This is a genomic window from Stenotrophomonas sp. 62841_Sma (genome assembly GCF_056482945.1).
Genome location: NZ_CM151224.1, coordinates 4,252,028 through 4,308,569, shown reverse-complemented (window position 1 = coordinate 4,308,569; position 56,542 = coordinate 4,252,028). Strand labels below are relative to the sequence as shown.

The window sequence follows — 56,542 nt, the reverse complement described above, 5'->3', positions numbered from 1 at the left end:
ACCGACCATCACCAAGGACGGCGTCTCCGTCGCCAAGGAAATCGAACTGGCTGACAAGTTCGAGAACATGGGTGCGCAGATGGTGAAGGAAGTTGCTTCCCGCACCAACGACGACGCTGGCGACGGCACCACCACCGCCACCGTGCTGGCCCAGGCCCTGATCCGCGAAGGCGCCAAGGCCGTGGCCGCCGGCATGAACCCGATGGACCTCAAGCGTGGTATCGACAAGGCCGTCGTGGCCGCCGTTGCCGAGCTGAAGACCATCTCCAAGCCGACCGCCGACGACAAGGCGATTGCCCAGGTCGGTACCATCTCGGCCAACTCGGACGAGTCGATCGGCCAGATCATCGCTGACGCGATGAAGGAAGTCGGCAAGGAAGGCGTGATCACCGTTGAAGAAGGCTCGGGCCTGGACAACGAGCTGGACGTGGTCAAGGGCATGCAGTTCGACCGCGGCTACCTGTCCCCGTACTTCATCAACAACCAGCAGTCGCAGACCGCTGACCTGGATGACCCGTTCATCCTGCTGCACGACAAGAAGATCTCCAACGTCCGTGACCTGCTGCCGGTGCTGGAAGGCGTCGCCAAGGCCGGCAAGCCGCTGCTGATCGTGGCCGAAGAAGTCGAAGGCGAAGCGCTGGCGACCCTGGTGGTCAACACCATCCGTGGCATCGTCAAGGTCGTGGCCGTCAAGGCACCGGGCTTCGGCGACCGTCGCAAGGCGATGCTGGAAGACATGGCCGTGCTGACCGGCGGCACCGTGATCTCCGAAGAAGTGGGCCTGTCGCTGGAAAAGGCCACCATCAAGGACCTGGGCCGCGCCAAGAAGGTGCAGGTCTCCAAGGAGAACACCACCATCATCGATGGCGTGGGTGACAAGGCTGCCGTCGACGCACGCGTCGGCCAGATCAAGACCCAGATCCAGGACACCTCCTCGGATTACGACCGCGAGAAGCTGCAGGAACGCGTGGCCAAGCTGGCCGGTGGCGTTGCCGTGATCAAGGTCGGTGCTTCGACCGAAATCGAAATGAAGGAAAAGAAGGATCGCGTCGACGACGCCCTGCACGCTACCCGTGCAGCCGTTGAAGAAGGCGTGGTCCCGGGCGGCGGCGTGGCCCTGGTCCGTGCGGTCACCGCACTGGCCGGCCTGAAGGGTGCCAACGAAGACCAGAACCACGGCATCCAGATCGCCCTGCGCGCGATGGAAGCCCCGCTGCGCGAAATCGTGGCCAACGCCGGTGAAGAACCGTCGGTCATCATCAACAAGGTCAAGGAAGGCACCGGCAGCTTCGGCTACAACGCCGCCACCGGCGAGTTCGGCGACATGCTGCAGTTCGGCATCCTGGACCCGACCAAGGTGACCCGTTCGGCGCTGCAGAACGCGGCCTCGATCGCTGGCCTGATGATCACTACCGAAGCCATGGTTGCCGAAGCTCCGAAGAAGGACGAGCCGGCCATGGGTGGCGCCGGTGGCATGGGCGGCATGGGTGGCATGGGCGGCATGGACTTCTAAGTCCCCGCATTTGCCCCGCAATGAAAAACCCCGCCGCAAGGCGGGGTTTTTTTGTGGCCGGCTGCAATGGCATCGCTTTTCGAGCGGCTTATCCTGCGTCCTGCAGGGTGTGTGTGCCTGCTTCCTGCGGCGTCATCAGTGCTGCATGCAACCAGGTCATGAAAGCAGGTATCGCCGCGTTGGCCTCGCCGTCCGCACGCGTCACCGCGTAGTAGGCGAAGGCCTGTGGCCAGGGCTGGTCGATCACCACCTGCAGCCGGCCATTGGCGAGTTCTTCGGCCGCGTGGATGTCGCGCACCAGGGCGATGCCTTGCCCGGCCACCGCCGCGCGGATCAGCAACAGGTCGTCATCGAACGCAGGGCCGCGCTCCAGTCGTTCATCGCCGGGCAGATCCAGTGCCTGGAACCACAGCCGCCAGTCGCTGCGGTCGGCGTCCTGCAGCAGCGGCAGCTGCAGGCAATCCTGCACTGTACCCACGGCAGGCGCGCTGGCCAGCAGCGCAGGGCTGGCAACCGGCAGCAGTACCGGCGCCAGAAGATGCTCGGCATGCAGGCCAGGGTAGCGGCCCAGTCCATGACGGATCGCGATGTCCACGCCGTCGCGGCGCAGGTCGACCAACGCCGCGCTCGAGTCCAGCTGAACGTCCACCTGCGGATGCAACGCACTGAACCCGCCCAGTCGCGGCGCCAACCACTGTGCGGCGAAGCTCGGTGCCGCGCTGATGCGTAGCGTGCACCGCGTTTCCCAGCGTTCGAGTGTCTGCAGGCTCTGTGCGATCTGGTCGAAGGCCTGCAGCAGCTCCGGATACACACGCGCGCCGGCTGCACTGAGCACCACGCCATGCCGGGTGCGGTCGAACAGGCTCACGCCCAGCCGCTCCTGCAGCTGTCGAAGCTGCTGGCTGATTGCACCAGGTGTCACCCCCATCGCATCGGCGGCGGCGGTCAGGCTGCCATGTCGGCCGGTTTCAACGAAGGCCCGCAGGCCCAGCAGCGGCAGCACCGCACCCATCTCAACTCTCCTGTAACCGCGTCGGCACGCGCCGCGCTGCGACAGCATATCGACCGCACTGCAGGCTGTCGCGCGCGCGTCGCGCACGTTGAGCCCCGCTCAACTCCCCGTGCAGAAGACATCGTTTCCCCGCGACGCAGGCCTTTCCTAGACTGCCTGCACGGCTGCTGCAGCGCCCGTTCCCGCATCGCCCGGCCACCTTCAACGGCCGATGCATGCCGTCGCTCCCTGCCGTCCAGGATTCCCATGAACGAACCTTCGCTGCACCTGTACTCCGACAGTTCTCCCAATGGCTTCAAGGCCACCATCGCACTGGAAGAACTGGGTCTTCCCTATCGCCTTCACCACGTCCACATCGCCGATGGCGAACATCGCCATCCCGACTTCCTGCGGCTCAACCCGCATGGCCGCATTCCCGTGCTGGAAGATCGCGCGCGCGGCATCGTTGTCTTCGAATCGGCGGCGATCCTGATGTACCTGGCCGAACAGGGCAATGCGTTGCTGCCTTCCGAACCGGCTGCACGCTGGGAGACGCTGACCTGGCTGATGTTCCATGCCGCCAGCGTCGGCCCGATCCTCGGCCAGCGCGTGCATTTCGAGCACTTCGCACAACAGCCCGATTCCGCGGCAATCGAACGCTACCGCCGCCTGAGCGACGAGCTGTTCGGCGTACTCGACCAGCGCCTGCAGGGACGCGAGTGGTTGGCTGGCGATCACTACTCGATTGCCGACATCGCCCACTTCGGCTGGCTGTACATCGCCCGCATCATCGACATCGATTTGTCGCGGCATCGCCATCTGGATGCGTGGTACGCACGGGTTGCCGCACGCCCTGCGGTACAGCGCGGCGTGCAGCTGCCCGAGCCGGCCACCGGACCGTAAGGAGGCGACGCATATGAACGATTCCATTGCAGTGCCGGGCGCGTCGGCGCCGGTCTTTGCCACGCACCCGGGCTACCAGCGCATGTTCCGCGCCGACGCGCTGACCCTGGGCATCTACCTGCCGCTGCGCTTCTACCAGGGCGACATGGCCGTGCTGCAGGGCCAGGCGCGGCTGGTGGAGGAGATCGACCGCCACGACTTTGCCGCGGTATGGGTGCGCGACGTGCCGCTGTTCGATCCGCTGTTCGGTGATGCAGGCCAGCTGTTCGATCCATTCACCTACCTTGCGTGGCTGGCAGCGCGCACGCAGCGCGTGGCCCTGGCCACCGGCAGCGTGGTGCTGCCACTGCGCCATCCGATCGATCTGGCCAAGGCCTCGGCGTCGCTCGATCAGCTGTCCGGTGGGCGGCTGGTGATGGGTGTGGCGTCCGGTGATCGACCGCTGGAGTTCCCGGCCTATGGACTGGAGCACGCGGCGCGCGGAGAGCGTTTCGCCACCGCAATGAACGAGATGCGCCGTTGGCTGCAGCCGGGCACGGATGGGCGGATGACACATGCCGGTGCCGAGCAGGGCGTGCAGTTGCTGCCGCCCACGGTCAGTGGCCGCGTTCCGCTGATCGTCACCGGTGGCGCACGCCAGCCACTGGAATGGATCGGCCAGCATGCCGATGGCTGGCTGACCTACCCAGAGGCCACCCATGACAACGCTGGTCCGCAGCGGCTGGCCGCGAAGATCGGCGCTTGGCGCGCGCTGATTCTGGACGGCGGCTTCCGTCCGCACATGACCAACGAATGGATCGACCTGGTGGACGATCCGGATCATCCACGCATGCCGTTGCGGGGTGGCTTCACCCTGCGCACCGGCCGCAAGGGCCTGATCGATCTGCTGCAGGCCTGGCAGCGGGCCGGCGTCAACCATGCCGCACTGGGGATCCAGTTCGCCGAGCGGCCTGCCGGCGAGGTGCTGCAGGAGCTGGCCGAGGAGGTACTGCCGCTGTTCCCGTCGCATCCGGGGCCGGCGGCGAAGGTGATGGACTGGTAGCCACGCCGAAGGGGATGGCATATGATTAGGCGCCTAATCATATGCTCATCACGAGATGATCGAAGCCAAGCACCATGCCCTGATGGATGAGGCGCAGCGACGCGGCCACGCCAACGTCGCGCAGCTGCGCCTGTGCTTCCAGCTGCTGTCGTTGTCGTCGTCCATCGACCACGATTGCGCCACCCGGCTGGCGCCACACGGGCTCAGTGAGGGTCGCTTCATCGTGCTGTTCCTGCTGCATGGGGCCGGTGGCACGCTACCGCCCCACGAGCTGGCCGAACGCGCAGGCGTCACCCGCGCCACCATCAGCGGCCTGCTCGATGGCCTGCAGCGCGAAGAACTGCTGCAGCGTCGCAGCGATGCTGAGGATGGCCGTCGCCTGCAGATCGTATTGACCGCACGGGGAAAACGCTTGGCCGAGACACTGTTTGACCAGCACACACAGTGGATCGGTGGCCTGTTCAATGGTCTGGATACCGATGAACAGCAGCAGCTGTCGCGGTTGCTGCACAAGGTCTGGCAGCACACCGATGCTGGACGAGAGTCTGCAGCATGAGCCCGGCGATTGCGGCGCAACGCCTGCATGAACTCAACACCGGTCGCGTTGCCACCACCCATCTGGCCGAATGCCTGGCAGTGGATTTCGCCGCGTTGCTGCAGGTGGTGGCGCCTGCGCTTGCACCGGAAGCGCTGCAACGCATGCGGGATGCCTCAGGCAAGGGCATCACGCTGCGCATGGCCTTGGCCGCGCAACTGCTGCGTGAGGCGGGGCAGGGTGCGCCTGAGTTCTGGCAGGATCACAGCTCCGATACCGTGCGTGGCTGGGCCTGCTATCTGGTCGGCAGCGATGCCCGCGCAACGTTGGCAGAGAAGCTGCAGCAGATGCGCACGCTGGCCGATGACCCACACTTCGGTGTGCGCGAATGGGCGTGGCTGGCGCTACGCACGGACATCGTTGCCGCGCCGATGCAGGCGCTTGAGTACCTGCAACCCTGGACACAGGAAACATCGCCGTGCCTGCGCCGCTTTGCCTGTGAAGCGCTGCGCCCACGCGGTGTCTGGGCCACGCATATCGCACTGTTCAAGCAGCATCCGGAACTTGCGTTACCCATGTTGGAAGCACTGGCTGACGACCCGGAGCGCTATGTGCAGGATTCGGTCGGCAACTGGCTCAATGACGCCGGCAAGACTCAGCCGCAGTGGCTGCGCGAGCTGTGCACGCGTTGGCAGCACGAGCGCCACAGCGACGCCAACGCCTACATCCGCAAACGCGCACTGCGCTCGTTCCGGTAGTGCCGGCCGCTGGCCGGCAACCGCGCAACCTCGTAAACCTCAAGGACGAACCACCATGTCGCACACCTTCATCGAGCTCTACACCGCCACACCTGCCTGGACCGCACTCCCGCCCGAGCAGCGGAATGCCTTCTTCGCCCGTATTGGCGCCGGCATGCAGCAGTTCGATCCAGCCCGCATCACGCCGCTGGCGATGGGCCGCATTGCCACGGACGTACCGCACGGCAGCGATGAGCAGTTCTATGCGGTCTGGCGCTGTGCAAGCCGCGAGGAGGTCGATGCGCTGGTGGCCGGCATCGCCGCGACCGGCTGGCATGCGTACTTCACCACCACCCATGCGGTAGGCGCGATGGACAGCATGGCCCAGCACCTGGCCGACCTGGCCGCCCTGTAGCGGGGCGGCAGACGCCGGCAGATCCCGGGCCTCGGCATGGGAGGCACATGCGCCTGTCACCCAGACACGGTAAACAGTGCATTGCCCATGTCCATCCGCAGGGAAGTCGATCATGCAGAGCACGCTCCAGGTCACGCTGTTCGGCCCTCTTGGCGACAGCCCGGCGTTGCAGTTGCCGGGCCTGGAGGGGCCGTCGGTGGCCATCCAGGAATCGGCCCTGCGGCGGTTGGTTTCCGACCTCTACACCGCGCGTTCCCTGCTCAACCCCGAGCAGCTGGACGAAGCCAGGCAGGAGCTGGACCGCGTGCTGGAGCGCTGGGCCGACATCCATGAGGGCCTGCTGCTGGATGTGGAAGTGCATGGTAAATGAGCAACTTCGCGTGGCTGCCGCCGCGTAGGCATGGCTGGTGCGCACCTCGCTGAACCGCGTCCCCAGTTGCGGATGAAACATTTTGCACTGCGCAAAAGCTGTGTTATCAATAGATCCCATGAACGCAGCCGCCGCCCGCTTTTACTGGTATTACTTTCCGAAGCCACTGGCGGAGGAAGGACTGCGCTCACCCTGAAGAAAGCTTCAGACGCATTCCCGAAAGCCGCCAGCGAACCTGGCGGCTTTTTTCATGCCGCCACGCTGGGGACCCCCAACGTTCCGGAGATCTCCCGCAATGCCCCCGCACACCGACGACCTGCGTATCCGCACCATCGAACCGCTGACACCGCCTGCCCAGCTGCTGGCGATGCTGCCCTGTGACGATGAAGCCTCCGACACCGTCAGCGCCTCGCGCGCGGCCCTGCACCAGATCCTGCATGGCCGTGACGACCGCCTGGCGGTGGTGGTTGGCCCGTGCTCGATCCACGACCCGAAGGCCGCCATCGAGTACGCCCAGCGCCTGAAGCCGCTGCGTGACGCGCTGGCCGGAGAACTTGAAATCGTCATGCGCGTGTACTTCGAGAAGCCGCGCACCACGGTGGGCTGGAAGGGCCTGATCAACGACCCGGACCTGGACGGCAGCTTCAGGATCGACAAGGGCCTGCGCATCGCCCGCGGCCTGCTGCGCGACATCAACAAACTCGGCCTGCCGGCCGGTGTCGAATTCCTCGACGTGATCTCGCCGCAGTACATCGCCGACCTGGTGGCATGGGGCGCGATCGGCGCACGCACCACCGAAAGCCAGGTGCATCGCGAGCTGGCCTCGGGGCTGTCGTGCCCGGTCGGCTTCAAGAACGGCACCGATGGCAACGTGAAGATTGCGGCCGATGCCGTGGGTGCGGCATCCAACCCGCATCACTTCCTGTCGGTCACCAAGCAGGGTGGCACCGCCATCGTGTCGACCACCGGCAACCCGGACTGCCATGTGATCCTGCGCGGCGGCAAGCAGCCGAACTACGACGCCGGCAGTGTCGCCGAGGCCTGCCAGGTGCTGGCCAAGGCCAAGCTGCCGACGCGCCTGATGATCGACGCCAGCCATGCCAACAGCCTGAAGAACCCGGAGAACCAGCCGAAGGTGATCGACGACATCGCCGTTCAGCTGGAAGACGGCGAACAGCGCATCGTTGGCGTGATGATCGAGAGCCATCTGGTCGGTGGCCGCCAGGAACTGGTGGAAGGCCAGCCGCTGGTCTATGGGCAGAGCATCACCGATGGCTGCATCGACTGGGACACCACCGTGACGGTGCTGGAGCGACTGGCTGCGGCCGTGCGCGCCCGTCGCGACGTGAAGGTATCCGAAGCAGCTTGATGGAAGCCGCCTGAGTGCGGCACGTGTGTGGATGGCGGCCAGCGCCTGCGGGGGTGCGGCCGCGATCAGGGCCGGTCGGAGTTGGAGACCGGCCCATCTGCACCGGCGATGCGCCTGGCGCTGCGCATGAGCGACAGCGCCAGGTACATCGCCGGGGTGGCAGTAGATCCACGCCATGCGTGGACGATTCGCCGTCCCCGGCAATGACGGCTACGACCCGCTGGAGGCCACATCAGCGCCGCCAGCGCGCTTCAGGCTACTGATGAGCCTGCTTCTGGCAGATATCCATCAGAACCATACTTCACTGATTTCGCTGAAAAATTTCCGCGCAGCAGGCGGGCCTTGCGTTTGTCACGCCTGGCCTGCCGCAAACGCCCATTCCGACCGTTCCGCCTATGGCTCACGGTTGTCCTTCCGGGAGTCGCCAACCCACGGCGGCAGAAGCGGAAGGCAAGTCATGGACTTGACGAAATTTATCACGGTGATAAATTGAGGCCCGAGCTGTGGAGGGTCGATCCGGCGCAGTTGCCGCAGCCAACGGAATGCGGCAGGTCGCGCCGAACGATCAATGTTCGCGGATCTCCCTTGATTGATCTGTTGGCTTTGCAGGAATGCGTGCGCACAGGCGGGTTGCAGCCTGACGATGTCTGGGTGGCTACCCGCAAAGCACAGAGAGATCTGGAAAACCTTCGCTGGACGCTGGGCGACCTTCTGGACTGTCTGCTGTGCCTGCAAGCGGAGGACCATAGGGGATCAGAGTGGTGCAGGGACCAGTTGGGCACCTGGCATCCATGTGACGCCTACGCAGTTCGCTATGACGATGTGCAGAAGTGCCGGATGAACCGATCCGACATCAACTATTACCTGAAATTTTCTGTTGGCCGGTGTGGAACGTTGCGGCTCGTATTTCTCAGCTGCCATCTGTAGAGCATCATGCGTTTCATTGGAGCGCGCCATGAACAAAGCCACGTCCCGACTCTGTCCCGCCTGCGAGCAGGCACCGCTGGTGGCATCCACACGCGAACGGCACTTCACTCCGCGCGGCAATCCTGTGGTCGTCGAACTGCTGGCGATGGAGTGCCCCGCATGCGGCGCTACGGCAACCAGCGCCGCACAGCAGATCGAGAACCTGAGACGACTTGCCGCACGGCGCGCCCACTACGGCGGGCTGCTGCTGGGCGAGGATGTGTTGGCGTTCCGGCGCCGCTACGGCTTGACCCAGCGCGCAGCGGCCACGCTGTTTGGAAAAGGCGCGATCGCGTTTTCCCGCTACGAGAACGAGACGACCTATCCCGACGATGCCACAACCATGCTGCTGTCGTTGGCTATGGAGAAGCCCGAGGTCGTGCGCTGGCTTGCCGAGCGCACCGGCACGGCGGTCCCGCTGCTGGACAGGCTGCAGGACGTTGCAACCAAGCCTCCCCGGCGTGTGTCGCGGGCCCATCGGGTTGCACCCGGTACGCCAACTGGTCCAGTCCGCGCAGTGCGTTGATTCGACTCTACTCAATGTCCGCCGTAGATCCACGCCACGCGTGGATACCGCTCTTCTGTAGCGTCGAGCCATGATCGACTTGCGCGAGAAGCGCGTTGGTTCCCTGCAAAGAGCAGTCGAGCATGTCTCCACGCTACATGGCCTTCTTCGCGCGCAACCTCGCCAAGGCCAGATACATCGCCGGGGTCGTGTACAGCGTCAACCATTGGCTGACCAGCAAGCCGCCGACAATCGCAATGCCCAGCGGTTGCCGCAGTTCCCAGCCTTCGCCGTTGGCCAGCATCAGCGGCAACGTGCCCAGCAGCGCTGCCAGCGAGGTCATCAGGATCGGCCGCAGGCGCAACCGCGCGGCTTCCATCACTGAATCCTGCGCGCTCAGCCCGCGCCGCTCGCCGGCCAGCGCGAAATCCACCAGCAGGATGGTGTTCTTCATCACCACGCCCACCAGCAGGAACAGGCCGAGCAGGGCGATCAGGTTCAGTTCGTTGCCGAACAGCCACAGCGCCAGCAGCGCGCCGACACCGGCCGAAGGCAGGGTGGACAGGATCACCAGCGGCTGCAGGAAGCTCTCGTAGAGGATGCCCAGCACCAGGTAGACCGCCAGCGTGGCGCCCAGCACCAGCCATAGCTGGCGCGCGCGCAGCTGATCCAGCCCGCCGGCTTCACCGGACAGTTTTCCCTGGACCGAACGCGGCAGCATCAGTTTCGACATCGCAGCATCAATCGCCTGCGTGGCCTGTTCCAGGCCCACCCCCGGTGCCAGCGCGAACTCGATCCAGATCGAGGCGAACTGCTCGCTGTGGTACACGCGGTCCGGTGCCATGCCATAGCGCCAGCTGGCGATGCTCGACAGCGGAATGCGCTGGCCGTTGCCATCGATCACCTGCAGGCGTGACAGCGTGCCCGGGTCCTGGGTGTGCTTCGGGTCCAGCTCCATCACCACGCGGTACTGGTTGAGGCTGTCGTACAGCGTGGCGACCTGGCGCTGGCTGAAGGAGTTGTTGAGCATGTTGGCGACGGTGCGCAGGTCCACGCCGTGGCGCGCGGCTGCTTCGCGGTCGATGTCCAGCATCACCTGGCGCATGCCTGCTTCTCCCTGTGCTTCCACGTCCACCAGTTCGGGCAGGCCACGCAGCGCGGCAGCCACCTTCGGCGCCCATTCGCGCAGTGGTGCTGTATCGGCCGACAGCAGCTGGAACTCGTACTTGCCACTGCTGCCGGCGCCCTCCAGGCGGATGTCCTGGTCCACCCACAGATAGAGATTGCCGCCGGGCAGCTTGGGCAGCCGCGCGCGCAGGCGGTCGATCACCTGTTGGCTGGACACCTTGCGCTCGGCCAGCGGCTTCATCTTGATCATGATGAAGGCGTTGTTGACCCCGTTGCTGCCACCGATGTAACCGATGATGTCCTCGATGGCCGGATCGGACAGCAACAGCTTCCTGTACGCGTCGATCTTCGGTTGCATGGCCTGGAAGGACAGGCCGTCATCGCCGCGCGCGAAGCCGCGCAGCTGCGCGGTGTCCTGCTTGGGCACGATGCCCTTGGGCACCTGCTGGAACAGCCACGTGTTAAGCGCGATGACTGCAACGAAGGCCAGCAACGGCCAGCGCAGCCGGCGCAGGCTGGCCTGAAGCGTGCGCAGGTAGGCGCTGCGCACACGTTCGAACAGCGCATTGCTGCCCCGCTGCCAGCGCGAGGGTTGCTGCGCGGCATCCACGAACAATCGTGCACACAGCATCGGCACCAGGCTCAGCGCGACCAGCACGGAGACCGTCATGGCCGCCACCAGGGTCAACGAGAATTCGCGGAACAGGCGTTCGACGAAGTCGTCCAGGAACAGGATGGAGACGAACACCACGGCCAGTGCAACGTTCATCGACAGCAGCGTGGCACCGACTTCCGATGCACCCCGTACTGCCGCCTGCCAGCGGTCGGCGCCCAGTTCGCGATGGCGGGCGATGTTCTCCAGCACCACGATGGCATCGTCCACCACCAGCACCGCCGCGACAATCAACGCCATCAGCGAGAGCGTGTTGAGCGAGAAGCCCATCAGCGCGATCAGCGCCAGCGTACCGAACAGCACCACCGGAATCGCCACGCTGGGCACCAACGCTGCACGCCAGTGGCCGAGGAAGCCGAGCACCACCAGCACCACCAGCACGATCGCCAGCACCAGCGTGAGCTCTGCTTCGTGCAGGGTGGCGCGGATCACCGGCGAGCGGTCCATCACCAGCCGCATGTCCACGCCGGAGGGCAACAGCGCATGCAGTTGCGGTAGCTGCGCCTGGATGGCATCAACGGTGGCGATGATGTTGGCGCCGGGTTGGCGGCTGACGATCAGCAGCACGGCGGGGCGTTCGTTGTGGAAGCCGCTGGCGTAACGGTCTTCCACGCCATCGGCAACGGCGGCGACATCGCCCAGCCGCAGCGTGCGGTCGTCGCTGACCTTCAGAGCCAGTTCGCGGTACTGCGCGGCCTGGCGCAGCTGCAGCGGCGCTTCCAGCTGCCACTGCTGACGGTCATCGCCCACGGCACCCAGCGGGCGCATGGCGTTGGCGCGGCCGATAGCCTGGGCCACGTCCTCCAGCGCCAGGCCTGCATGGTTCAGTGCATTCGGGTCCAGCGATACACGCACGGCGGGCAAGGCGCTGCCGCCCACCTGCACTTCGCCCACACCTGGCACCTGCGACAGCTTCTGCGCCAGCACGGTGGAGGCCAGGTCATACAGCTGGCCTGGCGAACGCGTGTCCGAGGTCAGTGCCAGCGCCAGGATCGGTGCCTGTGAGGGATTGACCTTGCGGTACTGCGGCATGCCGGGCATACCACTGGGCAACTGCCCGCGTGCAAGATTGATGGCGGCCTGCACTTCACGCGCTGCCTCATCGATGTCGCGGCCGAGTACGAACTTCAGTTCGATCTGGGTCTGGCCCTGGGTGCTGGCCGAGTCGATGCGTGAGATGCCGGGCAGGCTGCCCAGTGCGCGCTCCAGCGGCGTGGCGACGGTGGCTGCCATCGACTCGGGCGAGGCGCCGGGCAGGCTGGCACTGACTTCAATGGCGGGGTAATCGACCTGTGGCAGTGGCGCCACAGGCAACAGGCGCAATGCCAGCAGGCCAGCCAGCGCCAGCGCCACCGCCAGCAGGATCGTCGCAACCGGGCGCTGCACGCAGGCCTGCGCCAGGCGCGCGATGGGGGTCACGCGCGCGCCTCGTCAACGGCCACCGGGGACGTCGCACGGCCACGCTGCAGGCGATCAAAGGCCAGGTAGATCACCGGCGTGGTGAACAGGGTCAGTACCTGGCTGACCAGCAGCCCCCCCACCATCACCCAGCCCAGTGGCTGCCGCAGCTCGGCGCCGGAACCACTGGCCAGCATCAGCGGCACTGCGCCGAACAGCGCGGCCAGCGTGGTCATCAGGATCGGCCGGAAGCGCAGCAGCGCGGCCTGATGGATCGCCTCGCGCGGTGACATGCCACGTGTGCGCTGCGCGTCCAGTGCGAAGTCGATCATCATGATCGCGTTCTTCTTCACCAGGCCGATCAGCAGCACGATGCCGATCACCGCGATCAGGTCCAGGCTGCGTCCGCTTACCCACAGTGCCGCCAACGCACCGACGGTGGCCGAGGGCAGGGTGGAGAGGATTGTGATGGGGTGGATGAAGCTCTCGTAGAGCACGCCCAGCACGATGTACATCACCACCACCGCGGCCAGGATCAGCCACAGTGTGGACGACAGCGAGCTGCTGAAGGCCGCTGCGGCACCCTGCAGGCGAAGTTCGATGCTCTGCGGCAGGTTCACCTGTGCGTGCGCGGCGTGCACGGCATCCACCGCTTCGCCCAGCGAAGCGCCCGGGGCAAGGTTGAACGACAGCGTGGCCGCCGGGAACTGGCCCACGTGATTGCGTAGCAGTGCGGACGGACCCACCTCTACCCGCGCCACTGCACCCAGCGGCACGGTCTGCCCACTGCTGCTGCGCACACGCAGACCCGTGATCGCCTCCGGCCCGGGCTGTCGTGAAGGATCGGCCTCCAGCACCACCCGGTACTGGCTGGCCTGGGTGAAGATGGTCGAAATCTGGCGCTGCCCATAGGCGTCGTACAGCGCATCGGCTACTGCTTCCACGCTTACGCCCAGGCGCGCCGCCGCATCGCGGTCGATCGCCACGCGCGCCTGCCGGCCCTGCATCTGCAGATCGCTGGCGACATCGCGCAGTGCCGGTTGCTGGCGTAGCGCCTGCAGCAGCTTCGGGGTCCAGCGTTCCAGTGTTTCAAGATCCGGCGTGGTCAGGGTGAACTGGTACTGGGTGCGGCTGATGCGGTCTTCGATGCCCAGCTCCTGTACCGGCTGCAGGTACAGGGTGATGCCGGGGATCTTCGACACGCGCTGTTGCAGGCGCGCCATCACCACGGCGGCGCCATCGCGGTCGCCGTGCGGTTTCAGCTCGATCAGCAGGCGGCCGGTATTGAGCGTGGCATTGTTGCCGTCCACGCCGATGTAGGACGACACGCTGGCCACCGCCTGGTCGGCTTCGATGGCCGCCGCCAGCGCCTGCTGGCGCTCGCGCATGGCCTGGAATGAGATCGCCTGCGGCGCTTCGCTGATGCCCTGCACCAGGCCGGCATCCTGCACCGGGAAGAAACCCTTGGGCACGGCGAAGTACAGCGCCACGGTCAGTGCGAGGGTGGCAACGGTGGCCAGCAGCATCAGCGGCTGGCGCTGCAGCACCCAGCGTAGCTGGCGGTCGTAGAGGCCGATGACGCGGTCGAAGACATCGGGCGCATGTGCAGTCTTCGCGTGCGGCTTCAGGAACCGCGCGCACAGCATCGGCGTCAGCGTCAGCGAGACCACCAGCGAAATGCCGATGGCTACAGCCAGTGTCACTGCGAACTCATGGAACAGTGCACCCACCAGGTCGGCCATGAACAGCAGCGGGATCAGCACCGCGATCAGCGAAACAGTCAGCGACACCAGGGTGAAGCCGATCTCGGCTGCGCCTTTCAGCGCTGCATCGCGGGGGCTTTCGCCTTCCTCCAGATGGCGGGCGATGTTCTCCAGCATCACGATGGCATCGTCCACCACGAAGCCGGTGGCGATGGTCAGCGCCATCAGGGTGAGGTTGTTGAGCGAATAGCCGGCCAGCAGCATCACCGCGAAGGTGCCGATGAGCGACAGCGGTACCGCGACGCTGGGAATGAGCGTGGCCGGCAGATTGCGCAGGAACACCCAGGTGACCAGCACCACAAGGCCGATGGCCAGTACCAGTTCCTTCTGCACGCCGCGCACCGACGCGCGGATCGATTCGGTACGGTCGCTCAGTACATTCATCTGCACACCGGCGGGCAGCGTGGCCTGCAGCTGCGGCAGCAGCGTACGCACCTGCTCGACCACGGCGATCACGTTGGCGCCGGGCTGGCGCTGGATGTTCACCAGCACTGCCGGGGTGGTGCCGCTCCAGGCGGCCAGCTGCCGGTTCTCGGCGCCATCGGTAATGGTGGCTACATCGCCCAGCCGCAGCGGCGCGCCGTCGCGCCAGGCCAGTACCAGGGCACGGTACTCATCCACGCTGCGCATCTGATCGTTGGCATCGAGCATCACCGCGCGGATCGGGCCGTCGAAACTACCCTTGGGCAGGTTGACGTTGGCGGCGGCGATGGCGGTGCGGATGTGGTCCATGCCCAGGTTGTTGGCGGCAAGCGCCGCCGGATTGACCTGGATGCGCACCGCCGGGCGCTGGCCCCCGGCCAGGCTGACCAGGCCGACGCCGGGCAACTGCGCCAGGCGCTGGGCAATGCGCGTATCCACCAGATCGTGCACCTGCGGCAGCGACAGGCCTTGCGAGGTCACCGCCAAGGTCAGGATGGGGGTGTCGGCCGGGTTGACCTTGCGGTACACCGGCGGCACAGGCAGGTCCCCGGGCAGGAAGCTGCCCGCCGCGTTGATGGCGGCCTGCACGTCCTGCTCGGCCACACCCAGCGACACCTCCAGCCCGAACTGCAGGGTAATGACCGAGGCGCCACCGGAACTGGTCGACGACAGTTGTTTCAGGCCGGGAATCTGGCCGAGTTGGCGCTCCAGCGGTGCGGTGATGGTGCGTGTGGTCAGTTCGGGGCTGGCCCCCGGATACAGCGTGGTGATCTGGATGATCGGGTAATCGACCTGCGGCAGCGCCGCCACCGGCAGCAGGCGATAGGCCAGCACGCCGGACAGCAGCAGCGCCACCATCAGGAGAGTCGTTGCGACCGGGCGCAGGATGAACGGGCGCGAGAGGTTCATGCGCCGGCCTTGGTCGCGGCCTCCTCGGTGATGATCTCCACCGCCGTGCCGTCTTCCAGCCCGTCGATGCCTTCGATCACCACCTTGTCCCCTGCGGCCAGCCCGGAGCGCACGGCCACGCGTCCATCATCGGCTGGACCGAGCACCACGGTGCGGCGTTGTGCCTTGCTGTCCTTGTCGACGATATGCACGTAGTTGCCCTGGCTGCCGAACTGCACGGCAGCATCGGGAATCAGCAGCGCGGGCTGCTCGCCCAGCTGCAGGCGGACGTTGACGAACTGGTTGGGGAACAGCGCCAGATCGTGGTTGTCGAAGTGCGCACGCAGTTTCAACGTGCCGGTGGTGGTATCGATGCGGTTGTCGACGCTGGACAGCGAGCCGCGGGCCAGCTGCCGGCGTTCTTCGCGGTCCCAGGTTTCCACCGCCAGTGCCGGTTGCGCCTGCACGGCATCGAGCAGCGCAGGCAGCTCGGGTTCGGGCACGGTGAACAGCACGCTGATCGGTGCGGTCTGCGCCAGCGTCACCAGGCCTTCGGCATCGCTGGCGCGCACCAGGTTGCCCACGTCCAACCGGCGCAGCCCGACGCGGCCACTGACCGGCGCGGTGATGCGGGTGTACTGCAGCTGCAGGCGCGCTTCATCAACGGACGCCTGATCGCTGAGGCGGCGGCCCTGCAGCTGGCGCACCTTGCTCTGCTGGTCGCTCAGTTCCTGCCCGGACACGTAGTTCTGCTTCTGCAGTTCGCGGTAGCGCTGCAGCTGGCGCTCGGCGTTTTCCAGCTCGGCCAGATTCTGCTGCTGGGTACCCTGCGCCTGTGCCAGCTTCACTTCATACGGGCGCGGGTCGATCTGCGCCAGCAGATCGCCGGCCTTCACCTGCTGGCCTTCCTGGAAATGCAGCCGCAGCAGTTCGCCATCCACGCGGCTGCGTACCACCACGCTGTGCAGCGGGGTGACCGTACCGACCGCCTTCAGGCGCAGCACCAGCGGCTCGGCGCTGGCGCGTGCCACGCGTACCGGCACCGTCTTGCCCGGCGCATCGTCGCTGCTGCCGGCGCCGTTCCGGGGCCACAGCCACCACGCCAGAACGGCGACGAGGGCGATGGCCAGCACCGCCCACAACAGGCGGGCACGACGGAAGCGGGAATTTTCGGCGACAGACATGGGGCATCCTGCGCCCTGCGCGCGCAGGGACATGCGGGCCCGTCGGCGCGTTCACGGCACCACGGGCAGCGGGGAGGGAGTTGTCTGGCGGGGCCGCGGGCGCGGCGTGGCTGGATGCCGTCGCGGCAGCGACGGGGTGACAATGGTAGCCAATCACCCCGGCCAATGCCGCATGACCATGGTCATGCAACGCATTCGGTAGTGCCGGCCGCTGGCCGGCAACCTGCCGGAATCTGCGGGCGTGTGCCGTGTTGCCGGCCAGCGGCCGACACTACCGACAAACAATCAATGCAATTCGTCGTGATAGACGAACTTCGGCATTTCCCAGCGGTAGTGGATCGCCAGCAGGCGCAGCGCGAAGCCGCCGCCGAGGCAGCACAGGATCGCGGTGGCGTCGGCCACGCCCCAGTGCAGCAGCAACAGGTAGGCCGCGCCGGTCAGCAGCGCGATGATCGCGTACAGCTCCTTCTGGAAGATCAGCGGCACCTCGTTGCAGAGAATGTCGCGCAGCACGCCGCCGAACGCGCCGGTCAGCATGCCGGCGATCAGCACGATCGGCATGGCATGGCCGGCCTCGCGCGCGATCGAACAGCCGATCAGGGTGAAGGCGATCAGGCCCAGGCCATCGAGCACCAGGAAGGTGCGGCGGAAGTGGTGCATCCAGCGCGCCACCCAGGTGGCGATCAGCGCCGCGCACACGGTGAAGCCCAGGTACTCGGGATGCTTCACCCAGCCCAACGGGTAGTGGCCGAGCAGGATGTCGCGCAGCGAACCGCCCCCGAGGGCGGTGACGCAGGCGATCATGACCACCCCGAACAGGTCCATGCGGCGACGCCCGGCGGACAGCGCGCCGGTCATGGCTTCGGCGGAAATGGCGATCAGGTAGATGATGGACAGCAGCATGGGACAGGCTCCGGGCGCGGTGGGGCCGGCCATGCGCGACTACCGCCACTGCCTGCGCAATGACGGGATGACGATGACCGGTGCCGCTCCCGCTGTCCTTTTGCCTGAGAGTTCAGCGGCGTTGGCCGCGTGCCCCTTCGGCGGATCGTCCCGGGCATGCCCGGTGACCTCTCTCCAGCTCGGCGAGTCGAATGCATGGTTGGTGGGATTCCAGCCCACCGGCCTGAGCGATCATGGGAGCCTGCGCCTTCGGCGGGCGCCAGCGCGGCGCCTCTCTCCTGCATTCGGGCGCCAGTATATCCGCTGCAGTGCAGCACGGCATAATCCGGGCATGGCCCCGTCCCTCCGCCCGTGGTTCCTGTACCTGCTCGAATGCCGCGATGGCAGCTACTACGCCGGCATCAGCACCGATGTGGAGGCGCGTTTCGCCGCCCACCAGGCCGGCAAGGGCGCGCGCTACACCCGGGCACGGCCGCCACTGCGCGTGCTGGCCGTGCGCGAGTACCCCGACCGGGCCGCCGCCTCACGCGCCGAGTGGCAGCTCAAGCAGCAGCCCCGCGAACGCAAGCTGGCCTGGCTGCAGGCCCCGGTCCTGTAGATCCACGCCATGCGTGGATGGGCCACTTGGCCCATGCCATGATCGCTCCGCGCCCAGAGCTGGAGACCCGGATGTCCACGATTGCCCTGCTGTTCGCTCTTTCCGCAGCAACGAGCCCCACTGCCGATCCGGCCACCCGCGAGGCCATTGAAGCCACCTGCCATGATTACGTCGACGGCCAGCTGGAAGCCGACCCGCAGCGCGTCGCCCGCTCCCTGCACCCGGACCTGGCCAAGCGCGCGGTCCTCGGCGATACGCCCGACGAACGCCTGGGCCTGCGCCGCATGTCGAAGGAAGAACTGGTGGCGCTGACGAAGCAGGGCGCCCTGAAGACCCCGAAGGATCAATGGGACCGCCGCTGCACGGTGCTGGACGTGACCGGCAACGCGGCCTCGGTACGGCTGGAAACCCCGTGGTTCGTCGACTACTTCCACATGGGCCGCTTCGACCAGCGCTGGGTCATCGTCAATGCACTGTGGTACCCGAAACCGAAGGCGCGGTAGAGCGATGCGTGCCGCCGGCAAAGCATGGATCTGCGTCGTCATGCTGGTCGCCGGCATCGCGCTGCTGCCTGGCCTGCTGTACCTGCTCGGGTTGGCGCTGGTGGAAGGCCGGCCGAACTTGGCCGACCGCACGCCCAGTGGTGTGGCCGCGTGCAGCAGCGAACCGCGGGCGGGATACCAGCCGATGAATCCCTGGAGCTTCACGACGCGGTTCTTCGATCCTGAAGCGTTGAAGAAGGCGACTGATGTCGAGCGCGAAGCGTTCTGGGTTGCACGCCGCCACCTGATGCGGCAGCCAAGGCACGACATGCTGCGCTGGCATCTCAGCAGTACCGCACTGACAATCTGGATCACCCGGCATTGGAGTACCGCGCAGATTGCTGATGCCGCGAGGAAGGAGGATTTCTGCCGCACCTGGTCGAAACGGCGGGTGGCCCGATGAACCGGTAGATCCACGCCATGCGTGGATGGTGTTGACGGGGTCAGAGCCCTTTCCTGCGGAAAGGGATCCGACCGCGCAGCAGCCGGCCAGCGGCCGGCACTACCGTCGGGGTCGCCGGTCTTCCTGATCATCACCGAAGATGATGCGCGCGCTGCGCTGGTAGCTCCAGTACGCAACGGCCCAGTTCAGCAGCACCACGATGCGGTTGCGGAAGCCGATCAGGAAGAACACGTGCGCGGCCAGCCAGAACCACCAGGCCAGCACGCCGGAAAGCTGCAGCCTGCCCAGGTGCACGATGGCGGCCATGCGGCCGATGGTGGCCAGGTTGCCGAAGTCGGCGTACTTGAACGGCCCCGGTGCGGCCTTGCCATGCAAGCGCGCGCGGATCACCTCGGCCACGTACTTGCCCATCTGCTTGGCGGCGGGCGCGACGCCGGGCACCGGCTTGCCATTGGCCTGGTTCAGTGCGGCCAGGTCACCGGCCACGAACAGCTCGGGGTGGTCGGGCAGGGTCAGGTCCGGCTGCACCTGCACGCGGCCGGCGCGATCCAGCGGCACCTCCAGGGTGCGCGCCAGCGGTGAAGCGGCCACGCCGGCGGCCCACACCACGGTGCGGGCCGGCACGAACTGATCGCCGAGCTTGAAGCCCTGGCTGTCGATGTCGCTCACCGGGGTACCGGTCAGCACCTCTACACCCAGTTTTTCCAGTTGCCGCCGTGCCTTCAGCGAAAGCACTTCCGGGAACGAAGACAACACGCGCGGGCCGGCTTCGACCAGCCGCACCTTGGCGCTGGCCGGATCGATATGGCGGAACTCGTTGCGCAGCGTATGCCGCGCGATTTCTGCCAGGGTGCCGGCCAGCTCAACACCGGTAGGTCCACCGCCGACCACGGCGAAGCTCAGCCACGCCGCCTTCTTCGCCGGGTCCGGTTCGGCCTCGGCGCGCTCGAACGCCAGCAGCAGCTTGCGGCGCAGTGCGATGGCATCGTCCAGCGTCTTCAGCCCGGGCGCATCATCGGCCCATTGGTCGTTGCCGAAGTAGGCGTGGGTGGCGCCGGTAGCCAGCAGCAGGCTGTCGTAGTCCAGCGTGCTGCCATCGGCCATGCGGATCTGCCGGGCCTGCTTGTCGATGGTCACCACTTCGCCGAGGCGGACTTCCACATTGCGCTGGTGGCCGAGGATGTGGCGCAGCGGCGCGGCGATGTCCGGCGCGGACAGGCCGGCGGTGGCCACCTGGTACAGCAGTGGCTGGAACAGATGGTGGTTGCGGCGGTCGACCAGGGTGATGCGTATGCGCTCGCGGGCCAGGGCACGGGTGGCCCAGAGACCGGCAAAACCGCCGCCGACAACAACCAGGTGGGGAACGCGCTCGCGACTCATCGACTCACTCCAGTGGGGGCATTGGGGGAAGCGCCTGGCATCTTCGCACGATGGCGCCCTGTCACGTCAGCGCCCGCATGGATCGGCGATACTCGGGTTCAGGCAACTGCCCGTGAGGAGCCCATGAGCGAACCGGAAAAGCGCATCGCCCTGTTGATCGACGCCGACAACGCGCCGGCCTCGAAGATCGACGAGGTCCTGGCCGAAGTCGCCCGCTACGGCGTGGCCAACGTGCGCCGCGCCTATGGCAACTGGAAGAGCCCGCGGTTGAAGGGATGGGAGGCGGTGCTGCACGAGTACGCGATCCGCCCGATCCAGCAGTTTGCCTACAGCAAAGGCAAGAACGCGTCGGACATGGCGATGGTGATCGATGCCATGGACCTGCTGTACGCGCGCAATCTGGATGGCTTCGCGATCGTGTCCAGCGATGCCGACTTCACCCCGATGGTGATGCGCCTGCTGACCGATGGCGTGAAGGTCTATGGCTTCGGCGAGAAGAAAACGCCGGAACCGTTCGTCAATGCGTGTTCGAAGTTCACCTATCTGGAAGCGCTGGGCCAGACCCATGCCAGCGTGCAGGATACGGAACAGTCATCGAACGAACAGGCACCGAACGAGCCAGTGGCCAACGACGATGCGCGTCCACGCAAGAGCGGCGCGGAAATGCGCAGCGATACGCGGCTGGTGAAGATGCTGCGCCGTGCGGTGTCCTCGGCCGAGGGCGAGGATGGCTGGTCGCACCTTGGCCCGGTCGGCAGCCAGATCGGCAACCAGGCCTCGTTCGATCCGCGCAACTACGGTTACGGCAAGCTCAGTGACCTGCTGGCAGCGATCGGGCTGTTCGAGCTGAAGAAGGACGGCAAGTCCTCCTACGTGCGCGCGCTGCCGAAGAAAAACCGGTAGTGCCGGCCACTGGCCGGCAAGCCCCAGATGCCAGATCCCGCATCCGGCACGCACATCTCCACTCCGATCAGGCGTATCGTTGCCGCTCGCATTGCCAGCAAGGAAAAACCCGCATGTTGAAGATCTGGGGCCGCCGCAATTCCAGCAACGTCCGCAAGGTGCTGTGGTGCGCCGAGGAAATCGGCCTGCCGTACGAATCCATCGAGGTTGGTGGCAGCCATGGCGGCACGCAGACGCCGGAGTACCTGGCGATGAATCCCAACAGCCTGGTGCCGGTGATCGAAGACCATGGCCTGCCGCTGTGGGAATCGAATGCCATCGTGCGCTATCTGAGTGCGCGCTACGCGCTGGGCACGCTGTACGCCGAAGACCCGATGGAACGCGCCCAGGCCGAGAAGTGGATGGACTGGAGCACCTCGCGCATGGCGCCGCTGTACACCGACCTGATCTGGGGCATCATGCGCACCGCCCCGGCTGACCGCGACGAAGCGCGCATCAATGCCGCCATCGTGCGTGCCGGTGACTACCTGGCGATGGCCGATGCCACGTTGGCCAGACAGCCGTGGCTGTCGGGCGAGACGTTCGCGATGGGTGACATCCCGCTGGGCTCGCTGATCTACGCCTGGTTCGAATTGCCGATCCAGCGCCCGGACCTGCCGCACCTGGCCGACTGGTACGCCCGCCTGCGCGAGCGACCGGCCTACCAGCGCGGCGTGATGTCGCCGCTGACCTGAGGGGTAGCGCCGGGCCATGCCCGGCGAGCGTGGTATGCGGAGGACCGCCGGGCATGACCCGGCGCTAGCGTTCGTCTGCCTCAATACAGATCCGTCGGGTCCATACGGACCGACGGTAGAGTCGAGCTTGCTCGACTGTTTCTGGCGCACGGCAGTCGAGCAAGCTCGACTCTACGCAGCATTGGGCAGCGCCCTCAATACAGATCCGTCGGATCCACATCCAGGGACCAGCGCACCTTGCGTGCTTCCGGCAGCGCGTACAGCTGCGGTACCAACTGCCCGAGCACGCCGTGCAATGGCGGCCGCTGCAGGGCAGACAGCAACAGCTGGGTGCGCTGGTAGCCGGCACGCCGCGGCATTGGCGCCGGCATCGGCCCGTAGGCCTCGACCACATTCTGTTCCCCCAGCAGTTGCCGCGCCGCCAGCAGGAACGCATTGGCATGCTCGACCTGCTGTGCCTCGGCGCGCATCAGTGCCAGATGCGCGAACGGCGGGAATCCGGCGGCCTGGCGCTGGTTCAACTCGGCCTGCGCGAACGGGTGGTAGCCACCGCTCACCAGGGTTTCCAGCAGCGGATGCCCGGGGTGATGGGTCTGCAGCCAGACCTCGCCGGGATCGCGTGCACGGCCGGCGCGGCCAGCGACCTGGATCAGCTGCTGTGCCAGTTTTTCACTGGCGCGGAAGTCCGCGGAGAACAAACCTTCGTCGATGCCCACCACCACCACCAGTGTCAGCTTCGGCAGGTCGTGGCCCTTGGCCAGGATCTGCGTGCCGACCAGGATGCCGGGCTGGTCACCCAGTTTCGCCAGCTGCTGTTCCAGTGCGTCGCGTCGTGAGGTGGTGCCGCGGTCGATGCGCACCACCGGAAAATCGGCGAAGGCGGCGGTGAGGTGCTCTTCCAGGCGTTCGGTACCGATGCCCTGCGGCTGCAGCGCCAGGCTGCCGCAGGCCGGGCATGCCAGCGGCGCCGGTTGCCGCGCACCGCAGTGGTGGCATTGCAGGCGACGGCCGCCACCATGCACGGTCATCGGCGCATCGCAGCGCTGGCACGGCGCGGTCCATCCGCAGTCGTGGCACAGCAGCACCGGTGCGTAGCCACGGCGGTTCTTGAACACCAGCACCTGCTGGCCACGCTGCAGGTGCTCGCCGATGCCGGCCAGAACATCGGCCGAGAGGCCATCGTGCAATGGCCGTTTGCGCACATCAAGGATGCGCACGCGCGGTGGTCGTGCATCGCCGGCACGCTGCTTCAGGCGCAGGTGGGTGTAGCGCCCGGCATAGGCGTTGTGCAGTGTTTCCAGCGAGGGCGTGGCACTGCCGAGCAGCACGGGAATGCCGAGCGCCTTGGCGCGCACCAGGGCGAAATCGCGCGCGTGGTAGCGGATGCCGTCCTGCTGCTTGTAGCTGCCGTCATGTTCCTCGTCGATGATCAGCAGACCGGCCTGCGGCAGCGGCGTGAACACTGCCGAGCGGGTGCCGACAATGACCCGTGCTTCACCACGTGAGGCGGCTGCCCAGACGCGAGCGCGCTCGTTATCGTTCAAGCCCGAATGCAGCGCATGCACGGCGATGCCGAGGCGGCCGCGGAAGCGTGCCAGGGTCTGCGGAGTCAGGCCGATTTCCGGCACCAGCACCAGCGCCTGCCTGCCCTGTGCCAGGCAATGGATGATCGCCTGCAGGTAGACCTCGGTCTTGCCGCTGCCGGTCACGCCATCCAGCAGGAAAGGCTGGAAGCCGTCGGCGGCGTTGATCGCAGTCACGGCCTCGGCCTGGTCCGGGTTGAGCGTGGGCCCGGGCAGCGGCTGCGCATGCTGCGGTGCCACCGTCATCGCCACGCGCTCGGCCAGTGCACGCTTGGCCAGACTGCGTGCGGCGGTGCGCCAGTCCTCCATGCGTTCGCCCAGTACGTCTTCATCCACCACGGCCTCGGCCAGCAGTTCGGCCAGCTGCCGCGGGCGGCTGCCGGCGCGCAGCTTCCCGCGCTGGGCATGGCCTTCGGGTGTCAGTTGCCAGCCCCAGTGATGGGTGTCGGGCAGGGCCTCGCCGTGGCGCAGCGGGCCGGGCAGGGCGGTGCTGAGTACTTCGCCCAACGGCGCGTGGGTGTAGCGCGCCAGCCACTGCAGGCTCTGCCACAGCTCACCCTGCAGCAGCGGCTGCGGGTCGCACCAGGCCAACGCCTGGCGGAGTCCCTGGCCGTCGTCGGTCTGGCCGTGTCCCACCACCACACCGACCAGCTCACGGTTGCCGAACGGCACCTTCAGGCGGCAGCCGACCGCAACCGTGGGGGTCACGCCCTCCGGCGACAGGTAGTCGAACAGGCGGGGCAGGGGGACGGGCAGGGCGACCTGCAGGGTCGGAATCGGTGAAAGCATCGGGCCAGTGTACCGGGCCATGCGCGCGCGAATGGCGGGGTGGGCGGCGGCGGGACGGCGCCCGTTGAATCATAAATGTCACCTAAATATCGGTGTCCATTGGAGATTCAGTCTTATCCACATGTTCTGTGGATAACGCTGTGCGTTACCGGTCGGCGGGCGCGCAGGAGGCCGATGGCGACGGCCTCACGCTCCGGTTGGTCAAAAAATCGCCATACTTTAAAATCCATCAAAATCAATTACTTAAGTGTGAAACAATGCTGAAACAGAGTGAATTCAGCTGGATGCCACAGTTTCCTGCGCAGGCAGCGTGGTGCTGTGCACAACCTGCAGCACGAAGTGCCTGTGGGCGCAAGTCCTACGGGCGCCGATGGCCTGCCGCTATCATGCGGGCAGACCTTTGGAGTGATCGATGACGGCTGTGCCCGCCCCTGTTTCCTCGACCGCGGCCGGTGCGCTGTCGGCGTTCCTGCGAGGTGTTGAACGCCGCGCCCTGGTGGTGGCTGAACTGCAGTGCGGCGATGCTGCCCGGGCCGAACAGACACTGGTGGCGGTGATGCGCGCGTTTGCGGCGGTCGCCAGTGACCTGCCGATGGCGCAGTGGCCAACCCGCTTCTGGACCCTGCTGGGCCAGCGCCAGGCGCTGCGTGAGCCGGTGGGCGGCCAGTGGGAGCCGCCGCTTGCCGCCTTGGGCCAGATGGGACCGTTGCCGCGCCTGGCGCTGTTGCTGCGGGTGGGCGGCAGCCTGGATGAAGGTATCGCCACGCGCGTGCTCGACCAGGACGAAGCCGGCTACCAGCAGCTGCTGGCCGATGCCTGCCCGCGTGACGCGCACGGCCAGCCCGACGCCTCGGCCTGGCGCCAGCTGGCCGAACAGGTGCAGCTGCGCATCCGCGATCTGCCCGTCAAACGCCTGCAGCAGCTGCAACAGCCGGCCGCACCGACGAACAGCAGTGAAGCGCCGACCTCCAGCTGGCGCACCCCGCAGCGCGACGAGCGGGCTGCAGCCACTGGCAAGCGCCGCCGCGCCAATGCCAAGCCGCGCTGGCGCGGTCCGTTGATCCTGCTGATAACCGTGGTGGTACTGCTGGCCGCCGCGCTGGGCTGGCGCCATTGGCAGGGACATTCGTTCGGCAGCGACGCACCGCTGCCGGAAGGCGTGGTTGGTGAGGCGGGTCCCGTCACGGTGGAAGCACTGCCGCCGAGCAAGGTCAATGCCACGCCGGACGCGACCCCTGCGCAGGCGACGGACGACGCCACGATGCTGGCCGACCGCGACTATCCGCTGGTGGCCGATGCCGATCTGTATGCGTGGACCGCCGCGGGCGGCCCGCTGCCGGTGGACGAGTCGCAATCCAAGCCGAGCCGGCCGGAGCCGGCCAGCGCCACGCTGGAAACCGCTGCTGCCGATGAATAAGACCGTATTCGCCAGCCTGCTGCTGGCCCTGCCGTTGTCGCTGTCCGCCGCGCCGCAGACCTTGAACGTGCCGCTGCCGCCGCCAGTGCCGGGCAGTTCACCGGTGGCCCCGGCCACCACAGGTACGACGCCCGCTGCGTTCGCCCAGCTCGATGCCCAGCAGCAGCGCCAGCGCCGCGCCGACTACGCCGCATGGCGGGCATTGCCGGAGGGCGAGCGTGAGCGGATCCGTCAGGCCGCTGCGCGATTCAATGCGTTGCCGGCCGACCAGCAGCAGCGCCTGCGCCAGCAGTTCCAGGCGCAGGACCAGGCCTTCCGCGAAGGCTGGCGGCTGGGCCCGCAGCTGGGCCTGGAGTTCCCCAAGCTGCACGGCCTGTTCGGCTTCGTGCCGCCGGAACAGCGCGAGGCCGCGCTGGCCGTGCTGCGCCAGCTCAGCCCGGCGCAGCTGGCCCAACTGACCCTGGTGGCACAGCGCACGCCACCGCAGGAGCGCGACAAGGTCCGCGGCGCGTTCCTCGCGGTGCCGCCGGCCGAGCGCGATACCTGGCTCAAGCGCCAGGCCGGGCAGTAGAAAGAAAAGGGGACGGAGGGGATTAAGTCGTATTCGGCACAGTCGGGCTTGAAACGACTTAATCCCCTCCGTCCCCTTTTTCTGTTCGTAACGTGATCGCAACGCGTGATGCCGGGGCCTGCCGGAACCCAGCATTCACGCCATGTCATGGGAATGCGCGCGCTGCACGCGTAAGATGGCGGCCCGCAACCCGGTGCCTGTGCCCTTCGCGCGCAACCGTAGTTCGCGTCAAGCACCTTATGTCTACTGCAACCTCCACGCCGCGCTTCAGCAAGGAAGTCGGCGCTACCGGTCTGCTCGCCCTGCCGCTTGTGCTCGGGCATGTGTCCACCGGTCTGATCTCCTTCGTCGACAACGTCATTGCCGGCCACCACGCCACGGCGACCCTGGCCGCGGTGACCATCGGCACCGCCCTGCTGTGGCTGCCGATGCTGATCCCGATCGGCACCCTGATCTCACTCACCGCCTCGGTGTCGCAGCTGCATGGCGCTGGCCGCGAGCGCGAGATCGGCCCGCTGTTCCGCCAGGCACTGTGGCTGGCGCTGGGCCTGGGCCTGATCATGTTCACCTTCCTCACCGTGGTGCCGCCGCTGCTGCCTGCGTTCGGCATCGCACCGGACATCGTGCCGGGGGCCACCGCGTTCCTGCACGCGGTGCGCTGGGGCGGACCTGCGCTGACCCTGTACTTCTGCATGCGCTATCTCAGCGAGGGCATGCACTGGACGCTGCCGACCATGCTGCTCGGCTTCGGTGGCCTGCTGGTGCTGGCACCGATGGGCTACGTGCTGGCCAACGGCAAGCTCGGCTTCCCGGAAATGGGCGCCGAGGGCCTGGGCATCGCTTCGGCGGTGATGATGTGGCTGCAGGCGATCGCCTTCGCCACCTACCTGTGGTTCACCAAGCGCTTTGCCCACCTGCAGCTGTTCTCGCACTTCGAAGGACCGCGCTGGAAGGCGATCTGGGACCTGCTGCGCACTGGCCTGCCGATCGGCATCACCGTGCTGATGGAGGGCGGCCTGTTCATCGTCACCGCGCTGCTGATCGGCCGCCTTGGTGCCAATGAAGCGGCCGCGCACCAGATCGCGATCAACGTCGCCCAGCTGTGCTTCATGATCCCGATGGGCGTGGCCGAGGCCACCACCGTGCGCGTCGGGCATGCGGTCGGTCGTGGCGATGGCTTCGGCGTGCGGCGCGCGGCCTGGGCCGGCTACGCGATCATCATGGGTACGCAGACGTTGTCGGCAGCGGTGCTGCTGTTCGGCCATGACGCCATCGTCGGTGTCTACACCAACGACCTGGCGGTGGCCGGCCTGGCCTCCACCCTGCTGCTGTACGCGGCCACCTTCCAGTTCCCGGATGGCATCCAGGTGCTGTCGGCCGGCGCGCTGCGCGGGCTGAAGGACACCCGCGTGCCGATGTTCATCGCCATGTTCGCGTACTGGGGCCTGGGCATGCCGCTCGGCGCCGGGCTCGGCCTGGGCCTGGGCATGGGCCCGCAGGGCATGTGGATCGGCCTGATTGTCGGCCTGACCGCCGCCGCCATCCTGATGGGCTGGCGCCTGCGTCGCAGCAGCCTGCGCATCGGCCAATCGATGTTGTCCTGATCGTCCCGCCCGCCCTGCCGACCCATGGCGGGCGATCCCCTGACTTGTGTCCGATGCCGCATCACACGGCACCGGCTATGCTGGCACCACGGCAAGAAGCCATCCGGAGCGTTCCATGAATCAACCCGTGCCCCCGCTGCCCCCGGCGCGTCGCAACCCCGTCGCCAGTTTCTTCATCGGGCTGTGGGACGTCATGAACTTCACCCGCCGGTTGATCCTCAACCTGGTGTTCTTCGGCCTGCTGTTCCTGCTGCTGGTGATGTTCGTCATCGCCGCCGGCATGGGCGCCGGTGCCAGCAAATCGCTGCAGGACCGCACGACCCTGGTGATCGCGCCGGAAGGCCGCCTGGTCGAGCAGTTCAGCGCTGACCCGGTCAGCCGCGCGCTGGCCAAGGCGGTGGGCGACAACGGTGCCGAAGAGATCCAGCTGCGCGACCTGCTGCGGGTGATCGAGTCGGCCAAGGAAGACAAGAAGATCGAGCGCGTAGTGCTGGAGCTGGACAAGCTGCAGCCGTCGGGCTTCGCTTCGCTGCGTGAAGTGGCCGCGGCACTGCAGGACCTGCGTGCGTCCGGCAAGCAGCTGGTGGCCTACAGCGAGAGCATGGGCCAGTCGCAGTACCTGCTGGCCGCACAGGCCGACGAGGTCTACCTGGACCCGATGGGGTCGGTGGTGCTCGAGGGCCTGGGCCGCTATCGCCAGTACTTCCGCACCGGCCTGCAGGACAAGCTGGGTGTGGACGTGCACCTGTTCAAGGTGGGCGAGTACAAGTCCGCCGCCGAACCCTACGTGCTCGACGCCGCTTCGCCGGCCTCCAAGGAAGCCGACCTGTTCTGGATGAACGACGTGTGGCAGCGCTACCTGGGCGACATCGCCAAGGCCCGCCGCCTGGATCCGGCACAGCTGGCCGCCGGCATCGACACGCTGCCGGAAGGCATCGCCGCTGCCGGTGGTGACCTGGCCAAGTTCGCCCTGCAGCAGAAGCTGGTGACGTCGCTGAAGACCCGCGAGGAATTCGAGGATCTGATGATCGAGCGCGGCGTGGCTGACGACGATGCCGACGGTGGTTTCCGCAACATCGACTTCGGCTCCTACCTGGGCCAGCTCGATGCGCGCCGCAACCCGGTCGACAGCCGTCCGCAGGTGGCGGTGGTGGTGGCCGCCGGCGAGATCAGCGGTGGCGACCTGCCGGCCGGCCGCATCGGTGGCGAATCGACCTCGGCGCTGCTGCGTGCCGCGCGTGACGACGAGAACGTGAAGGCCGTGGTGCTGCGCGTGGATTCGCCGGGTGGTGAAGTGTTCGCCTCCGAGCAGATCCGCCGCGAAGTGGTGGCCCTGCAGGCCGCCGGCAAGCCGGTGGTGGTGTCGATGGGCGACCTGGCCGCCTCCGGTGGCTACTGGATCAGCATGAATGCCGATCGCATCTATGCCGATCCGTCGACCATCACCGGTTCGATCGGCATCTTCGGCATGGTGCCGAACTTCAGCCGCGCGCTGGACAAGATCGGCGTGCACACCGACGGTGTCGGCACCACCCGTTTCGCCGGTGCGTTCGATGTCACCCGCCCGATGGATCCGGCTGTGGGCCAGGTCATCCAGTCGGTGATCAACAAGGGTTACGCCGACTTCACCGGCCGCGTCGCCGACGCCCGCAAGAAGCCGGTCGAGGCCGTCGACGAAGTGGCCCGTGGACGCGTGTGGAGCGGTGCGCAGGCCAAGGAACGTGGCCTGGTCGATGCCTTCGGTGGCCTGAAGGATGCGGTGGCCGATGCCGCCAGCCGCGCCAAGCTGGGCAAGGCTGATGCCTACCGCGTGCGTTACATCGAGAAGGCGGCAACGCCGTTCGCGCAGTTCGTCAGCGGTTTCGCCGGCAGCCGTGCAGGTGCCTGGATGCTGTCCGACTCGGGCATGGCGCGGATGGTGCTGGCGCGCACGATGCCCGAAGTGGATACGCAGCTGCGCTTTGTCGAGAACGCGGCCCGCGAGAAGGGCAACGGCACGCCGGTGAAGGCGCTGGCGTACTGCTTCTGCGGGTTCTGATCGGAAGCCATCCACGCACGGCGTGGATCTACTGGAAGCGCCCGGCCTCGGCCGGGCGTTTTCGTCTGCGGGGTTACTGCGTCGCGTCGGCCTCGGCCTTGCGCTCACGCGCGCTGGCATCGTCCACGGTCTTCTGCACGCCCTTGGCGCGGTCCAGCGGTTCGTTGATTGCGCGCGACATCGCCCGGGGCACCGGTGGCTTTTCCGGGTTCGGCGCCGGTGGGCGCTGGCAGCCCGCCAGCAGCGCGGTGGCCAGCAGGGACGTGGACAGGATCAGGATGCGCATGGCGGCACTCCGTGATGGGCGTGCGGGCAGTGTCGCATCCTCGGCAGGGGGCGGCCGTGAGCGCGTATCCTTGCCGCATCGAAACACAGCGGGCGCGGCCCGGGAGAACACATGACCCAGCAACGGTGGCGCCTGGACGGCCAGACCGCCCTGATCACCGGCGCCAGCGCCGGCATCGGCCTGGCCATCGCGCATGAACTGGCTGGCTTCGGCGCCGATCTGATGATCGTCGGCCGTGATATCGACATGCTGGAGACCGCGCGCGACGAACTGCTGGACGTGTATCCGCAGATGCAGGTGCATGCGCTGGCCGCCGATGTCTCCGACGACGAGGACCGCCGCCAGATCCTGGACTGGGTGGAGGACCATAGCGATGGCCTGCACATCCTGGTCAACAACGCCGGCGGCAACGTCACCAAGGCGGCCACGGAGTATTCCGAGGACGAATGGCGGAAGATCTTCGAGACCAACCTGTTCTCGGCCTTCGAGCTGTCGCGCTATGCACATCCGTTGCTGGCACGCCACGCGTCGTCATCCATCGTCAACGTCGGCAGCGTGTCCGGCCTGACCCATGTGCGCAGCGGCGTGGTCTACGGCATGACCAAGGCGGCGATGCATCAGATGACCCGCAACCTGGCCGTCGAGTGGGCCGAGGATGGCATCCGGGTCAACGCGGTGGCGCCGTGGTACATCCGCACGCGGCGCACGTCCGGTCCGTTGGCGGACCCGGACTACTACGAGGAAGTGATCAACCGCACGCCGATGCGTCGTATCGGCGAGCCGGAGGAAGTGGCCGCAGCCGTGGGCTTCCTGTGCCTGCCGGCGGCCAGCTATGTGACCGGCGAGTGCATCGCGGTGGACGGCGGTTTCCTGCGCTACGGGTTCTGATCTTTCAGCAGGTAGTGCTGGCCGCTGGCCGGCAACTGCACTCATCTGAAGATCCTGTGGTTGCCGGCCAGCGGCCGGCACTACCGGTGGGTCTCACCCCGGTACCGGGCAGTTGCTGGCCTCCAGCACACCCTGCAGCCGCTCGCGTTCACCGCGCGCGGTATCGCGGTTCTCCGGCGCGGCGAAGCGCTCACGGCCGCGGGCATCGCGGAAGCGCTGCTGCCAACCACCGCAGCGCTGCGCTTCGGGAAGCGCTTCGCAGTGGTCGCGCACCACTTCACAGCTGGCGGCATTCACCGGCGTCACTCCGCCAAGGCCCTGTACCGTCATCAGCTCGCAGCGGCCGGGCGCGGCTTCGTACTCGTACAGGTAGCCGCCGCCCTGGCTGTCGGTGCACTGGAAGATCGGAGGAAGCGGCGGCTTCGGTGGACCGTCACCTGCGGCGGCGCGGGCCTCGGCATTGCGGCGCAGCGTCGCGCTGTCGAGGATCTGGTCGTCTCCTGCGTGTTCGACCATGCCTGCTTCCATGATCGTGCGTCCTTCGTCCGCGCGTCGTGGTTTTGCTGGGGCCGCAGGGGCAACGGCCGGTCCGGACGGCACCGGCGCAGGTGTTTCAACGGGCACGGATGCAGGTTCGGCGGCTACAGGCGCAGCGGCGGCCGGCTGCGAGTTGGCCGGGTCGGGGATGCGCAGCACCTGCTGCTTGCTGCCGGTGGCGCACGGCGTGCGCTGCAGGGTAGGGACGTCACTGCTGCTGGAGGTACAGCGGTAGATCACGCCCTCTTCGGCCAACGCGCTTCCGGGCAGCAGCACCAGGAGCAGCCAGATCACTCGGTTCATGCGCACAGCGTACAGGCTGCGACGGCGTGCTGCGCTCAGCGTTCGCAATCGCGCGACAGGCGCGCATCGATACCGCGCTGTTCGTTGCTGATGGCGGTGCGTTCACTCTGCAGCGCGCTGTTGTAACGGCGATCCAGCTCCCAGCGGCGGTCACTCAGCCGTGCGCAGACTTCCTGTGGTGGCAACGCATGGCAGCTGTCGCGGACCAGCACGCTGCCGGCCGGCACCTGCACGTCCATGCCGATCGAGGGGCGGCGATAACCCGTGCCTTCGCCGATCGGCGTGCCGATGGCCGGGCGTGGTCCGGGATAGGCTGGGCCACGATGGCCGTGCGGCAGCCAGACACTGGTCCACAGCGGCACCCAGCGCGGATTGCCTTCGTTGTTGTCGCTGGTATAGCGCCGTCCGTCCTCGCTCACGCACTCGTACATCGGCTGCGGCGGCTGGATGTAGACGTGGCGGACTTCGCGCTCGTGGATGACCGGGGTTTCGCTGGGCGGCGGAGGCGTGGCATCACTGCGCACCACCCGTGGAGCGGGATCGCGCGGGCGCTGCAGGTCGCGCACCTGCTGGCGGCCGCTGTTGCACGGCCTGTCCTGCAGGGCGACGGCACCGTTGCTGGCAACGCAGCGGTAGACACGCACGTCCTCGGCCGCGGGTGCCGTCCACGGCAGCAGCAGACACAGGCTCAAGGTGGCGCGCAGCAGGGTCATGGCGGCAGGGTGCGTGATTGTCCGCAGCAGCGCAATCGCCGGCTCAGGAGCGCAGCACGTTGCCGCTGAGCGCGTCGCGGATCGGGGTGGGCTGGGCCAGGCCGCCGGTCTGCCCATCGAGGATGCCGTCGAGCAGGCGCAGCAGGCGCGGGTCCAGTTCTTCGCGGCTGCGTGCCGGTGGTTCGCCGGCCAGGTTGGCGCTGGTGGAGACCAGCGGGCCGCCCCAGGCGCGGCAGAGTTCGGCCACCAGCGGGTGCGCGCTGATGCGCACCGCGATACCGCTGTGTTCGCCGGTGACCCAGGGCTGCGCGCGCGGGCCGGCAGGCAGGATCCAGGTGTTGGCACCGGGCCAGCTGGCCAGCACCGCGCGCTGGCGGGCGTCGGGCAGCGCCTGCAGCCGCACCCAGCCTTCCAGCTGCGCCAGTTCGGCCGCGACCAGGATCATGCCTTTCTCGATCGGGCGCTGCTTCAGCCGCAGCACCATGTGCACCGCAGCTTCGTGCGAGGGATCACAGCCCAGGCCCCAGACCGCTTCGGTCGGGTAGGCGATCACGCCGCCCGCGCGGAGCGTGGCGACAGCAGAGTCCAGGGTGAGTTCTTTCATGGCGGCGACCGGCCCGGCGTGGGCCTTCATTATCCCCCTGCCGCGTGCAGAAGGGGTGGACCCTGGCACCCGGTAGTGCCGGCCGCTGGCCGGCATCAGCGGTAGGTACTGACTGCTGATGGTGGGTGCGGACCGTTGGTCCGCCCCCCTCATCCACGCATGGCGTGGATCTACTTCTTTGCGGCGGCCTTCTTCGCCGGGGCTTTCTTCGCGGCAGCCTTCTTCACCGCTTTCTTTGCCGGGGCCTTCTTGGCAGGCGCTTTCTTTGCAGCGGCCTTCTTCGGCGCCGCTTCCTTCTTCACCGCCGCCTTCTTTGCCGGGGCCTTCTTCGCGGCAGCCTTCTTGGCGCCGAAGCCCTTGCGCACCGGCTTGCCGGTTTCTTCCATCAGCTGCTGCACTTCGGCCAGGGTCAGCGAGGCCGGTTCGCGATCCTTGGGGATCTTGCCGTTCATCTTGCCGTCGCTGATATACGGGCCGAAACGGCCGTTCAGCACCTGGATGTCGCTGCCCTCGAACTCCTTGATGATCCGGTTGCGCGCGATCTCTTCCTTCTCTTCGATCAGGAACACGGCGCGGGCCAGGTCGATGGTGTACGGGTCGTCTTCCTTCTTCAGCGAGGCATAGGTGCTGCCGCGCTTGGCGAACGGGCCGAAACGGCCGATGCCGACGCTGACCGGCTCGCCCTTGTCCTCACCCAGCGCGCGCGGCATCAGGAACAGTTCCAGCGCGTCTTCCAGGGAGATGGTGTGCATCGACTGGCCGGGGCGCAGCGAGGCGAACTTCGGCTTCTCCTCGGCGTCCTCGGCGGTGCTGCCGATGGCCGCATAGGGCCCGAAGCGGCCCAGGCGCACGCTGACCGGCTTGCCGGTCTTCGGGTCGGTGCCGAGCTCGCGCGCGCCACTGGCCTCGGCACGGTCGACCGATTCCTTCTTGTCTTCCACCAGCTCCTTGAACGGCTCCCAGAAGCGGGCCATCAGCGGGATCCACTCTTCTTCGCCACGCGAGACGGCGTCGAGCTCGTCTTCCAGCTTGGCGGTGAAGTCGTAGTCCACGTACCGGGTGAAGTGGCTGGACAGGAACTTGGACACCGCGCGGCCGACGTCGGACGGGCGGAAGCTGCGGCCTTCCATTTCCACGTACTTGCGGAACAGCAGGGTCTGGATGATCGAGGCGTAGGTCGAGGGACGGCCGATGCCGTACTCTTCCAGCGCCTTCACCAGCGCCGCTTCGGTGTAGCGCGGCGGCGGCTGGGTGAAATGCTGTTCGGCCTGGATGCGTTCCAGCGGCACGCGGTCGCCGGGCTTCATCGCCGGCAGCTTGCGGCCTTCGTCCTCGTCTTCGGCGCTCTTGTTGTCCTTGCCTTCTTCGTACACGGCCAGGAAGCCGGGCACCACCACGGTGGTGCCGCTGGCGCGGAACACGTGTTCGCTGCCGGCGGACAGATCGACGCTGACGGTGTTGAGGGTGGCCGGAATCATCTGGCAGGCCACCGCACGCTTCCAGATCAGCTCGTACAGCTTGCGCTCGTCATCGGTCAGGTAGCGCGCCACCTGCGCAGGCGTGCGCAGCGCCGAGGTCGGGCGCACCGCTTCGTGCGCTTCCTGGGCGTTCTTCGACTTGGTCTGGTAGGTGTTCGGCTGGTCCGGCAGCGAGGCGATGCCGTAGTCGCGGGCGATCACGTCGCGGATCTCGGCCAGCGCGTCCTGCGACAGGTTCACCGAGTCGGTACGCATGTACGAGATCAGGCCGACGGTGCCTTCGTCACCGATCGCCACGCCTTCATACAGCTTCTGCGCCACCTGCATGGTCTTGCGGGTGGTGAAGCCGAGCTTGCGCGAGGCTTCCTGCTGCAGGGTGGAGGTGGTGAACGGCGGCGCCGGGCGGCGCTTGCGCTCCTTGCTGGCCACATCGGTGACATGCAGCGAGCCCTGCGCGGCCTGCTGGATGCGCAGGCGCGCGGCCTCGGCGGTGTCGCCGTCGGTGATGGTGAACTGTTCGAACTTCTGCCCGTCCAGCTTGATCAGCTTGGCGTTGAAGTGCTGTGACGGGTGCGCGCACTCGGCGGCGATCGACCAGTATTCGCGGGCGATGAAGGCTTCGATCTCTTCCTCGCGCTCGACGATCATGCGCAGCGCCGGGCTCTGCACGCGGCCGGCGGACAGGCCGCGCTGGACCTTGCGCCACAGCACCGGCGACAGGTTGAAACCGACCAGGTAATCCAGCGCGCGGCGCGCCTGCTGGGCGTCGACCAGGTCGCTGGCGATCGCGCGCGGCTGGCTGATCGCTTCCTTGATGGCGCGCGGGGTGATCTCGGTGAACACCACGCGCTGCATCGGCTTGTCCTTGACCAGCCCGCGTTCCTTCAGGATCTCGGCGATGTGCCAGCTGATCGCTTCACCCTCGCGATCCGGGTCGGTCGCCAGCAGGATGTCGTCGGCGCCCTTGGCGGCCTTGGCGATCGCATCGACATGCTTTTCGTTCTTGTCGATCACGTCGTAGTGCATGGCGAACCCGTTGTCCGGGTCGACTGCGCCTTCCTTCGGGATCAGGTCGCGCACGTGCCCATACGAGGCCAGGACCGTGTAGTCCTTGCCGAGGTATTTGTTGATCGTCTTGGCCTTGGCCGGCGATTCGACGATGAGCAGGTGCTTGGGCATGTCAGGAAAGGTCTGTGGGCGGACCGGGGGAGAGGGGCCGCTAGGGTGGAGCAAACGGCCGCATTAGTGAAGCGGCCACGGGCAAATCCATAAACTGAACGCCCGGTAATGTGCCGGGCGTTCAGGTTTCACCTTATTAGAGGAATCACGCCCGGCCAGCCCATGTCAAGCAGCCAGGCGTGAGGATGGCCGTTCATGAGGCCATCTTGGCGATGAAGCCAACCGCGAACACCATGAGCGCCAGGCCCACCAGCGACAGCAGGCCGGTCAGTACGAGCACCAGCACGGTCACCGTGCCCAGCTCCCGGCGCTGCAGCTGCGGCTGGTCGGTGTAGGCCCAGCGGTCGACCACCAGGGTGTCGCAGATCATGTCGTGCAGGCCCTGCTTGCGCTCGGTGAAGGCGGCCATCAGGAAACCGATGCCGAGGGTGAAGGTGCTGAGCACCGCGGCCCAGTAGCGACCAAATGCGCGGGCCTTGGTCAGGCGCTCGCCATTGCTGCGCACGACCTTGATGCCGACCGCCATCTTGCCCAGCGTGGCACCGCCCTGCGAGGCATGGAACCAGGTGTAGTACGCCATGCCGATGGCCAGGTTGATCAGGGCACTGGCCAGCTGGGCCACGATTTCGATGGCCGATTCGCCGCTGCCCACCGCACCCATGCTGGCACCAAGCACCACACCGAGGATGGCGCCGATGATGCCGCCGGGGATGGCCAGCACGAAGTAGTCGATCATGTAGGCCGCCACGCGCTTCCAGAAGCCCGCGTAGACCACTTCGCCGCCCATCACCGGCTGGGCATGGCCGCCGCCGCCGAGCACCGCAGGGGCGCTGTAGGGCGAACTGCTGAGGGCGCCGGTGCCAGGCAGTGGCGCCGTACCGTTGTCGATGGCGGCATAGTCGCCACGCAGGTCGAAGCCGCCACTGCCGGTGGCCGTGCTGGCGTCGGCCAGTGTCTGCAGTCCCAGTTCGTCGACCACCTGGCGCAGCGCAGCCCACTGCGCCATGCCTTCGCGCCAGACCAGGGTGTCCAGGTTCAGCTGGCCGCGCTGGAAGCGCTGGCGGATCTCCTGGACCGGCAGCGGGCCCTGGCGTTGCTGTCCTTCGGCGTAGTACCACTCAGTCATTGCATGTTCCCTGTTGAATCATCCTTGGAGGTGCTGGCGTGCGCGTGGTTCAGCCGCGGCACGTCGGCGGCAGGTACTTGTCGTTGCTTTCGCCACTGCATTCCCAGCGGCCGCTGTCGCGATCGTATTCCAGCCACAGCAGGTCGCCATCAAGGCTCTTGCCGGGCAGCGCCAGGGTGGCTTCGATGCCGCAGTGGCCATTGTTGAAGCGACCGATGTTCACCGCCGACAGCCCTGCATGGGCGAAGTCACCCGGGGCCGGGAAGCCGGCGTCGTTGGCACCGGGGCAACGGCCTTCGTCATCGGCGAAATGCTGCACCTGGTCCTTCAACGGCTGCAGCGCGGTCACTGCGCCGGCGACCTTGGCGCGCACGGTGTAGTCGTTGTAGGCGGGCAGCGCGATGGCAGCCAGGATGGCCACGATCGGGACCAGCACCAGCAGCAGGCCGCCGCCGATGATGGCGGTCAGGGCGCAGCCGGACAGCTTCTTCTTCGGCGCCGGCAGGGCGGTGGCCGATGCACTGGTGGTGTAGGGCGTGGACGGCGGCAGTACCGGCGGCTGCGGCGGAGGCGGTGCCACCGGTTCCGGATCGGGCTCGGGTTCCACCGGCGGTGCGGCAGCGTCCAGCGCCGGCACGATCAGGCCGAGTTCGTCGACCACGGTGCGCAACGGCTGCCATTGCGGCAGGCCGTCGCGCCAGACCAGGGTGTCCAGGGAGATCTGGTTGTTGCGGAACAACTCGACCAACTGTTCCGCCGGCAGCGGACCCTGCTGCCGGTTGCCTTCTGCATGGAACCACTCGCTCACGGGGACGCTCCTGAATGCGCTATGCCCCCAAGTGTACGGTCAGTGCAGGGGTTCTGGCTCGTCCATGAACATCTGCGTCTCCATCCAGGCATACGCCGCCTCGGAGCCGGGCTGGTTGAACAGCACCATCAGCACGACCCACTTCAGGTCGTCCAGGTCCAGTTCGTCCTGGTCCAGGGCCATGGCCCGGTCCAGCACCAGCTCGCGCTGGTCGGCGTCGAGGATGCCGTGCTGTTCCAGGTACAGCAGGAAACCACGGCATTCCACGTCCAGCTTGTCCAGCTCGGGGCCGTGGTAGACGCGCACGGGGCCATCGACCCGTGCCTGGGCCACGCTCGGCCGCTGCGCGGCCAGGGCATCGAGCCAGTCGAATGCCTTGTTGATCTCGGTTGGGCTGAAACCGGCCTGGATCAGGCCGTTCTGAAGCGAATCGCGGTCACGGATCAGGTCCGCATCTTCGCTGAAATAGTGTTCAAACAGGTACAGCAGTACGTCCAGGATGCTCTCTTTCATTGCCCCTCGGCCTGCGTCGCGCGACGCTGTGGAGGTGAAGAAACTAGGGAGTTCGACAGTAGCGGCCGTGTACGCACACCACGATTCCCGCCAGTTCCATGGCCAGCAGCATGGAGGACACCTGGGGCGCCGTCAATCCACAGCGCGTGATCAGTGAATCCATACCGCTTGGGTTGTGGTCCAGGGCCCGCCACAAGCTCTGGTAGTCAGGGTCGTCGGCCCAGCGCGCCGGCAGGAGTGCCGGCGGTGCCTGTTCAGTGGGGGTGGCGAGCCGTGATTGCAAGCCCGGCAGCTGCTGGCGAAGGGCGGGCGCCAGCAGTTCAAGGACCTCCTCCGGGCGCTCGACCAGTGCGGCACCCTCGCGGATCAACCGGTGGCAGCCCGCGGCGCGTGGGTTGAGTACCGAACCGGGCAGGGCACAGACCTCGCGGCCGGCCTCGGCGGCCAGGCGTGCGGTGATCAATGCGCCGGAGCGCTGGGCGGCCTCGACCACCACCGTCGCCAGCGCCAGCCCGGCCACCAGGCGGTTGCGGGCTGGAAAGTGACCGGGGCGTGCCGGTATGCCCGGCAGGTACTCGCTGAGCACCGCGCCTTCGGTGGCGATCCGGGCCTGCAGCCTGGCGTGGCTGTCCGGGTAAGCCCGGTCCGGGCCGGTGCCGATCACCGCCACGGTGCAGCCCCCGGCGTCCAGCGTGGCCTGGTGGGCGGCCGCGTCGATGCCTGCCGCCAGGCCGCTGGTCACCGCCAGCCCGGCTTCGGCGAAGCAGCCGGCAAACCGGGCGGCCAGGGCGCGTCCGCCCGGCGTCGGCGAGCGGCTGCCGACCAGCGCCACCGACGGGCGCCAGGCCAGGCTGGGGTCGCCGGCGATGAACAGCGCCAGGGGTGGGTTGGGGACATCCAGCAGGGGCGGGGGGAATGCCGGATCGGTGAAGGCCAGCAGGTGCTGGTTGTCGTCTTCCAGCCAGCGCCGTGCCACGGCCCAGGCCCGGGTGTCCGGGCATTCCAGCGCGGCGCACTGCTCGGGCGTGCAGCCGTGCGCGCGCCAGTTCGCGGCGCCCTGCGCGATCGCAATCTCCGCGCTGCCTGCGGCCTGCAGCAGGGCCCGCCGTGGCGCCAGCGCGCCGCCTGCCATCAACAGGCGCAGCAGCGCCTCGTCAGCTTGGTTGGTCATCTCCCCACTATCGAGCGCATACAACAAAGGCGCCCTAGGGCGCCTTCGCATGTGGCTGTCAGGTTTTGCCGGAGGTGCCTGCCGGCCAGCGGCCGGCACTACCTGCAGTGGCCGGGCAACACGGGACTGCTTACTTCGCGTCCGGGTGCAGTGCGTTGAACCCCACACGTACCGGCTTCACGCCCTGCATCACCAGCGCGTAGCTGACGTTGTCGAAGGTACGGAACACCATGGCGTGCGCGGCGTATTCGTCCGGCAGCGAAACCCGGCCGGCGCCGGTGCTGAGCGAATCGTCCATGCGCGACGAGGTGGGGTACTTCATGCGGTGCGCCACGTGGCGGCCCGGGCGCCACAGCGAGAACACGGTGCCGTTGTCCACGCCCTGGGCGCGACCTGCGGAAATCGCGATCACATCGCGCGGGCCAGCGGCGGTGAACATGTCGGTGACGGCCAGCACGCGCACATCGACGCCCTCGACACCGGCGGCCGGGACATGGGGGACGAACTGCAGGTCATACGGCTTGGCCTCGACCGGGACCAGGCGGTCGCCGGCACGCACCTCGCGGCCGCCTTCGTTCTTGTCCAGCACCAGGGTGGACGCCTCGACCTTGCCGCCGGCGACATGGGTGATGGTGCCGGTGGCGACCTGGGCCAGCTCATAGCCGAGTATGCCGCGGCGGTGGTTGGGGGCGTTGTAGGCCCGCCACAGGTTGCCGCTGCCGGGGGTGACGTCGCCGTTGGCGGCCAGGTCCTCGGTCGGCTTGGGCTGGGCGTAGCGCACGGTCGGGCGGACCACGGCCCAGCGCTGGCCCAGCTGGGCGTCGGCCAGGCGCACGTAGACCGCACTGCCGCTGGTGACGCGCAGGCGTTCTTCTTCCAGGCCGGCCACGTAGGGTAGCTGCTCGATGCTGTCGACCACGCTCAGCTGCTTCAGGAACGGCTCGACCTGGGCCAGCGGAATGGCATCGATCGGGGCTTCCTGGCGCGGGCCGGGCTTGGCAGCGACGGTTACCCGGTCCAGATAGGCCAGGCTGAGCACGTCACCGGGATAGATCAGGTGCGGATTGGCGATCTGCGGATTGGCCTGCCAGATCTCCGGCCACAGCCACGGCTTCTGCAGGAAACGTGCGGCGATATCCCACAACGTATCCCCTTTTCGGACCACATAGGTGTCCGGGTGCCCGCCATTCACTTCCACGGCGGTAGCATAGGCAGCCACGGTCAGCATCGCCGCGGCGACGACCGTACGAAAACGAAGCAACATAGGTGTGAAGCCCTGATTCCCCAACAGGTCCGCGCACTATAGTCCAGAAACCGGGGCGCAAGGCAAGCGTTGGAGCTAGAATCTGCGACGTATGCCGGCGTGCCGGCCCCCTATCCGGAAACAGCCATGGCCCTTCTCCCCATTCTCGAGTTCCCCGATCCGCGCCTGCGTACCAAGGCTGCGTTGATCGAAGCCGCCGAAGTCACCACGCCGGCCTTCCAGGAACTGATCGACAACATGTTCCTGACCATGTACGACGCCCCGGGCATCGGCCTGGCCGCCACCCAGGTGGACGTGCACAAGCGCTTCATGGTCATCGACGTCAGCGAAGAAAAGAATGAACCGCATGTGTTCATCAACCCGGAAATCGTCGCCAAGGACGGAGGCCGGGTGTATCAGGAGGGCTGCCTGTCGGTTCCGGGCATCTTCGCCGACGTGACCCGCGCCGATACCATCACCGTGAAGTACCTGGACCGCAACGGCCAGGAACAGCAGCTGGAAGCCGGCGAAGTGCTGGCCACCTGCATCCAGCACGAGATGGATCACCTGGACGGCAAGCTGTTCATCGACTATCTGTCGCCGCTCAAGCGCGAGATGGTGCGCAAGAAGCTGGCCAAGCAGCGCAAGCACGTGGCGTGATCGCCAATCCGGGCCGCCCTTCGGGTGGCCCGTGCCTGCGCGACGCGCGCGGGCTGTACGGCGCCGGCCGACGGCGCCGTTTTCTTTCCTGCACGAATCCATCCTGCAAGTGGGGTAGCCATGAGGATTGTCTTTGCCGGTACGCCGGAATTCGCGGTGTCGTCGCTGCGCGCGGCTGCGCGCCACCATGAGGTCGTGGCCGTCTACACCCAGCCTGATCGTCCGGCCGGCCGTGGCCGTGGCCTGGCGCCGTCGCCGGTCAAGCTTGAAGCCGTGGCCCGTGGCATTCCGGTCTACCAGCCCGAATCGCTGAAGGATGAAGCCGCCCAGCAGCAGCTGCGCGACCTGCAGCCGGACCTGATGGTGGTGGTGGCCTATGGCCTGATCCTGCCGAAGGCGGTGCTGGCCATTCCGACCCACGGCTGCTGGAACGTGCACGCCTCGCTGCTGCCGCGCTGGCGCGGCGCCGCGCCGATCCAGCGCGCGATCCAGGCCGGCGATGCGAAGACCGGCGTCTGCCTGATGCAGATGGAGGCCGGCCTGGATACCGGCCCGGTGCTGCTGCACCAGGAGCTGCCGATCGCGGCCACCGATACCGGTGGTCAGCTGCATGACAAGCTGGCGGAACTGGGCGCGCAGGTGCTGTCCGACGGCCTGGGCCTGCTGCGGGCCGGCATCAAGCCGATCGCGCGGCCGCAGCCGGAGCAGGGCGTGACCTACGCGCACAAGCTGGACAAGGCCGAGGCCCGTCTGGACTGGGCGCTGGATGCAGGGGCGCTGGCACGCACCGTGCGCGCCTTCAATCCGTGGCCGATCGCCGAGGCGACGCTGGCTGGCGAGCGGGTGCGCATCCATGGCGCGGTGGCGCTGGATGAGGCCCACGGCCAGGCGCCGGGCACGGTGCTGGCGGCCAGCCGCGATGGCATCGATATCGCCTGTGGCCAGGGCGCACTGCGCCTGCGTGTGCTGCAGCGGGAAGGTGGCAAGGCGATTACTGCGGCCGACTACCTCAACGCCCGCCGCGATCTGCGCGTGGGGGCATAAGCGGTGTCGAAGCAGAACGATTTCTCCGTCGCCAAGGCGGCGCCGGGCGCGGCCACGCGCATGCTGGCCGCACGTGTGCTGGCACAGGTGTTCACCCGTGGCCGTTCGCTGAAGGCCGAACTGGCCTGGGCGCTGCCGAAGCTGGCCGACAGCCGCGACCGCGCGCTGCTGGAAGCCCTGTGTTTCGCCGTCCTGCGCCGCCGCTGGAAGCCCTGTGTTTCGCCGTCCTGCGCCGCCGCAGCACCTATGACGCGGCGCTGCAGTCGTGGATGCAGAAGCCGCTGTCGGCGCGTGATGCCGATCTGCGCACGCTGCTGATGGTCGGGTTCGCCCAGCTGGACGTGCTGGAGCTGCCGGCGCACGCGGCGCTGTCGGCCACCGTCGATGCCGCGCGTGCACTGGGCCGTGAGCGCCAGGCGGGCCTGGTCAATGCGATCCTGCGCCGCGCGCAGCGCGAAGGTTTCCCGGAGCAGCCAGCGCGCGATGCCTTCCCGGAATGGCTGGCCGATGCGGTGGAACGCGATTGGCCGGTACAGGCCGACGCGATCTTCAGCGCCAGCCTGCAACCGGCGCCCCTGTGGCTGCGCGCCAACCGCCAGCAGGGCGGTCGTGACAAGGCACTGGCCGCGCTGGCCGAAGCCGGCATTGCCGCAGAAGCCAGTCCGCTCAGTGCCGACGCGTTGCGCCTGGCCTCTCCGGTTGCCGTGAATCAGCTGCCCGGCTTCGCCGAGGGCGCGATCTCGGTGCAGGACCTGTCGGCGCAGTGTGCCGCCGATGCGCTGGCCCCGGTGGCCGGTGCCCGCGTGCTGGACGCTTGTGCGGCACCCGGCGGCAAGTCGGCGCATCTGCTCGAGCGCGACCCCAGCCTGCGCCTGCTGGCGCTGGATATCGACGCGCGCCGCCTGGCCCGTGCACGCGATACCTACACCCGTACCGGCGTGGGCGAGCATGCGCAGACCCTGGCGGCAGATGCCAGTGATCCGGGCGCCTGGTGGGATGGCGTGCCGTTCGACGCGATCCTGCTTGATGCGCCGTGCTCGGCGACCGGCGTGATCCGCCGCCAGCCGGATGTGATGTTCCACCGTCGCGCCGAAGACATCGATGCACTGGTCGGCGTGCAGGCGCGCCTGCTGGAAGCCTGCTGGTCGATGCTGCGCCCGGGCGGCGTTCTGTTGTATGCCACCTGTTCGATCCTGCGCGCCGAGAACATCGATCAGGTGCGCGCGTTCCTGAAGTGGCATCCGGATGCCGTGGCGCAGCCGCTGGGCGATGCATTCGGCGTGGATTGCGAAGGGGTGGCGCGCCAGCGGCTGCCGGGTGAAAACGATGCTGACGGTTTCTTCTACGCGCGTCTGTTAAAAGCAGCCTGACCCCCGCTGCCGTTTCGAGTCCCATGCTGAAAGCCCACGCGTCGCGCCAGACGTGGTTGTTGGTGGTGATGGCCCTGCTGGTGCTGGGGGCCGGCCTGGGCCTCCGTGATCCATGGCCCTCGGACGAGCCACGTTTCGCGCTGGTGGCCAAGCAGATGGTCGACAGTGGCTACTGGTTGTTCCCGCATCGCGGCCCCGAGTTGTATTCGGACAAGCCGCCGATGCTGATGTGGTTGCAGGCGGCGATGTACAGCCTGGTCGGCCACTGGCGGGTGGCGTTCCTGCTGCCCTCGCTGCTGGCCGCGCTGGGCACGCTGTGGTGCGTGGTCGATCTCGGCCGCCGCCTGTGGACGCGGCAGGTGGGGCTGTACGCGGGCTGGGCACTGCTGTTCGCGCTGCACTTCACCTTCCAGGCGAAGAAGGCGCAGATCGATCCGCTGGTGGTGCTGTTCATCACCCTGGCCAACTACGGCCTGCTGCGCCATCTGCTGTTGGGTCCGGCCTGGCGCTGGTGGTGGCTGGGCTGGTTCTTTGCCGGCATCGGTGTGATCACCAAGGGCGTAGGCGTGCTGGCGCTGATGATGATCGCGCCGGCGGCAGTCGCATCCGTGCTGCACTGGCCACGGGTACGCCTGCACGTGCGCGACCTGCGTTTCTGGCTGGCACCGTTGGCCTTCCTGCTGGCGGTGTCGTTGTGGCTGGCGCCGATGCTGCTGGCAGGCTTCGCCACCGGTTCGGAGCCGTACCGCGCCTACATGGACGACATCCTGTTCCGGCAGACCGCGCGGCGCTATACGCAGTCCTGGGACCATCACCAGCCGTGGTGGTACTTCCTGGCGATCATGCCGTCGATGTGGATTCCCGCGTTTCTGCTGCTGCCCTGGGCGCTTCCGGCCTGGTTCCGGCGGCTGCGCCGGCGCGATGCGCGCTACCTGCTGCCGTTGGCCTGGTGGCTGCTGGTCGTGCTGTTCTTCTCCCTTCCGCACGGCAAGCGCGACGTCTACATCCTGCCGGCATTGCCGATGTTCTGCCTGGCGTTGGCGCCGTTGCTGCCCGGGTTGCTGAGGCGGCGCGATGTGCAGCGCGTGCTGGGCGCATTCACCGCGTTGCTGGCACTGGCGCTGGGGCTGGTCGGTGCGCTGGCGCTGCTGGGTGATCCGGATTTCGAAGTGCGCCTTACTCATGGCCGCGGGTTGCTTCCCGGTGCCACCGATGCGCTGGCCTGGGCGGCGATGGCGATGGCGGTCTGGTCGGCCTTGAGCCTGTGGGTGTGCGGGCGCCAGCGTCGGCACGTTGCCCTGGCCTCTACCCTGGCAGGAGTCTGGGTGCTGTACAGCCTGGTCGGCTATCCGGTGTTGAACGACTCCAGCTCGGCCCGTGGCCTGATGCGTGAAGTGAGTGCACGCATCGGTCCGCAGGCCGAGCTGGGACTGGTGGCATGGAAAGAGCAGAACCTGCTGATGGCCGATCGCCCGGCGGCCACCTTTGGATTCGAAGCACGTTGGCATCAACAGCTGCAGGCGGCCGTGCGCTGGCAGCGGCTGGTTCCGCAGCAACGCTGGCTGCTGGTGAACGAGGATGCGATGCAGGCCTGCATCGATCGTGCGCGGGCCGAGATGGCGGGCATTTCCAATCGTCGCCGCTGGTGGCTGGTGCCTGCCGATGCGGTCGCCGGCGACTGCCGGCCGTCAGTGGCGGAACTCGAGCACGAGCGCCGCCTGCAGGGGCCCGGCATCACCGATTGAGCGTTCGGGGAACGTGGCTCAGGTGCTGGCCAGGGCGGCGTGATAGCTGGCCAGCGTGGCGTCGGCGAATGTCTGCAGGCCGAACTCCCGCTGTGCATGGCGGCGTGCTGCGCGGCCCTGTTCCGGCAGCGCATCGCGCTGTGCGTACAGCGCCTGTACCTGGGCGGCGATGGCGTCGATGTCGCGTGTGGCAACCACCCAGCCATCGACGCCTTGTTCGATGTTCTCCGGCAGGCCCGCGTAGTCGCTGACCAGCATCGGCTTGGCGCTGGCCATCATCTCGCGGCAGGCGAAGGAGATCGTCTCGACGTCATGGGACAGTACGAAGCCAGCATCGCCGGCCGCGATCAGGACACGGGTATCGGCCAGCAGGCCGGTGAAGTGCACCTGCGCGGCCACCTCGCCCAGCGCCTGCACCTGTTCGCGCTGCTGCGCGCTGGGCAGGTGGCCGGCCACGGCCATGTGCACATGCGGACGCACCGCATCGGGCAGCCGTGTGATGGCCCGGGCCAGGTCGATCCAGCCCTTGTAATCGTCGGTGCCGGCGTTGCTGACCAGCACCAGCGCCTGTGGATCCTGCGTCCACTGCTGGCGCAGCGCGCTGCCGGTGCCGGCCGGCTGCGGTGAGTAGCGCTCCAGGTCAACGCCATTGCGGACCACGTCGATCGGGCAGCGACGGTACGGGCCCTGTTCCAGCAGGCGCTTGGTGTCGGCCGAGACCGCGATCAGCCGATCGGTGGCCCAGCGTGCGCGCAGCGCATTGCCAAAGGTATTGGTGGGTTTGCTGTTGTGCTTGGTCAGCACGATCGGCGGGCGGCGCATGCCCAGCAGCCCCTGCATCACGAAGCGGTGGTCGCGTGCACCGTTGACATGGATCAGGTCGATGCCTTCATCGTGGACCAGCCTGCGCAGCGCGCGCTGTTCGGCCAGCTGCCGGGGCAGCGTTGGCAGGCCGCTGCCGAACGCAATCGGCAGTGTGCGGGCAATGCCTTCATCGGCCATGGTCCGCAGCAGGCGGCTGTCGGCCGGCGCGGCGACGTGGAGCGTGTGCTGGCCGTGCAGCGCACGCGCCAGCGAGACGATGTACGTGGTGTGGCCGCCACCGTCGCCGTAGTGGAAGTTGGTGTACAGGATTTTCATGGGGGGTCTTCAGGCAACGCCCACGCAGTGTGACACAGCGTGGTCAAGGCTGGTCCGCGGAAGGTGCCGGGTCGGCCACCGCCTGTCCATTGTCCAGCATCCACAGCATGATGGTCTTCTGCCGCACGTAGTTGGCGCGGACGTAGGCGTAGACCAGACCATGCCAGCCGTCGCGGAAGCCGCCACGGAACAGGAAGCCGCGCCAGAACCGCCAGGCCGGCGCCAGCACCAGCTTGCCCAGCGTGGCCCGCTTGCCGCGTGCGAACTCGTGCTCGGCCATCATCCGCGCGTACTTCTCGGTCTTGGCCAGCTGCTGCTGCAATGACCGGTACGGATAGTGGATCAGGTCGCCGCGCAGGGTGCCCACACTGCCGTCGACACTGGCCGCCTCGTGGATCTCGCGCTTGCCGCGCCAGCCGCCGCGGCGGCGGTCGAACAGGCGCATCACCCGGTCCGGGTAGGCATTGCCATGGCGCAGGAACTTCCCGAAGTACTCCGAGAGGCGGGCGAAGCGATAGCCGGCCTGGCCGCCGAAGCCACCGTCGCGGGCCTGCTCGATGGCCGTGCGCAGTTCGGGGCTGATGCGCTCGTCGGCGTCCAGGCACAGCACCCAGTCGTGGCTGGCCTGCTCGACGCAGAACGCCTTCTGGCTGCGGAAGCCCTCGAACCGGCGCTGCAGCACGCGGGCACCGGCGGACTCGGCGATGGCTACGGTGGCATCGGTGGACTGCGAGTCCACCACCACGATCTCATCGCAGAAGGCCAGCGAGGCCAGGCAGTCGCCGATGCGCCCGGCCTCGTTGAACGCGATAATGCACGCCGAGATGCGAGGCCGTTCGATGGGAGCGGTCGTGGAGGACATGATGGCCGGGTACCTGTTGTTTGCGACGGAGCGCTATGCGCTGCCTATTCTCGCCCCGTTGGCGCAGGCCTTGCACGCGTCCGGGCAGGAGGTGGCGGCCTGGTTCGAGGACGGCGCGGCCGGCAGCAGCCTGCCGGGGGTGCCCAACGTGGGCCTGAAGCAGGCCCTGGCAATGCGTCCGCGGGCGGTGTTCAGCGCGGCCAACTGGGTGCCGACCTTCCTTTCGGGGGCCAAGGTGCAGCTGTTCCATGGCTTCAACGTGGAGAAGCGGGACAGTGCGCGCGGCCACTTCCGGGTGCGCGGCATGTTCGACCTGTACTGCACGCAGGGGCCGGCCACGACCGCACCGTTCCGCGAGATCGCCAGCCTGCAGGGCCACTTCGCCGTGGCCGAGACTGGCTGGCCGAAGCTGGACCCGCTGTTCCGCGATGACGGAGGCGAGAGTTCCGCGCTGCGCGCACCGGCCGGTGACCGCCCGGTGATCCTGTTCGGTTCCACCTTCACCGAGCGGCTCAGCGCGGCTCCGCACCTGCATGCGCAGATCGCCGCTGATATCGCCGCCGGTGACCACTACTGGCTGCTGACCCTGCACCCGAAGTGCCCACCGGAACTGTTCGAACGCTACCGCGCGCTGGCCGGTGCCAATGCCCGCTTCATCGAGCCGGAGCAGGTGATGGCCGCGCAGCGTGCCGCCGATGTGCTGGTGTCGGACACCTCATCGATCGTTTCGGAGTTCATCGTCCAGCACAAGCCGGTGGTGACCTTCCGCAACCGCGTGCCCAAGCCGCACATGATCGATTTCGACGATGCCACGCAGCTGCCGGCGATGCTGCAGCGCGCACTGCACCCGGACGCCGTGCTGCAGGCGGAAATCGTGCGCTACGCCGATGCCATCCACCCTTACCGCGATGGCCGCTCCAGTGAACGGGTGATCGCGGCCACCGAGGATTTCCTGTCTGGTGAAATGGGTGCGTTGCGGCGCAGGCCATTCGGCAGCTGGGTGCGCGATCTGCAGATCCGCAAGGACCTGGGGTATTGGGGCCCGTCGCAGCGCTGATGCCTCGCTGACCCCGCTCGCGGTAGTGCCGGCCGCTGGCCGGCAACCTCGGGAATGGCGGCAGTTGCCGGCCAGCGACCGGCACGACCTGTAGTGCTTACCAGCGCAGCTTGCGCCGCGCCAGCGCCGCCGCCAGTTGCTCCATCACGTGTTGCGCCTGCGCCTGCGGCAGGTAGTGCAGGGTCAACGCCACATCACCATGTGCACCGGCGGTGTCCAGTTGCAGGCTGCTGGTGCCCAGCAGTTTGTCCAGCGGCGAGCGTTGCAGGCGCAGGCCCTGCACCTTGTCCAGCTCGGCCCAGCGCCACCAGCGCTTCCACCAGCCGCCGCGCACCGCCACATAGTGTTCGTCCAGGTACCAGCCCATGCGTGCCATCTGCCGGTGCGCGACCAGCAGCGCCACCGGTAGCCACGCCAGCACCAGCAGGCCCCACGGGCCCCAGCGCCAGTACGCGGCCGCAGCCAGCAGCGGCACCAGCACCAGTGCGCCCAGGCACAGCCGCCACCAGCCGCGCTGCGGAATGGACTGCCATTGCAGCGGAGGCCACTGCAGCTGCGGCAGCAGGTGCTGCACCAGCTGCTCACAACGTGTACTGGACGCCAGCGGCGCGAGTTCGCGCAGGGCGCGGTCCTCATCGCGCGCGGGGCCACCGGCGGCACTGTCGATGCGCAGCTGACGCAGCCCGAACCAGCGCTGCAAAGTACCTTCGCGCAGCGTCCAGGCCTGGATGCGCCGGCGCGCCACGCTGCTGCGGGTGCGGCTGAGCAGACCGGCCGATACGGTCAGGCGTCGGTCCTGCTCGCTGAGGGTGAAGCCGTGGTAGCGCAGCAGCGTCAGCACCACCGACAGCACGCGCAGCGCCAGCCAGCCCAGCAGCAGCGCGGCAGCCAGCAGCAGAAACGCGCCGGTCACGCCGGGGTGCAGATGGCTGGCGTAGCCAAAGGCTTCGCGTCCACCGCGCTGGAGGGCATCGTCCATCACCGGCCGTGGCACGGTCTGGAACAGCACGCCGAACGCGGCGATCGCCAGCGCCCAGCCGCGGTTGGAGAGCAGGCCCATGCGTACCACGTCCCAGCTCGACAGGCGCAGCAGTACCTGCTCGTTCTCAGTCGCGGTGCTGGCAACCGGGTCGGGCTCAGTGATGCCGGCGGCCTGCGGCGCCTGCCCGCGCTGGCGGACCAGCCGTTCCAGCGCCAGCGCCTGGTCCAGCTTCAGCACCCGCATCTCCGCTTCCGGGCGCACGCCACCGGCCGATTCCAGGCGCAGCTCGGCCACACCAAACAGGCGGTGCAGCGGGTTCTGCCGCACCTCCACGTTGTGGATGCGCGCGAACGGAATCTCGCGCCGGTTGCGCGCGAGCAGGCCGCTGCGCACGGTGATCGCATCACTGCCGATACGGTAGCGGTAGCTGAGGTACTGCAGCACCGACACCAGTACCAGTGCGGCAATTGCCGTCAGTGGAATCAGCTGCGCCCACATCGGGTCGCGGTCGCCGCGCTGGCCGAACACCAGCAGTGCGACCAGCGGCAGGAAGTAATGGCGCAACTGCATCAACAGTACGAACAACCACGACCACGGATGCAGGCGGTGGTCCTCGCCACCGGCGGGCAGTGCTGCAGGCAGAGGCGGTGGCAGGCTCACAGGGCGTCGGCGTCCTGGTCGAGCTGGTGGGACAGGGTATCGCGCAGGCGCTCGGCATCCGCCTCGTCCAGGCCGCTGACGGTCACCGCGCTCATGCGGGTGCCGGCGGTGTGCACGATCAGCGTGGCCAGGCCAGCACGGCGTTCCAGTGGGCCGCGGCGCAGGTCCAGGTGCTGCACGCGCGAAATGGGGATGCGCGTTTCCAGCTGCCACATCAGGTCGCGGCGCAGGCCCAGCCCTTGGGCATCCAGCCGCCAGCGGGTGCGGACCAGGCGCCGGCGGCCGAGCCAGGCGCCGAAGACGATGCCGATCAGCAGCCCAAGGGCGGCCGTCCACAGGCCGCCGGGCAGGTCGAAGAACCACGCGGCTGCGGCCAGCGGCAGGCCCGGCACAAACAGGCCGCCGAAGGCACCTTCCAGTGCGGCCAGCCGCGCGGCGCGGCGCGGCAGCGACTGCCAGGCATCGGTGGTCGGAGCAGTAAGGGGAACGTCGGTCACGCGGGCTCCGTCAGGTGGCAGGGCGGGCGGTGGCGGCCGTGGCCGCACCGCGCAGACGGTAGCAGGTCGGCTGCGTTACTGGGCAGCCTGGATCAGCGCGTCCACATCCAGCATGTGGCCGGCACGATCAGCCTTGGTGCGCAGGTAGTGCTCGTTCTCGGCGGTGATCTCGCCGGTGACCGGAATGCAGTCCAGCACCTCGATGCCAGCGTTGCGCAGGCGCTGCGCCTTGGTCGGGTTGTTGCTGAGCAGGGCCACGCGCGAAATGCCCAGGCCGCGCAGCATCGCCACCGCGCTGCCGTAGCGCCGTTCGTCGGCGCCGAAGCCGAGCTGTGCATCGGCATCGATGGTGTCCAGGCCGTCATGCTGGTAGCCGTAGGCACGCATCTTGGCCGCGATGCCGGTACCGCGGCCTTCCTGGTCCAGGTACAGCAGCACGCCGCCGCCCAGTTCCTTCAGCTTGCGCAGGCCGCGCCGCAGCTGGTCGCCGCAGTCGCACTTGAGCGAACCGAACAGGTCGCCGGTCAGGCACGAGGAGTGCACGCGTACCGGTACCACCGCCGACAGATCCGGTTCGCCGACGATGATCGCGACCTGGTCACGCTGGGCGACGCCACCACGGAACACCGCGAACGTGGTCATGCCGACATCGCGCAGCGGTACCGGCGAACGCGCCACCAGTTCGTAGTCATGCGCGGCATGTGCTGCGCCCTCGGCCAGGTCGCACAGCGCAACCTCGGCCGCGCCATCGAAGGTGTGGTCTTCGGCGTCCAGGCGCACCGCCACCATCGCCGGCAGCAACAGGCCGAGGCGGGCCAGTTCCACCGCGCCGGCATCGAAGGCGTCACCGGCGCTCCAGCCGTCCGGCATCGGGCCCGGTTCACGCAGGTAGCCCAGCGAGGGCAGGGCATCGAAGGCAACACCGGCCAGCGGCAGGCGCGCACCCTGCGGGGCCTCCACGCCAAGCACGCGGGCGCGGGTGGCGGTCAGGAACAGGTAGTGCCGCTCGCGGGCGGCATTGGCGAAGGCAGCGAAGCTGCTGGCCGTGGCGCTGTCCAGCGCGATCACCGCCAGGCGCTGGCCCTGGCCATCGTGGAGCAGCACCGGGCGACCGGCACGCAGTTCGGCCACCGCGCGCTCGCAGCGGATCGCGGCCGGATCGCCGAACAGGGAAGAAGCAGCAGACATGGCAGGACCGGGGGAGTCGGACATCGCAGTCTCTATGGGGGCGCCGGCGTCGTATTCAACGTGGTGCGGCCGCCGGTCGCAGGGGCCGGATGGGCCTGGGTGCGGCGGCCGTCAGTGCGGATGCTCTTCGGTCGCGTACGGGTCTTCCTCGCCGCTGCCCGGTGGCCGCAGCGTATAGCGCTTGTAGGTCCACTGGTACTGCGCCGGATCGCGGCGGGCAATGCGCTCGATGCCGGCATTGAGCGCGGTGGCGGCCACCTGCGGGTCGGGGTCGGCCACGGCGGGGTCGGTCGGTTCGATGTGCAGGGCGAATTCCATGTCCGGGCCGATGCGCTCGCACCAGCCATACAGCACGGTGGCGCCGGTGCGCTCGGCCAGCCGGTTGACCAGGGTCATGGTCAGCGCCTGCACGCCGAAGAACGGCACGAACACGCCATCGCCGGCCTTGGGCTGCTGGTCGGGCAGGATGCCGGTGGCACCGCCGTCCTTGAGCACCTTGAACAGCTGGCGCACGGCCGGGCCTTCGGCGCGCACCTGCTGTACGTTCTGGCCGCCCCGCACCAGCTGCAGGAAGGCATCGCTGGCCTCGTCCTCCGGTGGCTTGTAGACGATGGCGATCTGCCCGCGCGAGGCCAGCCACTGGTTCAGCAGCTCCCAGTTGCCGAAGTGAGGTGCGGCCACGATCACGCCCTTGCCGCTGGCCAGGGCCGCGTCGTACAGGGCCTCGCCGTGGCGCTGCTTCAGGTGCAGGCGCAGGTTGTCGGCCGGCGCCTGGCTCCACAGGCGCAGGGTCTCGATGGCCTGCAGGGCGGTGGAGCGCAGCAGCTCCCGGTGCAGGCGGTCGCGCGTGGCGCGGTCCAGGTCCGGGTAGGCCAGCTCCAGGTTGCGTCGGGTGACGCGGCTCTCACGGGCGTTGAGACTGATCCAGGTCCAGGACAGGGCACGGGCGATTCCCCGCAGCAGCGGCCAGGGCAGGCGGGCGAACAGGGTGGTGGCGCGGTAGACCAGCCGGGCTTTGCGTTGCGGATTCATCTGCGCCAGTTTAGCCAATGGCGCTGCTATCGTGGCCGGCCCCGTTCATTGGAGCCCACGATGCTCGTCCTTATCCAGCGTGTCAGCCAGGCTGCCGTCCACGTCGATGACGAAGCGGTCGGCCAGATTGGTCCGGGCCTGCTGGCGCTGGTGGGCATGGAACCGGGCGATACCGAGGCCCAGCTGCGGCGCATGGCCGAGCGCCTGCTGGGCTACCGGGTGTTCGCCGACGAGGCCGGGAAGATGAACCGCTCGCTGCGCGACACCGGCGGCGGCCTGCTGCTGGTCAGCCAGTTCACCCTGGCGGCCGATACCCGTTCGGGCATGCGGCCCAGCTTCACCAGCGCCGCACCGCCGGACGAGGCTGAACGCGGGTTCAATCGATTTGTCGAGATCTGTCGTGAAAATCACGCGCCAGGGGTGGAAACGGGCCGATTTGGTGCCCATATGGTCGTCAGCCTGGTCAATGACGGTCCCGTGACCTTCCTTCTCAGGCCCTGAGCCTGCGGGACCACCGCCCGGCAGGCGGGGCCCCGGGCTGGTATAATGCTACGTTCCCTATTTCTCCCTAGCCGGTGGCGCGAGCACTACATGGCCAACGAACGTCCTGCCCAATCCGAAATCAAGCAACTGATCAGCAAGGGCCTGGAACAGGGCTACCTGACCTACGCCGAAGTCAATGACCATCTGCCGGACGACATGGTCGACCCGGAACAGATCGAAGACATCATCGGCATGATCAACGGCATGGGCATCGATGTCCATGAAGTTGCGCCGGATGTGGAAACCCTGCTTCTCAACGATGGCAACACCGGTAACCGCGAAGTCGATGACACCGCGGCCGAAGAAGCCGCCGCCGCGCTGAGCGCGCTCGACACCGAAGGTGGCCGTACCACCGACCCGGTGCGCATGTACATGCGCGAAATGGGCACCGTCGAGCTGCTGACCCGCGAAGGCGAAATCGCCATCGCCAAGCGCATCGAGGAAGGCCTTTCGCAGGTCCAGGCCGCCCTGGGCCAGTTCCCGGTCTCGGTCGAGTCGCTGCTGACCGACTACGAAGCCCACAAGGAAGGCAAGAAGCGCCTGGCCGAAGTGATCGTCGGCTTCAACGATCTGGCCGATGAAGTGCCTGCGCCGGCCGCTGCCGCGTCCGATGACAGCGATGATGCCGACGCCGAAGGCGACGAGGACGAGGACGATGATGTCGAGGGTGGCGAGGAAGAAGCCGCACCGACCGGTCCGGATCCGGAGGAAGTCGCTGCGCGCATGCAGGCGCTGAGCGATGCCTTCAATGCCTTCAAGAAGGCCGCCACCAAGGGCGACAAGAAGAACCTGCCGCGCCTGCGCGAAGAGATGTCGGCGGTGTTCGTCACCCTGAAGCTGCCGCTGCCGCTGACCGACGTGCTGACCAAGCAGCTGCGCGACACCATGGCGTCGATCAAGGCCCATGAGCGCCGCGTGCTGAATCTGGCGACCGTCACCGCCCGCATGCCGCGCAAGGACTTCATCCGTTCCTGGGAAGGCAACCAGACCAATCTGGAATGGGTGGAAGATGCGCTGAAGCGCAAGCAGAAGTGGTCTTCGGCCCTGCGCGAAGTAAAGGACCAGATCATCGCCGAACAGCAGGCGACGATCGACATCGAGAAGCTGACCCAGCTGGACCTGGAAGAGCTGAAGGAAATCAGCCGTGCCATGGCCTACGGTGAAGCCAAGGCGCGCAAGGCCAAGAAGGAAATGGTCGAGGCCAACCTGCGCCTGGTGATCTCGATCGCCAAGAAGTACACCAACCGCGGCCTGCAGTTCCTCGACCTGATCCAGGAAGGCAACATCGGCCTGATGAAGGCCGTGGACAAGTTCGAGTACCGCCGCGGTTACAAGTTCTCGACCTACGCCACCTGGTGGATCCGCCAGGCGATCACCCGCTCGATCGCCGACCAGGCGCGCACCATCCGTATTCCGGTGCACATGATCGAGACGATCAACAAGTTGAACCGCATTTCCCGCCAGATGCTCCAGCAGTACGGCCGCGAGGCTACGCCGGAGGAGCTGGCCAAGGAAATGGACATGCCGGAAGACAAGATCCGCAAGGTGATGAAGATCGCCAAGGAGCCGATCTCGATGGAAACCCCGATCGGCGACGACGAGGATTCCCATCTGGGCGACTTCATCGAGGACACCAACGTGGAGTCCCCGATCGAGAACACCACCAACATCAATCTGTCTGAAACCGTGCGCGACGTGCTGGCCGGCCTCACCCCGAGGGAAGCCAAGGTGCTGCGCATGCGCTTCGGTATCGACATGAACACCGACCACACCCTTGAGGAAGTCGGCAAGCAGTTCGACGTGACCCGCGAGCGCATCCGCCAGATCGAAGCGAAGGCCCTGCGCAAGCTGCGTCACCCGAGCCGCTCGGAGCAACTGCGCAGCTTCCTGGATATCGATTGATTTCCAGCGGCTGTTGAAGCCTTGAGAGAAACCCCGCTTCGGCGGGGTTTTTCTTTGCCCACCATATCCCTGTAAAGCCGAGCCTTTGCTCGACTGAGGCTTATGATTACGTAACAAGTAATGTAACGGAAGGCCCGCGTCGAAGCTGGCTCTTCGTGAATATGTCCATTATTTTCAAGCTCATAGGTGCACGGCCGCGCTTGCAGTCCCGCTTTTTTGATGCTAATTACGTAACAAATTTCGTATTACGTAATGCACATGCCACGCGCTCAACGCCCACAGGTACTGGATCTGATCGCTCAGCTGGCCCCCGGCCAGCCGCTACCTGCCGCGGCGCTGGCCGAGCGTCTGGGGGTGGACCGGATGGCGCTCAGCCGGCTGGTGGCCGCCAGTGGCCCGCAGGTGGTGCGCATGGGCAGCACCCGGGCAACCGCCTATGCACTGCGGCGGCCCACCCGGGCCGGCAGCGAATGGCCGCTGTACCGGCTGCGTGAAGATGCGACGCTGGAGGAGCTGGGGCGGGTAATTGCGCTGGTAGGAGGCGGCTTCCACGTCGATGCCGGGCCTGACTGTCCGAACCTGCGACGCGCGCCCGAAGGTGACGTTGCCGCCTTCTTTCCTGACTTGCCGTGGTACCTGGATGACCTGCGACCGCAGGGATTTCTTGGTCGCAGCTTCGCCCATGGCCGTGCGCAGGCGCTCGGCCTGCCGAAGGACCTCAAGAGCTGGCAACCGGACGATGT

49 protein-coding genes, 1 pseudogene and 2 riboswitches (2 of these 52 cut by a window edge) are annotated in these 56,542 nt (G+C 67.4%); of the genes and pseudogenes, 27 read left to right on the top strand and 23 right to left on the bottom strand.

What is annotated here, in order from left to right; translation table 11 throughout:
* On the top strand, positions 1–1,513 hold the 3' portion of the coding sequence (gene groL, locus ACZK5G_RS20080; RefSeq protein ID WP_014038666.1) for a chaperonin GroEL. The gene continues 137 nt to the left of window position 1, outside the view; 1,513 of the gene's 1,650 nt are visible here — the last part of the coding sequence; its start codon lies off the left edge, out of view; it ends in the stop codon at positions 1,511–1,513.
* Between the two features lie 88 nt (positions 1,514–1,601).
* Here the strand turns inward: groL and ACZK5G_RS20075 are convergent, their stop codons facing one another.
* The gene (locus tag ACZK5G_RS20075) at positions 1,602–2,525 is read right to left on the bottom strand and encodes a LysR substrate-binding domain-containing protein (RefSeq protein ID WP_478464545.1); all 924 of its coding nucleotides are present in this window, start codon (positions 2,523–2,525) and stop codon (positions 1,602–1,604) included.
* 246 nt (positions 2,526–2,771) lie between these two features.
* On the opposite strand from ACZK5G_RS20075, the gene ACZK5G_RS20070 reads away from it, so the two are divergent.
* From ACZK5G_RS20070 to ACZK5G_RS20035, 8 genes are all read left to right on the top strand, one after another.
* Entirely contained in the window at positions 2,772–3,407 is a 636-nt protein-coding gene (locus tag ACZK5G_RS20070) for a glutathione S-transferase family protein (RefSeq protein ID WP_478464543.1), read from the top strand.
* Positions 3,408–3,420: 13 nt separating this feature from the next.
* Positions 3,421–4,449, top strand: coding sequence for an LLM class oxidoreductase (locus tag ACZK5G_RS20065; protein ID WP_478464541.1), 1,029 nt, complete (start codon positions 3,421–3,423; stop codon positions 4,447–4,449).
* A gap of 55 nt (positions 4,450–4,504) precedes the next feature.
* Entirely contained in the window at positions 4,505–5,005 is a 501-nt protein-coding gene (locus ACZK5G_RS20060; RefSeq protein WP_121504282.1) for a MarR family winged helix-turn-helix transcriptional regulator, read from the top strand.
* Complete coding sequence (locus ACZK5G_RS20055; RefSeq protein ID WP_478464539.1) at positions 5,002–5,742, top strand: DNA alkylation repair protein; 741 nt, start codon at positions 5,002–5,004, stop codon at positions 5,740–5,742. Before ACZK5G_RS20060 ends, ACZK5G_RS20055 begins: the two co-directional genes overlap by 4 nt.
* Before the next feature lie 55 nt (positions 5,743–5,797).
* Positions 5,798–6,136 carry a DUF6616 family protein gene (locus tag ACZK5G_RS20050; protein ID WP_049400985.1) on the top strand — a complete coding sequence of 113 codons (339 nt, stop codon included), beginning with the start codon at positions 5,798–5,800 and terminating at the stop codon, positions 6,134–6,136.
* Between the two features lie 112 nt (positions 6,137–6,248).
* On the top strand, positions 6,249–6,506 hold the full coding sequence (locus tag ACZK5G_RS20045; protein WP_005411217.1) for a hypothetical protein: 258 nt from the start codon (positions 6,249–6,251) through the stop codon (positions 6,504–6,506).
* A 295-nt stretch (positions 6,507–6,801) separates the two neighbouring features.
* On the top strand, positions 6,802–7,875 hold the full coding sequence (locus ACZK5G_RS20040) for a 3-deoxy-7-phosphoheptulonate synthase (RefSeq protein WP_049449006.1): 1,074 nt from the start codon (positions 6,802–6,804) through the stop codon (positions 7,873–7,875).
* Between the two features lie 955 nt (positions 7,876–8,830).
* Positions 8,831–9,367 (top strand): type II TA system antitoxin MqsA family protein, encoded by a 537-nt coding sequence (locus ACZK5G_RS20035; protein WP_121504288.1) that lies wholly within the window; start codon positions 8,831–8,833, stop codon positions 9,365–9,367.
* Between the two features lie 133 nt (positions 9,368–9,500).
* On the opposite strand, the gene ACZK5G_RS20030 is transcribed toward ACZK5G_RS20035, so the two are convergent.
* From ACZK5G_RS20030 to ACZK5G_RS20015, 4 genes are all read right to left on the bottom strand, one after another.
* Positions 9,501–12,566 carry an efflux RND transporter permease subunit gene (locus tag ACZK5G_RS20030; protein ID WP_478464538.1) on the bottom strand — a complete coding sequence of 1,022 codons (3,066 nt, stop codon included), beginning with the start codon at positions 12,564–12,566 and terminating at the stop codon, positions 9,501–9,503.
* Positions 12,563–15,640, bottom strand: a complete 3,078-nt coding sequence (locus ACZK5G_RS20025) for a multidrug efflux RND transporter permease subunit (RefSeq protein ID WP_478464537.1) — start codon at positions 15,638–15,640, stop codon at positions 12,563–12,565. The genes ACZK5G_RS20030 and ACZK5G_RS20025 overlap by 4 nt, the downstream gene beginning before the upstream one ends.
* Positions 15,637–16,803: an MdtA/MuxA family multidrug efflux RND transporter periplasmic adaptor subunit gene (locus tag ACZK5G_RS20020; RefSeq protein ID WP_012512239.1), complete on the bottom strand. Its 1,167-nt coding sequence runs from the start codon at positions 16,801–16,803 to the stop codon at positions 15,637–15,639. Before ACZK5G_RS20020 ends, ACZK5G_RS20025 begins: the two co-directional genes overlap by 4 nt.
* Before the next feature lie 285 nt (positions 16,804–17,088).
* Positions 17,089–17,706 carry a trimeric intracellular cation channel family protein gene (locus ACZK5G_RS20015; protein WP_478464536.1) on the bottom strand — a complete coding sequence of 206 codons (618 nt, stop codon included), beginning with the start codon at positions 17,704–17,706 and terminating at the stop codon, positions 17,089–17,091.
* Between the two features lie 84 nt (positions 17,707–17,790).
* A riboswitch (glycine riboswitch) is annotated at positions 17,791–17,894 on the bottom strand.
* A gap of 13 nt (positions 17,895–17,907) precedes the next feature.
* A riboswitch (glycine riboswitch) is annotated at positions 17,908–17,997 on the bottom strand.
* Between the two features lie 40 nt (positions 17,998–18,037).
* On the opposite strand from ACZK5G_RS20015, the gene ACZK5G_RS20010 reads away from it, so the two are divergent.
* From ACZK5G_RS20010 to ACZK5G_RS20000, 3 genes are all read left to right on the top strand, one after another.
* The gene (locus ACZK5G_RS20010; protein ID WP_049452937.1) at positions 18,038–18,304 is read left to right on the top strand and encodes a GIY-YIG nuclease family protein; all 267 of its coding nucleotides are present in this window, start codon (positions 18,038–18,040) and stop codon (positions 18,302–18,304) included.
* Between the two features lie 71 nt (positions 18,305–18,375).
* Complete coding sequence (locus ACZK5G_RS20005) at positions 18,376–18,807, top strand: nuclear transport factor 2 family protein (protein ID WP_478464534.1); 432 nt, start codon at positions 18,376–18,378, stop codon at positions 18,805–18,807.
* Between the two features lie 4 nt (positions 18,808–18,811).
* Positions 18,812–19,249, top strand: coding sequence for a hypothetical protein (locus ACZK5G_RS20000; RefSeq protein WP_121504292.1), 438 nt, complete (start codon positions 18,812–18,814; stop codon positions 19,247–19,249).
* Positions 19,250–19,348: 99 nt separating this feature from the next.
* On the opposite strand, the gene ACZK5G_RS19995 is transcribed toward ACZK5G_RS20000, so the two are convergent.
* Positions 19,349–20,629, bottom strand: a complete 1,281-nt coding sequence (locus tag ACZK5G_RS19995) for an NAD(P)/FAD-dependent oxidoreductase (protein WP_049400994.1) — start codon at positions 20,627–20,629, stop codon at positions 19,349–19,351.
* A 123-nt stretch (positions 20,630–20,752) separates the two neighbouring features.
* On the opposite strand from ACZK5G_RS19995, the gene ACZK5G_RS19990 reads away from it, so the two are divergent.
* Both ACZK5G_RS19990 and ACZK5G_RS19985 read left to right on the top strand, forming a co-directional pair.
* On the top strand, positions 20,753–21,532 hold the full coding sequence (locus ACZK5G_RS19990; protein WP_032129684.1) for an NYN domain-containing protein: 780 nt from the start codon (positions 20,753–20,755) through the stop codon (positions 21,530–21,532).
* A 113-nt stretch (positions 21,533–21,645) separates the two neighbouring features.
* Positions 21,646–22,266 carry a glutathione S-transferase family protein gene (locus ACZK5G_RS19985; RefSeq protein ID WP_049461958.1) on the top strand — a complete coding sequence of 207 codons (621 nt, stop codon included), beginning with the start codon at positions 21,646–21,648 and terminating at the stop codon, positions 22,264–22,266.
* 194 nt (positions 22,267–22,460) lie between these two features.
* Here ACZK5G_RS19985 and ACZK5G_RS19980 read toward each other — a convergent pair whose 3' ends face one another.
* Positions 22,461–24,638, bottom strand: coding sequence for a primosomal protein N' (locus tag ACZK5G_RS19980; protein WP_478464532.1), 2,178 nt, complete (start codon positions 24,636–24,638; stop codon positions 22,461–22,463).
* Between the two features lie 412 nt (positions 24,639–25,050).
* On the opposite strand from ACZK5G_RS19980, the gene ACZK5G_RS19975 reads away from it, so the two are divergent.
* The 4 genes from ACZK5G_RS19975 (at position 25,051) to sppA (ending at position 30,268) form a co-directional block, all read left to right on the top strand.
* Positions 25,051–26,055 carry a hypothetical protein gene (locus ACZK5G_RS19975; protein ID WP_032129681.1) on the top strand — a complete coding sequence of 335 codons (1,005 nt, stop codon included), beginning with the start codon at positions 25,051–25,053 and terminating at the stop codon, positions 26,053–26,055.
* The gene (locus tag ACZK5G_RS19970) at positions 26,048–26,626 is read left to right on the top strand and encodes a DUF3106 domain-containing protein (RefSeq protein ID WP_277778272.1); all 579 of its coding nucleotides are present in this window, start codon (positions 26,048–26,050) and stop codon (positions 26,624–26,626) included. The genes ACZK5G_RS19975 and ACZK5G_RS19970 overlap by 8 nt, the downstream gene beginning before the upstream one ends.
* 239 nt (positions 26,627–26,865) lie before the next feature.
* Complete coding sequence (locus tag ACZK5G_RS19965) at positions 26,866–28,230, top strand: MATE family efflux transporter (RefSeq protein WP_032129679.1); 1,365 nt, start codon at positions 26,866–26,868, stop codon at positions 28,228–28,230.
* A 115-nt stretch (positions 28,231–28,345) separates the two neighbouring features.
* The gene (sppA, locus tag ACZK5G_RS19960) at positions 28,346–30,268 is read left to right on the top strand and encodes a signal peptide peptidase SppA (RefSeq protein WP_049400998.1); all 1,923 of its coding nucleotides are present in this window, start codon (positions 28,346–28,348) and stop codon (positions 30,266–30,268) included.
* 73 nt (positions 30,269–30,341) lie between these two features.
* On the opposite strand, the gene ACZK5G_RS19955 is transcribed toward sppA, so the two are convergent.
* The gene (locus ACZK5G_RS19955; protein WP_032129677.1) at positions 30,342–30,554 is read right to left on the bottom strand and encodes a hypothetical protein; all 213 of its coding nucleotides are present in this window, start codon (positions 30,552–30,554) and stop codon (positions 30,342–30,344) included.
* A 111-nt stretch (positions 30,555–30,665) separates the two neighbouring features.
* Here ACZK5G_RS19955 and ACZK5G_RS19950 point away from each other — a divergent pair, with 111 nt between their 5' ends.
* On the top strand, positions 30,666–31,442 hold the full coding sequence (locus ACZK5G_RS19950; protein WP_010481164.1) for an SDR family oxidoreductase: 777 nt from the start codon (positions 30,666–30,668) through the stop codon (positions 31,440–31,442).
* A gap of 93 nt (positions 31,443–31,535) precedes the next feature.
* Here ACZK5G_RS19950 and ACZK5G_RS19945 read toward each other — a convergent pair whose 3' ends face one another.
* The 9 genes from ACZK5G_RS19945 to ACZK5G_RS19905 form a co-directional block, all read right to left on the bottom strand.
* Positions 31,536–32,282: a hypothetical protein gene (locus ACZK5G_RS19945; RefSeq protein ID WP_478464531.1), complete on the bottom strand. Its 747-nt coding sequence runs from the start codon at positions 32,280–32,282 to the stop codon at positions 31,536–31,538.
* 35 nt (positions 32,283–32,317) lie between these two features.
* The gene (locus ACZK5G_RS19940; RefSeq protein WP_478464529.1) at positions 32,318–32,995 is read right to left on the bottom strand and encodes a DUF4124 domain-containing protein; all 678 of its coding nucleotides are present in this window, start codon (positions 32,993–32,995) and stop codon (positions 32,318–32,320) included.
* Positions 32,996–33,038: 43 nt separating this feature from the next.
* Positions 33,039–33,629 carry an L-threonylcarbamoyladenylate synthase type 1 TsaC gene (gene tsaC / locus ACZK5G_RS19935; RefSeq protein ID WP_019338925.1) on the bottom strand — a complete coding sequence of 197 codons (591 nt, stop codon included), beginning with the start codon at positions 33,627–33,629 and terminating at the stop codon, positions 33,039–33,041.
* A 140-nt stretch (positions 33,630–33,769) separates the two neighbouring features.
* Positions 33,770–36,256 carry a DNA topoisomerase I gene (locus ACZK5G_RS19930; protein WP_032129673.1) on the bottom strand — a complete coding sequence of 829 codons (2,487 nt, stop codon included), beginning with the start codon at positions 36,254–36,256 and terminating at the stop codon, positions 33,770–33,772.
* Positions 36,257–36,449: 193 nt separating this feature from the next.
* Entirely contained in the window at positions 36,450–37,382 is a 933-nt protein-coding gene (locus ACZK5G_RS19925) for an RDD family protein (RefSeq protein WP_478464527.1), read from the bottom strand.
* A 49-nt stretch (positions 37,383–37,431) separates the two neighbouring features.
* On the bottom strand, positions 37,432–38,190 hold the full coding sequence (locus tag ACZK5G_RS19920; protein ID WP_049423390.1) for a pilin: 759 nt from the start codon (positions 38,188–38,190) through the stop codon (positions 37,432–37,434).
* Between the two features lie 39 nt (positions 38,191–38,229).
* Positions 38,230–38,703, bottom strand: a complete 474-nt coding sequence (locus ACZK5G_RS19915; RefSeq protein WP_005411195.1) for a DUF494 family protein — start codon at positions 38,701–38,703, stop codon at positions 38,230–38,232.
* Between the two features lie 43 nt (positions 38,704–38,746).
* Complete coding sequence (gene dprA / locus ACZK5G_RS19910; RefSeq protein ID WP_478464525.1) at positions 38,747–39,874, bottom strand: DNA-processing protein DprA; 1,128 nt, start codon at positions 39,872–39,874, stop codon at positions 38,747–38,749.
* A 130-nt stretch (positions 39,875–40,004) separates the two neighbouring features.
* The gene (locus ACZK5G_RS19905; protein ID WP_478464523.1) at positions 40,005–41,138 is read right to left on the bottom strand and encodes a LysM peptidoglycan-binding domain-containing protein; all 1,134 of its coding nucleotides are present in this window, start codon (positions 41,136–41,138) and stop codon (positions 40,005–40,007) included.
* A gap of 126 nt (positions 41,139–41,264) precedes the next feature.
* On the opposite strand from ACZK5G_RS19905, the gene def reads away from it, so the two are divergent.
* The 4 genes and pseudogenes from def (at position 41,265) to ACZK5G_RS19885 (ending at position 45,936) form a co-directional block, all read left to right on the top strand.
* Complete coding sequence (gene def, locus ACZK5G_RS19900) at positions 41,265–41,777, top strand: peptide deformylase (protein WP_008267110.1); 513 nt, start codon at positions 41,265–41,267, stop codon at positions 41,775–41,777.
* A gap of 120 nt (positions 41,778–41,897) precedes the next feature.
* Entirely contained in the window at positions 41,898–42,821 is a 924-nt protein-coding gene (fmt, locus tag ACZK5G_RS19895; protein WP_032128555.1) for a methionyl-tRNA formyltransferase, read from the top strand.
* A 3-nt stretch (positions 42,822–42,824) separates the two neighbouring features.
* Positions 42,825–44,191 (top strand): annotated as a pseudogene (gene rsmB / locus ACZK5G_RS19890) (16S rRNA (cytosine(967)-C(5))-methyltransferase RsmB).
* A 23-nt stretch (positions 44,192–44,214) separates the two neighbouring features.
* Complete coding sequence (locus ACZK5G_RS19885) at positions 44,215–45,936, top strand: glycosyltransferase family 39 protein (RefSeq protein WP_478464521.1); 1,722 nt, start codon at positions 44,215–44,217, stop codon at positions 45,934–45,936.
* 18 nt (positions 45,937–45,954) lie between these two features.
* Here ACZK5G_RS19885 and ACZK5G_RS19880 read toward each other — a convergent pair whose 3' ends face one another.
* Together ACZK5G_RS19880 and ACZK5G_RS19875 are read right to left on the bottom strand one after the other, a co-directional pair.
* On the bottom strand, positions 45,955–47,076 hold the full coding sequence (locus tag ACZK5G_RS19880) for a glycosyltransferase family 4 protein (protein ID WP_478464520.1): 1,122 nt from the start codon (positions 47,074–47,076) through the stop codon (positions 45,955–45,957).
* 43 nt (positions 47,077–47,119) lie between these two features.
* Entirely contained in the window at positions 47,120–47,938 is an 819-nt protein-coding gene (locus ACZK5G_RS19875; protein WP_478464518.1) for a glycosyltransferase family 2 protein, read from the bottom strand.
* On the opposite strand from ACZK5G_RS19875, the gene ACZK5G_RS19870 reads away from it, so the two are divergent.
* On the top strand, positions 47,937–48,995 hold the full coding sequence (locus ACZK5G_RS19870) for a CDP-glycerol glycerophosphotransferase family protein (RefSeq protein WP_478464516.1): 1,059 nt from the start codon (positions 47,937–47,939) through the stop codon (positions 48,993–48,995). The two genes, ACZK5G_RS19875 and ACZK5G_RS19870, sit on opposite strands and share 2 nt — an antisense overlap.
* Positions 48,996–49,092: 97 nt before the next feature.
* On the opposite strand, the gene ACZK5G_RS19865 is transcribed toward ACZK5G_RS19870, so the two are convergent.
* From ACZK5G_RS19865 to ACZK5G_RS19850, 4 genes are all read right to left on the bottom strand, one after another.
* Complete coding sequence (locus ACZK5G_RS19865) at positions 49,093–50,637, bottom strand: PH domain-containing protein (RefSeq protein WP_478464514.1); 1,545 nt, start codon at positions 50,635–50,637, stop codon at positions 49,093–49,095.
* Complete coding sequence (locus ACZK5G_RS19860; protein ID WP_049401009.1) at positions 50,634–51,134, bottom strand: PH domain-containing protein; 501 nt, start codon at positions 51,132–51,134, stop codon at positions 50,634–50,636. The genes ACZK5G_RS19865 and ACZK5G_RS19860 overlap by 4 nt, the downstream gene beginning before the upstream one ends.
* 75 nt (positions 51,135–51,209) lie before the next feature.
* Positions 51,210–52,346, bottom strand: coding sequence for a GTP cyclohydrolase II RibA (ribA, locus tag ACZK5G_RS19855; protein ID WP_032128562.1), 1,137 nt, complete (start codon positions 52,344–52,346; stop codon positions 51,210–51,212).
* A gap of 87 nt (positions 52,347–52,433) precedes the next feature.
* Complete coding sequence (locus tag ACZK5G_RS19850; RefSeq protein WP_032128563.1) at positions 52,434–53,354, bottom strand: lauroyl acyltransferase; 921 nt, start codon at positions 53,352–53,354, stop codon at positions 52,434–52,436.
* Between the two features lie 60 nt (positions 53,355–53,414).
* Here ACZK5G_RS19850 and dtd point away from each other — a divergent pair, with 60 nt between their 5' ends.
* The 3 genes from dtd to yjjJ all read left to right on the top strand — a co-directional run.
* A complete protein-coding gene (gene dtd, locus ACZK5G_RS19845; RefSeq protein ID WP_049401012.1) occupies positions 53,415–53,855 on the top strand; it encodes a D-aminoacyl-tRNA deacylase in 441 nt (146 codons plus the stop codon).
* A gap of 90 nt (positions 53,856–53,945) precedes the next feature.
* Complete coding sequence (gene rpoD / locus ACZK5G_RS19840) at positions 53,946–55,799, top strand: RNA polymerase sigma factor RpoD (RefSeq protein WP_032128565.1); 1,854 nt, start codon at positions 53,946–53,948, stop codon at positions 55,797–55,799.
* Positions 55,800–56,057: 258 nt separating this feature from the next.
* A protein-coding gene (gene yjjJ, locus ACZK5G_RS19835; protein WP_478464512.1) for a type II toxin-antitoxin system HipA family toxin YjjJ crosses the window boundary here: on the top strand, positions 56,058–56,542 show its start. It continues 916 nt past the right edge of the window; 485 of the gene's 1,401 nt are visible here — the first part of the coding sequence; the start codon lies at positions 56,058–56,060; the stop codon falls past the right edge of the window.

Bases quoted from the DNA above. Each gene is read 5' to 3' on its own strand.
- ACZK5G_RS20075 (WP_478464545.1), bottom strand. From the start codon at position 2,525: ATGGGTGCGGTGCTGCCGCTGCTGGGCCTGCGGGCCTTCGTTGAAACC.
- ACZK5G_RS20070 (WP_478464543.1), top strand. From the start codon at position 2,772: ATGAACGAACCTTCGCTGCACCTGTACTCCGACAGTTCTCCCAATGGC.
- ACZK5G_RS20065 (WP_478464541.1), top strand. From the start codon at position 3,421: ATGAACGATTCCATTGCAGTGCCGGGCGCGTCGGCGCCGGTCTTTGCC.
- ACZK5G_RS20060 (WP_121504282.1), top strand. From the start codon at position 4,505: ATGATCGAAGCCAAGCACCATGCCCTGATGGATGAGGCGCAGCGACGC.
- ACZK5G_RS20055 (WP_478464539.1), top strand. From the start codon at position 5,002: ATGAGCCCGGCGATTGCGGCGCAACGCCTGCATGAACTCAACACCGGT.
- ACZK5G_RS20050 (WP_049400985.1), top strand. From the start codon at position 5,798: ATGTCGCACACCTTCATCGAGCTCTACACCGCCACACCTGCCTGGACC.
- ACZK5G_RS20045 (WP_005411217.1), top strand. From the start codon at position 6,249: ATGCAGAGCACGCTCCAGGTCACGCTGTTCGGCCCTCTTGGCGACAGC.
- ACZK5G_RS20040 (WP_049449006.1), top strand. From the start codon at position 6,802: ATGCCCCCGCACACCGACGACCTGCGTATCCGCACCATCGAACCGCTG.
- ACZK5G_RS20035 (WP_121504288.1), top strand. From the start codon at position 8,831: ATGAACAAAGCCACGTCCCGACTCTGTCCCGCCTGCGAGCAGGCACCG.
- ACZK5G_RS20025 (WP_478464537.1), bottom strand. From the start codon at position 15,640: ATGAACCTCTCGCGCCCGTTCATCCTGCGCCCGGTCGCAACGACTCTC.
- ACZK5G_RS20020 (WP_012512239.1), bottom strand. From the start codon at position 16,803: ATGTCTGTCGCCGAAAATTCCCGCTTCCGTCGTGCCCGCCTGTTGTGG.
- ACZK5G_RS20015 (WP_478464536.1), bottom strand. From the start codon at position 17,706: ATGCTGCTGTCCATCATCTACCTGATCGCCATTTCCGCCGAAGCCATG.
- ACZK5G_RS20010 (WP_049452937.1), top strand. From the start codon at position 18,038: ATGGCCCCGTCCCTCCGCCCGTGGTTCCTGTACCTGCTCGAATGCCGC.
- ACZK5G_RS20005 (WP_478464534.1), top strand. From the start codon at position 18,376: ATGTCCACGATTGCCCTGCTGTTCGCTCTTTCCGCAGCAACGAGCCCC.
- ACZK5G_RS20000 (WP_121504292.1), top strand. From the start codon at position 18,812: ATGCGTGCCGCCGGCAAAGCATGGATCTGCGTCGTCATGCTGGTCGCC.
- ACZK5G_RS19995 (WP_049400994.1), bottom strand. From the start codon at position 20,629: ATGAGTCGCGAGCGCGTTCCCCACCTGGTTGTTGTCGGCGGCGGTTTT.
- ACZK5G_RS19990 (WP_032129684.1), top strand. From the start codon at position 20,753: ATGAGCGAACCGGAAAAGCGCATCGCCCTGTTGATCGACGCCGACAAC.
- ACZK5G_RS19985 (WP_049461958.1), top strand. From the start codon at position 21,646: ATGTTGAAGATCTGGGGCCGCCGCAATTCCAGCAACGTCCGCAAGGTG.
- ACZK5G_RS19980 (WP_478464532.1), bottom strand. From the start codon at position 24,638: ATGCTTTCACCGATTCCGACCCTGCAGGTCGCCCTGCCCGTCCCCCTG.
- ACZK5G_RS19975 (WP_032129681.1), top strand. From the start codon at position 25,051: ATGACGGCTGTGCCCGCCCCTGTTTCCTCGACCGCGGCCGGTGCGCTG.
- ACZK5G_RS19970 (WP_277778272.1), top strand. From the start codon at position 26,048: ATGAATAAGACCGTATTCGCCAGCCTGCTGCTGGCCCTGCCGTTGTCG.
- ACZK5G_RS19965 (WP_032129679.1), top strand. From the start codon at position 26,866: ATGTCTACTGCAACCTCCACGCCGCGCTTCAGCAAGGAAGTCGGCGCT.
- sppA (WP_049400998.1), top strand. From the start codon at position 28,346: ATGAATCAACCCGTGCCCCCGCTGCCCCCGGCGCGTCGCAACCCCGTC.
- ACZK5G_RS19955 (WP_032129677.1), bottom strand. From the start codon at position 30,554: ATGCGCATCCTGATCCTGTCCACGTCCCTGCTGGCCACCGCGCTGCTG.
- ACZK5G_RS19950 (WP_010481164.1), top strand. From the start codon at position 30,666: ATGACCCAGCAACGGTGGCGCCTGGACGGCCAGACCGCCCTGATCACC.
- ACZK5G_RS19945 (WP_478464531.1), bottom strand. From the start codon at position 32,282: ATGAACCGAGTGATCTGGCTGCTCCTGGTGCTGCTGCCCGGAAGCGCG.
- ACZK5G_RS19940 (WP_478464529.1), bottom strand. From the start codon at position 32,995: ATGACCCTGCTGCGCGCCACCTTGAGCCTGTGTCTGCTGCTGCCGTGG.
- tsaC (WP_019338925.1), bottom strand. From the start codon at position 33,629: ATGAAGGCCCACGCCGGGCCGGTCGCCGCCATGAAAGAACTCACCCTG.
- ACZK5G_RS19930 (WP_032129673.1), bottom strand. From the start codon at position 36,256: ATGCCCAAGCACCTGCTCATCGTCGAATCGCCGGCCAAGGCCAAGACG.
- ACZK5G_RS19925 (WP_478464527.1), bottom strand. From the start codon at position 37,382: ATGACTGAGTGGTACTACGCCGAAGGACAGCAACGCCAGGGCCCGCTG.
- ACZK5G_RS19915 (WP_005411195.1), bottom strand. From the start codon at position 38,703: ATGAAAGAGAGCATCCTGGACGTACTGCTGTACCTGTTTGAACACTAT.
- dprA (WP_478464525.1), bottom strand. From the start codon at position 39,874: ATGACCAACCAAGCTGACGAGGCGCTGCTGCGCCTGTTGATGGCAGGC.
- ACZK5G_RS19905 (WP_478464523.1), bottom strand. From the start codon at position 41,138: ATGTTGCTTCGTTTTCGTACGGTCGTCGCCGCGGCGATGCTGACCGTG.
- def (WP_008267110.1), top strand. From the start codon at position 41,265: ATGGCCCTTCTCCCCATTCTCGAGTTCCCCGATCCGCGCCTGCGTACC.
- fmt (WP_032128555.1), top strand. From the start codon at position 41,898: ATGAGGATTGTCTTTGCCGGTACGCCGGAATTCGCGGTGTCGTCGCTG.
- ACZK5G_RS19885 (WP_478464521.1), top strand. From the start codon at position 44,215: ATGCTGAAAGCCCACGCGTCGCGCCAGACGTGGTTGTTGGTGGTGATG.
- ACZK5G_RS19880 (WP_478464520.1), bottom strand. From the start codon at position 47,076: ATGAAAATCCTGTACACCAACTTCCACTACGGCGACGGTGGCGGCCAC.
- ACZK5G_RS19870 (WP_478464516.1), top strand. From the start codon at position 47,937: ATGATGGCCGGGTACCTGTTGTTTGCGACGGAGCGCTATGCGCTGCCT.
- ACZK5G_RS19875 (WP_478464518.1), bottom strand. From the start codon at position 47,938: ATGTCCTCCACGACCGCTCCCATCGAACGGCCTCGCATCTCGGCGTGC.
- ribA (WP_032128562.1), bottom strand. From the start codon at position 52,346: ATGTCCGACTCCCCCGGTCCTGCCATGTCTGCTGCTTCTTCCCTGTTC.
- ACZK5G_RS19850 (WP_032128563.1), bottom strand. From the start codon at position 53,354: ATGAATCCGCAACGCAAAGCCCGGCTGGTCTACCGCGCCACCACCCTG.
- dtd (WP_049401012.1), top strand. From the start codon at position 53,415: ATGCTCGTCCTTATCCAGCGTGTCAGCCAGGCTGCCGTCCACGTCGAT.
- rpoD (WP_032128565.1), top strand. From the start codon at position 53,946: ATGGCCAACGAACGTCCTGCCCAATCCGAAATCAAGCAACTGATCAGC.